Here is a 50,533-nt window from a genome sequence, read left to right as displayed (position 1 = left end):
TGTTGGATGAGGATCTCTTGCCAAATGTTTAAGAATTTGTAATTCTACATCCATTGCCCTACTTTCCTTCCAGAGTTTTTTCTTTTCATCCTTTTATTCAGAATACTCGGAAAGTGACAGAAGAGGGCTAATTATACAGTTCGCAAAAATTACCCAACAATAACGTTTTCTTTTTAAAAGTGCTAGACTAAGGTTATGTGCTTACCTAAGTATATCTAGCAAAACTTACTTAGGGCTACTGCTAAGAAACTCTAAAAATTTGTGAAAGTCAAAACTGTTTCCTGTGGTAATGCGATCGCAGCAATCAAAACAGTCTGTATTCCGATTTTGCTAAGACTGTTTCGCATTCCTGAGAAAAACTTAGTGCTAGTTACCCCAGCTATAGGCGATTTTGCATAAATCCTAACTAAAAGTTGACAAAAAGCAGTACATTTGTGACTGTGACTTAGTAAACTGCTTAAGTAACGGGGAAACTGTTCTAAAAAATGAGCTTGAGAGCTCGAAATAGGCAGCAGATGATTAGTATCCAGTTTAATGAAAGTCGTAAAATCAATCTATTGCGGCATCACCAGTTTGTTTTAGTATAAAAGTTTTCATTAGTCAACTCTAATGCTACATTATGGACACGGTGATATACGAACTTATACTTATAAATAGGTTGTCTCTTGAGCAGCAAGTTAGCTAAAAAGAAAACAAAAGATGAAAAAAAATGTATCTCTCATCAAAAACCTAGAGCGGATAGGAGTGCGGAAAATCTAAAATAGATATTAAATTGAAAAAAACAACGACCATCGACAAACGTTAGTCCATATTTACCTTCTGCAAAGCGTCGCCAGGTTGTTACCAGTGCTGAAACACGATTACATGCAAGTTTCCCAGGATCAGCCTAATTATTTAGAGGCTCCACTCCAGTTGTTGCTGTTTGTCGATGGACGGCCTCAGTCCCGGCAACAAGTACAGCGAATACGTGCTTACTTAAAAGAATTGCAAGCTGATTATAGCTTTGAAGTTCAAATTATCGATGTCGGTCAACAACCATATCTGGCAGAACATTTTAAGTTGGTGGCTACGCCAGCTTTGATCAAAATTCATCCGGAACCCAGACAAGTTTTGGCTGGAAGTAATATTATTGCTCAATTGAAAAACTGGTGGCCACGTTGGCAAGCTGCTGTAGATGCTTATTTAAAATTGCAAGAGGATTTTCAAGAACGTATAGATGATAATGGTCGGGTGTCCCCAGCTAAATCAACAATTACTTCTGTTGCTGTTTCTGCGGAACTGATAAAACTTTCAGACGAAATTTTTCGTTTGAAACAAGAAAAAGAGAAACTTCAGGAGCAGCTACAATTTAAAGACCGAGTAATTGCGATGTTGGCGCACGACCTCCGTAATCCCCTAACAGCTGCGGCGATCGCTATTGAAACGCTTCAATCTAACTACAATGTAGAAGCAGGTGAATTTCAGCGCTTGAAACCAGCAATGGCAGCGCATCTGCTAAAGCAAGCTCGCAGTCAAATAAAAATAATTGATCGGTTGATTGCTGATTTATTGCAAGTAGGCCGGGGTAGCGATAAAGAGTTGCCAATTATACCTCAAAAAATCGACCTAGGACAACTCTGTTTAGAAGTGCTAGAGGAACTGCGCGATCGCTACACAGCTAAATCCCAAGTACTAGAAACAGATATTCCTACAGACTTACCTAACGTTTATGCCGACCCAGAACGCATCCGCCAAGTATTAGTAAATCTGTTAGATAATGCAATTAAATATACACCTGCTGGTGGTAAAATCACTATTTCAGGATTGCACCGTACTACCCAAAAAGTTCAGTTTAGTGTCGGCGATACTGGCCCTGGTATTCCTTTAGAAAGCCGCGATCTCATTTTTGAAAACCACTTCCGCTTGCAAAGAGATGAAAGTACCGATGGATATGGCATTGGTCTTTGTTTATGCCAGCGCATTGTTCGGGCGCATTATGGTCAAATTTGGGTAGATTCTACTCCCAATGGTGGAGCATGGTTCCACTTCACATTGCCAGTCTATCCGTTTTAGGGACTTCCATCTAAAAAAATATCCTATCGCTAAGTAGGCAGGGGGGAGACAGAAGAGGAATAAATTGGATAATTTATTTTCTGGGAGTCCCTAAGGGAAGAATCATATTGATTACGTACAATTGTCAACACCGTTTAGCTGCTGATGGGTTGCCAATAGGATGTAAATCTGCTTCCCAAATACTGATGTAAATCAAATCACAATTCTGACGCACAATTTGTCCCTTCACAGAACCTAAATCAAAACTAAAATCATCTCTCTGACGCTGTTGAATTTGTTGTAGTCCTTGCTGAATTTGTGAATTGACTTGACCATTGAGCATTCCACCTAAAGTATTTTGCATAACATCTGGGTCTACTGATTGAGCAAAAGCTACCTCAGTTTGCACTAACCTTCCCGAATTTCGGTCGAATAAATACCCCAAGTCAATTTGATTTGGAACTAATTTATAGGTGACAGCACGAGTATTCCCCCACAAGCCTCTCAAATCTCTACTTTTTCTTCCGAGAGTGGCTTCTACGGTTCTTCTGTCTGTACCTGGAGGAAATGCGGGAACCCTTGGACGATTTGTTGTACTTTCTTTTTTTTTATTATCTGGCTTGTCTTGTTGTATTGCAGGTGCTTCCCTTGTAGGAACTACGGCAGGTTGTGTATCTGGTGTGTTGGTTGAATTAGGCGTATCTGTTACTACAGGCTGCTCGTCAGTTTGTACTGGAGATTCGTTTGCAGAATTAGAGTCGGTTGTGTCATTGTTAGCAGACAAAGGTGCAGAATTTATTGGCTGCTGAGGAGCGATGTCAGGTGTAACAGAAAATGGTGGCGAAACAGCAGGCTGATTATTGGCTTCTAGAGATGGAATAGGAGATGCTGGGGAGTCGGAATTTGTAATGATGGGTACTTCTGACTGTTGCGGACGAGTCAAGCGAGAAATTCCTATTCCAGCAATTAAACCAGCCACTATCAAACCACCAAATATCCAAATAGGTTTTTGGGGATTTCGAGGAGGAATTCTTGGGGGGGTAGAAAATGCCTGAGTTTGCTGAGTTGATGCAGTCGCAGCAGGACTCAAGCTGATAGTAGCGGATGTAGAAATATTACTCGTAGAGTTTAAAGCATAGAGCATTTTACTAGCAGTGCTGTAGCGATCGCTCGCTTGGGGTTTAATCGCCTGATTCAGCACCATTGCTAACTGCGGCGAAACTTGCGGCGCGTCATTTTGCCAAAGAATCTCCCCACTTTGCTGATTAGTTGGTAATTCTGAAGGCTGTTTACCAGTTAATAAATAAATTGCTGTTAAGCCTAAACTATAGATATCTGTAGCGTAAACTGGTCTTCCTATTGCTTGTTCGCTAGACATATATCCCGGCGTACCAATCACCAGCGATTGAGTCGGATATCCGGGTTTAGTGGCTACTGTACGTAGGGTTTCTTTAACTGCACCGAAATCAATCAAAACTGGTTTGCTATCAACAGAGCGCAGAATAATATTATCTGGTTTGATATCGCGGTGAATGATGCCTTTGCTATGCACATAATCCAATACTGATAGTAAACTCAAGAGAATTTCTCGGACTATGGTTTCACTTTGGCATCCTCTAGTTTCGATAAGATTGGTTAAAGTTTGACCATGAATCCATTCTTGCACCAGATAAAACTGTCCATTCTCCGAAAAATAGGCGTGTAGTCTGGGAATTTGGTCACTACTGTCGCCCAAATGCTCTAAAGTTGCGGCTTCCCTTTCAAACCTTTGTTGAATCATTTCATAGGTTTGAGGATCATTGGCAATTGGTTTGAGTTGCTTGATGACACAGCGACGGCGAGAAGGCATATGAGTATCTTCTGCCAAAAAGGTTTCCCCAAATCCACCAGCACCGAGTACCTGGATAACTTGATAGCGATTATTTAGTAGGATTGTGGTCATGAACAGTTAAATATGTCCGCCATCTCTCAATTTACATCACGATGTCAAGGCAGATGATGTTCCCGCGTGAGACTACGAGGGTGTTTATAAAATAAATATTAAGGTGAGTGGGTCACGGCTTTGTTGTCACTCACCATTTTATTTATATGGTAGTACGTTAGATGTTAATCAATTCTTATGGCAAAAGATAGATTTCATAATATTGTCAGAAATGCTTTAGAAAAAGATGGTTGGAAGATTACGGCTGACCCTTATGAAATTAATTTAGATGATGTAGATTTTGAGATTGATTTAGCAGCAGAGCAACTTTTAGCCGCAGAACAAGAGGGAAGAAAAATAGCGGTGGAGATTAAAAGTTTTATTAGTCCATCGAATGTTTCAGAATTTCATACCGCTTTAGGACAGTTTTTAAACTATCGAGATGCTTTAGATAAAATTGAATCAGATCGCCTACTTTATTTAGCAGTTCGCGCACCAATTTATCAAAGTTTTTTTCAACGAAAATTTATTGCCTCGGCAGTTAAAAAATATCAATTGCGATTGATGATTTACGATGTACAAGAAGAGGTGATTAGTCAATGGCTATAGAACAATATCGGCAATATATTCGACAACTTCTTTCCGAACGGCAAAAGCGATCTGCAATGCAAAGAAATGCCGAAGAGTATGAGGTGCAAACAATTTTTGACGAACAACAAGACCACTATCAATTACTTTATGTTGGCTGGCGGGGAAATAAACGAGATTTTGGCTGTATCTTACATCTTGATATTAAAGAGGGAAAAATTTGGATTCAACATGATGGTACTGAAGAAGGAATTGCCAATCAATTAGTAGAAATGGGAGTACCTAAGCAAGATATTATTTTGGCCTTTCACGAACCATACATACGTCAGTTTACTGAGTTTGGCACTATAAAAACATGAGCAAGGCGATCGCTTCTATGTAACTTGCTCATTTAAAATACAAATAGATGATGTGACAACTAGAGCGATCGCACTGATTTTTTATTGATAAAATTTTCCTAACTTATTACTGTTGCTTTATTGCCATTTTGACTGTTGACACTGGCAACAAACGACGGTTGTTCAGAACTAGAAGTTGATGATTCGCCTCGCCGTTTCTTGTAGCGCTGGTTCTTTGGAACTCCTCCCGCCATGCCGTATTCTACACTGCTTTTACCGTATTTTGTGGCAACTCCTAACAGCATGTGTTCTGCCATATCTCCCAACTCGCCCTCAGTTTCTAGCATTTCCCGGTATACCTTATCTAAGTTAGAAAGAGCAGTGTTGTATAAATTTTCTCTAGTTCGCATTTTTTCTATGAGAATTGAGAATGCAGGTAAAGAAAGTCCATTACCTAAATCTAAGTACGGATCAATTGAATTGAGGCTGGCTGCGCGGCGCACAGAATTTTCTAACACCTTGGAGCTTCTTTTTTTACGAGCCATGATATGTACCTTGGAATACACTACAGTAAATATTCTTTACCTTAAAAAATATCCGTACGGTTCAGCCTGAGAAAATTTCGGCAAATCTGTAATGGCTTTTGCTACACTGAGATATTTTTCGTGAGTGCGGAAAATACCAAAATGAGCAAGCAATCTGGCATTTTGAGAAAGCATTTTGGCATTTTGCTTGCGGAAAATACCAAAATGAGTAAACAATCTGGCATTTTGAGAAAGCATTTTGGCATTTTGCTTGCGGAAAATACCAAAATGAGTAAACAATTTGGCATTTTAAGAAAGCATTTTGGCAAAATTAGAAAGCAATCTGCCTTTTTGTGAATTAAAAACGACTTGAGCAATATTGACATTGCGATCGCCTATAAAAACCTTGTTTTCTCGTGAACAAAGAGATCCCCGACTTCTCAAAGAAGTTGGGGATCTCTGCACAATGTGAGATTAATAGTCCTTAGTGCTTGTCAAAAGAGGTAGGGGAGCAGGGGGGAAAGGGGAAGATTGTTTCCCCTTGCTCCCTTGCTTCTTCGGTAAGTTTGTGAAGTGTCGATGATGTAGTCACATCAGAATTAATGAAGAAATTTTACATCAAGATACTTAAACAAAAGTTAACCACTGCGGCAGCCTTACAAGCTGCTCAGTTGGGAATGTGGCAAGAGCAAGATTATTCTAAACCTTACTATTTGGCTGCTTTTACCTTACAAGGTGAATAGAAGTAGTCTCTAATACTATGGTGATTTGCAGATGAGTGATAGTATATTTTGGGCTTTAAATTGAAAGCCTTGATGATCATGTAATAACTAGAGTCATCGTATTTATACTTAATGCCGTTGACATTTTTCTCTGTGTCGGGTTTTTTCATTAAAAATTCAAACCCGTACAGTACCTAAAAGTATAGTGAAGCAGATACAACTTCGGGGTTAAAAATACTGTTATGACTAAGAGAATGGAATGTCCCCAGAAACCAAGAAGATTTTTCGCAACATTCACCAGTCGCACACCCCTTCTCTTAGTTGGCATGATCGTGTTTGTTGAATCAGGTGCAGGAAATCCTGGGCGTTATACGGTAAAGATTGCCCAACAGCCACCGACAAATTCACCAGATATCAATCGTACTAACGCAGAACAGATTTTTCAAGAAGGGGAAGAGTTACTTAGGCAAGGAACAGCAACATCTCTAAGACAGGCGATCACCAAATTTGAAACCGCCTTGAAGCTATGGCAAAAAGTTAACGATGTTAAACAGCAAGCGATCGCTCTCAACGAGCTTGGTTTTATTTATGATGCCTTGGGAAACAAACAGCAAGCACTAATATTCTTCAAACAATCCTTGCTTTTGAGAAAACAAGCGGGGGATAAAGCCGGAGAAGCTGTGACTCTTAACAACATTGGTAATGTCTACGATGCCTTGGGAGACAAACAGCAAGCGCTCGATTACTATAGCCAGTCCTTGCCTCTATCACGAGAAATGGCGGATAAAAGCGGCGAAGCTATTATTCTCAACAACATCGGCGCTGTCTACAATGCCTTAGGAGATAAACAGCAGGCGCTCAATTATTACAACCAGTCTTTACTTCTGACAAGGCAAGTCAAAGATAAAGTTCAGGAAGCAAAAACCCTCAATAACATCGGCGCTGTCTACGATGCCTCAGGAGATAAACAGCAAGCGCTCATTTTCTATAATCAGTCTCTAACCCTAGCACGGCAAGTAGAGGATAAAACTGGGGAAGCTGTCATTCTCAACAACATCGGCGCTGTTCACGACGCATTGGGAGACAGACAGCAAGCACTCAATTACTACAACCAGTCTCTGCCTTTGAGACGAGAAGTAGGTGATAAAACAGGGGAAGCAGCTACCCTCAACAACATCGGTGGTATCTACGACTCATTAGGCGATAAATCAAAGGCACTCAATTATTACAACCAGTCTCTAGCCTTATCACGAGAAGTTAAAGATAAAGGTGGTGAAGCAACTACCCTCAATAACCTTGGCCGTGTCTACAACGATTTGGGCGATAAACAGCAGGCACTCAAGTACTACAATCAGTCTCTGCCCCTGAGACGACAAGTCGAGGATAAAGGAGGTGAAGCCGTCACCCTCAATAACATCGGCGGTGTCTACAACGATTTGGGCGATAAATCGAAAGCACTCAATTATTACAACCAGTCCCTAGTCTTATCACGACAAGTCGGAGATAAAGCACAAGAAGCCGTCACTCTCAATAACATTGGCGGTATTTACTCTGCATTGGGAGATAGAGAGCAGGCACTCAAATACTACAATCAGTCTCTACCGTTGAGACGGCAAGTAGAGGATAAAACTGGGGAAGCCGTCACTCTCAATAACATCGGACGAATCTACGATGCCTTAGGAGATAAACAGCAAGCACTCAAGTACTACAACCAGTCCATGCCCTTAAGACAGCAAGTAGGTGATCGAACTGGGCAAGCCGTTACTCTCAATAACATTGGCCGTGTCTACGACTCATGGGGAGATAAACAGCAGGCACTCAAGTACTATAACCAGTCTCTACCTTTATCACAACAAGTGGGTGATAAAGCAGGTGAAGCAACCACACTCAACAATATTGGCGGTGTCTACAATGATTTAGGTGATAAGTCAAAGGCACTCAAGTACTACAATCAGTCTCTGCCCTTAAGACGGCAAATGAGGGATCAAGCTGGAGAAGCCGTTACTCTATATAATATTGCCTATTTAGAACGTAACCAAGGCAACCTCAAACAATCCCTAATCCAAATTGAAGCAGCTATCAAGATAATCGAAAACTTACGCACGAAAATCACCAACGAACAATTGCGTACTTCTTACTTCGCCTCACAGCAAAATATTTACCAATTTTCCAATGACTTATTAATGCAGTTGCACAAGCAATACCCCACCCAAGGCTATGATGCTTTAGCACTGCAATCAAGTGAAAAATATCGTTCTCGTAGTTTATTGGATCTACTTACAGAAGCTAACGCTGATATTCGCCAAGGCGTAGAACCAAAACTACTAAAAGCAGAGCGCAACTTACAACAGCGACTGGATGTAACCGAAAAACGCCGTTTAGAACTCTACAACACTGGCCAATACACCCCAGAACAAGCGCAAGTTTTAGAAAATGAACTAGCCTTACTTCACAAAGACTACCAAAATGTACAAGCACAAATCAGAGATATCAGTCCCAAATATGCTGCACTAACTCAACCTCAACCCCTTTCTCTCAAAGAAATTCAACAGCAGGTACTAGACGATAATACTGTGTTGTTGGAATACTCCCTTGGTGAAGAACGCAGCTATTTGTGGGCGGTGAGTAAAACTAGTATGAGCAGCTATGAATTACCCAAACGTGCAGAAATTGAAAAAATTGTTAAGCAATTTAACTATTTATTAAAAATACGCTATTACCGCCTTACTGCGAACAAAGACATAGATGAAAGCTCTGGTTTAGGTGCTTTTCGCAGTTCTGATGTGCTGGAAAAACTCAGTCAAATGCTGTTAAAACCAATCGCTGAAAAAATCAAAAACAAACGCTTGGTTATTGTCAGTGATGGTGCTTTGCAATATCTGCCATTTTCTGCACTACCTGAACCCGGAACAGTAGGTAAAAACATCAAACCCCTGCTAGAGAACCACGAAATTACGTACTTACCTTCAGCTTCTACTCTAGCTGTTATCAGGCGCGAACACAGAGAACGCAAAATTCCTCCCAAAACTTTAGCTGTTATTGCAGATGCCGTATTTAGCAATGATGACGATCGCCTAACTAAGATTAACCATCAGCCCATACCTAAGCAAAGCATTCCATTCATCAATCCAAATTTCTCTTTTGAGCGTTTATCTTTCACTCGCAAAGAAGCCGAGGCAATTTTAGCTTTAGTGACTGATAAATCCCAAACTCTGCAAGCATTAGACTTTGCCGCTAACCGCGCTTTTGTTACTAGTTCACAACTCAGTGACTACCGCATTATACATTTTGCCACACACGGCATTTTGGATACGGAAAACCCAGCATTATCAGGAGTAGTGCTGTCTCTGTTTAACGAAAAAGGCAGAGTGGAAAATGGTTTTTTGCGTCTGCAAGATATCTTCAACCTCAAACTCCCCGCCGAATTGATAGTCCTCAGTGCTTGTGAAACTGGCTTAAGCAAAGAAATCAAAGGCGAAGGATTAGTTGGTTTAGCCAGGGGATTTATGTATGCGGGTAGCCCTCGTGTGTTGGTAAGTATGTGGAGTGTGGATGATGAAGCGACATCAGAATTGATGAAGCGGTTTTACACCAAAATACTAAAACAGAGATTAACACCTGCTGCGGCACTGCGAGCCGCCAGGTTGGAATTGTGGAAAGATGAGAAGTATTCTGCACCTTATTATTGGGCTGGCTTTACTTTACAAGGTGAGTGGAGGTAATAATAATTGATCATTCGTAATGACACTCATTTCTCAGGAATGATTGCCATATACGAAATCACTTCAAATCAAGTAAGCCTTCTTCCTTTAATTTGGGATTAAAGCGGAGTTGCATTTGCAAACCACGAGATTCTAGAATTTTTAAAATTTCTGTTTCTACTCGCCGTGCTACATTCTTAATAACTTTTATTTGTGCTAACTCATCATTAGCTGGATTTTGATAATTCACCTGCTCTTCTGGTGTCATTACGCTTTTAACATTGATGGGTTGAGTCCATTTTTCTTTATTCTCCCCATTTCCTAAGGGAATACTGCCATTCTCTGCAATCCACCCATTCTCAATATTTTCTAAAACTGTACGACTGGGACGTTCAATAGTTTGAACTTTCACCCAGTAACATTGTTTTGGTCGACGGACTAAATGTTGTTTCAAGCTCAAATAAACATCACGAGAATATCCTACAAATTGTAGTAATTTATTTTGGTCAAAGATAGCATACACGCCTATTTTTCCTTGAAATATTTCAGGTAATTGACCTTCTGCGTCAATGTAAGGAAAATATTCTAGAGTTGTTAAAGATGGAGTATTCGTTTCGTTATTCATATATCACAACAGATTCTAAAAATACTAGCAATTGGCAATTTGGTATTAAATAATTGGAGCATAATTTTTAGACCGAAGTCAAAAGAAAAAGGCAAAAGAAACTTTTCTTCTGCCTTTTTGATTAATTATTAACTTTTGATTTACATATCGAAATCATCGTCGTCATCTTCATCTTCCTCATATTCATCCTCGTCTTCATCAGGTATGAGATCATGGACTTCATCGGCAATCAAATCATCTTCATCGATTATCGATCCTGTAAGCCGACTACCAAATGTACCTTCTGTTAGAGAAGGGGTATCTAAATTGTAGGCACGAGCAGTGCGATCGTCTAACACCATATCCAGTGGATCATCAACTTCATCCAGGACACTGGTAGTTTCAAGAGTTGCGTAATCATCGATCGCACCAGGTTCATCATAGGTATTGTATCCCGTACCCGCTGGAATCAATCGTCCGATAATTACGTTCTCTTTCAAACCCCGCAGCCAATCAGATTTACCTTCAATAGCAGCTTCAGTAAGTACCCGTGTTGTTTCTTGGAAAGATGCAGCCGAGATAAAGCTATCAGTGTTTAATGATGCTTTGGTGATACCTAACAATACTGGTGTATATTGCGCCCTAGCACCACCTGTAATTGCCATTGCTTCGTTCACCTGCTCAACTTGGCGTAATTCCACCAACTCACCGGGAAGCATAGTGGTGTCACCACCATCATCAATCCGCACTTTATTGGTCATTTGGCGTACAATCACTTCAATGTGCTTATCGGCAATATCAATACCTTGGGACTGATACACCAATTGCACTTCATTCACTAAGAATGTTTGTACCTTCTGCAAAGCATGGCTAGCACAAGCGTAAACTCCATCTTCAGAACCCAAACTGAAGAATATTTCCAAAATTTCGTGGGGGTTGGATGGGCCATCGGTGATGGGTTGTCCGGCTAATACATGGGAGCCGTCTGGGACTATCAGGTTTTGTCCTGGGCCAAGGGGATAATCGCTGACTACGCCATTAGATTCTACAACTTTGACAGCGATCGCTTCATCGCCATCACCATAGACGACCTTGACTTCTCCAGCCCGCCGGACTAAAATACACGCCTCTTTTGGTTTACGCGCTTCCAGAAGTTCTTCAATCCGTGGCAAACCTTGAATGATGTCCCCAGTTTTTGCCCGTTCAAATACCAACAGTACTAAGTTATCACCGCGCTGTACTAAGTCGCCGTCTTCTATTTGCAATACTGCGCCGGGGCTGACTCGGTAAGGACGACCAGCACGAATACTAACAGCATAGTTCTGAGTACTGAGTGCTGATTGATCTCCTGTTGCTGCTGGAGTAGAATTTTTAATCTCCACAACTTCGCCAGATTCTTCTGCAAAGACTCCCGGAGCAATCTGCGCCCCTTCTACCAGCAAATCACCAACTTTTACTTTGGGTTGAGCAGCAGTAGTCATCGAGATCATGTCACTGTGGCGCAGTACTAAGCAACGGCGGACATTTTCGCTGCCTTTCTTCACACCCCGCACAATACCACCTTCTTTACACAAGATTTGGGTACTTGCAACCACTGCACCAGGGGCAATGCTTTTCCCATCCTGGACTTCTAGTGTTGTCTGGGTACTACCTTGGGTAGCATCAGCGGTAATGTCACGCCGAATTACTAATGACTCCAAAATTACTAGCTGCAAGCGCTGTACATTGGGGTCTTCTACATCGGCAATTAATTCAATATCTGCTGCTAGGGGAGAAGCATTATGGTCTTGTTCACCTTCCTGCTCGATTTCTAACACCAGTTGAGTGCGTAACAGTTCCACGCCTTCCACAGATTTGACACGTTCAGCATCTTTGTAGGGTAGTCGCTGCACTGCTCGCAATTGAATTGAACGTCCGGTTTGCTGACTCACAGATGTGGTAGATGGTACATCTGGTGTATTGGGTACGGCAAATTCAACTACGGGACGGCTCAATAATGCCGGGCCTTCTGGAGAGTCTACGTACTGGATGTAGCGCAATTCCGTAACAGTTTGACCTAACAATTCTTCCCCAGGCTGAACAAAAGTGTTATCTTTGCCGATCACTGCTTCTGGATCGTCCACCATCAGTAGTTCGCCGGGTTTGATTACCACTTCCCGCAGAATGTCGTTTTTCTGAGTGACTTCTACTACACCACTGTTTTGGCAGAAGATATCTTTGACAACTTCCGAGCCAGCTTCGACAAACTGACCATCTTCTACCAACAGTAAGGAGATATCTTTATTGACTTCATGGGTTTCTTCGGGAATCCACAGGATTGTACCTCCCTGTACGACTTCGTAACCTTGCTTGGCTTTACCTTTTTTCTGAACTTCAACGCCCGCAAATTTGAGAAAGCCACCAGTGTTAGTGCGATAGCGGTCATCAATTAATTCGGCAACTACTTGACCATTTTGGACTTTTGTGCCAGGGGTAGCCCGGAGGTTAAATTCCTGGTTATTCCCGGTGGATATGAGGTAATTGTTCCGCCCTTGGGAACTATTAACAGTGATGGTTGCTTGGTCTAGAACTACCGAAGCGGTAATAATTTCAATTTCTCTGGTACTCTTACCTGGGGTAGCTTCTGGTAAGCGCACCACACCACCATGCTGACTGGTCAGCTTGGTTTCTGCTAAAATGCCATTACTAGCGATGCGATCGCCATTTTTAACTACCAATTCGGCACCAGGGGGCAAGTTATAAACTTCCCCTGATAAAATCCAAATCAAACCACCTCGTGAGGCTGTGGTTGTGGTGTTCCCTTGACGGTCTGTTTTTTGTTCTGCAACTACGTCAGCAAACTTGACTTCCCCAGCTAAGTCAGTGGCCACATCTTTAACCGCTTTTTCGGTGTTGGTACGAGTTGTCCGTCCCCCAATGGCTACTTCTGCCAGTAATTGTCCTTGTTTTACCTGCTGGCCATCAACTATATATAGTGTGGAACCTTGGGTAACTTGGATTTCTTGACTAACTGGAGTTTCGGAACCTTCTTTCTTTGGCTCTAACATCAAGATGCCATTGGCTTCCACATACAAGGCATCTTCACCGTGGCGGGTGCGATAAGGTCTTGTCCGCAATTTGCGCGGAATCTTGACTGTACCTGCGATTTTCGAGCGTACTTGTTGTGCTACTTCCCCTGTGAACACACCACCCGTGTGGAATGTCCGCATGGTTAGCTGAGTTCCTGGTTCACCAATACTTTGAGCAGCGATAATCCCGACGGCTTCGCCTAAGTCTACCATCTTGGCGTGAGCTAAACTCCAACCGTAACAGTGTTGACAAACCGAACGTGCTGCTTCACAAGTCAGAGGCGATCGCACTACAACTTCTGTCACTCCGCTTGATTGAATTGCTTTGGCCAAGTCATCAGAAATCGGACTATTCCGTGGTGCAATGATTTCTCCAGTAGTAGGATGTACTACATCTTCGCCGATCACCCGTCCCATCAAGCGTGTCGCTAAAGGAATCAACGTTTTGCTTCCTTCTGTCATCGACCGCACAGTCAGGCCTCTAGTAGTACCGCAATCGAATTCCCGAACAATCACATCCTGAGATACGTCTACTAAACGGCGAGTAAGATAACCAGAGTCAGCAGTACGCAACGCCGTATCTACCAATCCTTTACGCGCACCATAAGAAGAAATAATATATTCCGTTACAGTCAGACCTTCCCGGAAGTTAGTTTTAATCGGTAAATCAATAATTTCCCCTTGCGGATCTGCCATCAGTCCCCGCATCCCTACTAACTGACGAACTTGGGAAATATTACCCCGCGCCCCAGAAAACGCCATCATGTACACGGAGTTGAGAGGATTAGTTTTTTTGAAATGGACAACTACCTCGTCTTTGAGCGCTTCACTAGTACCATTCCAAGTATCAATTACTTTTTGGAAGCGTTCAACTTCTGTAATTTCTCCCCGTTGGTAACGCGCTTCTGTAGCCCGAATTTCCTCTTCTGCCGCTTCCAGTAGACTGCGCTTACTAGGTGGCACCATCAAATCATCAACGCTGATTGACACGCCGGCTCTAGTAGCATAACGGAAACCTAAATCTTTCAGTTTATCCGCCATAACTGCGGTTCGTGCCGTCCCGTAGTGAGTAAACGCCCAAGAAATTAAATTTCTCAACTGACCTTTGTCAACTACGCGATTGCGAAAAACTTTTTTTTCGTTATTCATTAGTCAATAATCCTTAGTCATTAATAATTAATAATTCGTAATTCGTAATTCGTAATTAATTCTTCAATTACGAATTACGAATTAGAAATTACGAATTAACTTGCCAGTGCTTCCTGAATTGCCTTGTTATAAATCACTCGGCCAGGTGTTGTGCGTATGTACTGAGAAACTAAATTTCCTTGAGAGTCTTCTCGAACTCGGCGGAACTTATACATGAGTGTCCGACTACCATCACTGTTATCGGTCACTTCTAAAGGTTCTGTATCCGGTTGGTCTGATTCAATTTCACCGTCAAACCGCACATAGATATAGGCGTGTAAGTCTATTTGCTGTTGCTCAAAAGCCATAATTACGTCCTCTAGGGAGGCAAAGTACTTACCAGCACCTTTCGTAGCATGAGGATTTTCTGCGGTTAAGTAGTATGCCCCCAATACCATATCTTGACTGGGAGTGATTATAGGCTTACCTGTAGCTGGCGACAAAATATTGTTAGAAGCCAGCATCAACAACCGTGCTTCTGCTTGACTTTCTAAGGACAGTGGTACGTGTACCGCCATTTGGTCTCCATCAAAGTCAGCGTTAAATGCCGGACACACCAAAGGATGTAATTGAATTGCTCGTCCTTCTACCAAAATCGGTTCAAAAGCTTGAATCCCCAAACGGTGCAGGGTCGGCGCTCGGTTTAGCATGACTGGGTGTCCTTCGATTACCTCTTCCAAGACATCCCAAACACTCGGATCATTACGAGATATCAGCTTCTTAGCAGCTTTAATGTTATTTACCATCCCACTGCGAATCAGGCGATTAATGACAAATGGCTGAAATAGCTCAATTGCCATTTCTCTAGGCAAACCACATTGGTGAATCTTCAGCTTTGGCCCGACCACAATTACCGAGCGTCCAGAGTAGTCAACCCGTTTACCCAACAAGTTTTGGCGGAATCGTCCTTGCTTACCCTCGATAATGTCAGACAAAGATTTCAAAGGTCGGTTATTGGCTCCTACAACCGTTCGACCCCGACGACCATTATCAATCAAAGCGTCTACTGCCTCTTGCAGCATTCGCTTCTCGTTCCGCACAATAATTTCTGGTGCTAATATCTCCTGTAGGCGTGCCAGACGATTGTTGCGGTTAATAACGCGTCTATATAAATCATTCAAGTCGCTAGTAGCAAAGCGTCCACCATCTAGTTGCACCATTGGGCGTAAGTCAGGCGGAATCACGGGGATAACTGTCATCACCATCCATTCTGGTTTAGAACCAGTAGCGATGAAATTATCAATTACCCGCAGACGTTTAATCAGCTTGGCTCGCTTTTGTCCTTTGGCGGCACTAATTTCTTCACGTAAACTTTCCGCTTCTTGCTCTAAATTAATGTCAGCCAGCAAGCGCAATAGTGCTTCAGCACCAATACCTACTTCTACTCCTTGTAAAGTAGAATCTTCACTGTAGATTTGGTCTTCTATTTCCAACCACTGGTCTTCACTCAGTAGTTGTTTGTAGGTTAAGGTTTCGGCGTTACCAGGGCTGAGAACAACATAAGAGTTGAAATAAACTATCTGCTCCACATCCCGCAAGGGCATATCTAACAGGATGGCAATATAACTGGGTATGCCTTTGAGATACCAAACGTGGGCTACGGGGGCTGCAAGTTTTATATACCCCATGCGATGGCGGCGCACCCTAGATTCAGTGACTTCTACGCCACACCGCTCACAAACAATTCCTCTGTGGCGAACTCTCTTATACTTACCACAATGACATTCCCAATCTTTCGCCGGGCCAAAGATGCGTTCGCAAAATAGGCCATCCATCTCTGGCTTGAGAGTACGGTAATTAATCGTCTCTGGTTTGGTGACTTCACCGACTAATTGACCATTGGGCAAGGTGCGTTCTCCCCATTGCCGAATGCGTTCTGGCGATGCCAAGCCAATTTTTACGTAGTCAAACTGATTAGTTTGGGCTGGTCTCATCTTTCTAATTCGTAATTCGTAATTAACAATTTCTAATTCGTAATTAACAATTTCTAATTCGTAATTCGTGATTAATTCTTCAATTACGAACTACCCTTCGGGTTCGGGAGTTTGCCATCGACGCAAAGCGCCAAGACGGCAACTCCCTCACGAATTAGCAATTACGAATTATTACTCGTCGTCTTCCAGCGATTCACGGGATAGAGATTCGTAGGTAGGTCGCGGTGGTGTGCGTCGAGCTGATTGGTCTGCCATTAAATCAACTTCTACATCTAAAGAACTTCCATCTGTTTGGGTTTCTACTTTGTGAACAGCAATATCTAAGCCTAAGGATTGCAGTTCTCGCATTAACACCTTAAATGATTCAGGTGTTCCTGGTCTTGGGATGGCTTTACCTTTAACGATCGCATTTAGCGCTTCATTCCGCCCCTGCATATCGTCAGATTTAACTGTGAGCAATTCTTGCAAGGTGTAAGCTGCACCAAAGGCTTCCAATGCCCACACTTCCATTTCTCCGAATCTCTGGCCACCTTGTTGGGCTTTACCTCCCAAAGGTTGCTGGGTAACCAAGGAGTAAGGGCCTGTGGAACGGGCATGGATTTTGTCATCCACCAAATGTACCAACTTCAGCATGTAAGCCACGCCGATGGTAATTGGTCTATCAAAGGGTTCGCCAGTGCGTCCATCAAACACCATGATTTTGCCAGGATCATCTGGGTTGTATACCCAGTCTCTACCCGTTTCGTCCCTTGCTTCTTGCAATTTGCCATGCACAATTCTGCGGGATGACTCTTCGCCATACATTTCATCGAAGGGAGTAATCTTAAATCTCACTCCCAAGGTATGACCAGCCCAACCCAATAAACATTCAAATACTTGCCCCACATTCATCCGACTGGGTACACCCAAAGGGTTAAGTACGATATCTACTGGTGAACCATCGGGTAAGTAAGGCATATCTTCCAGGGGCAATATCCGAGAAATAATTCCTTTATTGCCGTGGCGACCTGCCATTTTGTCCCCAACTTGAATTTTCCGCTTCTGGGCGACATATACCCGCACTACCATATTGGCTCCGGGTGGCAGTTCATCGCCTTGTTCACGGGTAAACAAGCGCACGTCAACTACCCGACCTTTTTCACCATTAGGCACACGCAATGAATTATCTCGCACATCCCGCGCTTTTTCTCCGAAGATGGCACGTAGGAGTTTTTCTTCTGGGGGTTGGTCAGATTCCCCTTTGGGTGTGACTTTCCCTACCAAAATATCTCCTGATTCTACCCATGCCCCAATGCGGATGATTCCCTGTTCATCCAACTGGCGTAAAGCATCTTCCCCGACGTTGGGAATTTCTCTGGTGATTTCTTCTGGGCCTAGTTTTGTTTGTCTCGCCTCAATTTCATATTTTTCAATGTGAATTGAGGTGTAAATATCATCTTGTACCAATCGCTCGGAAATCAAAATCGCATCTTCGTAGTTGTAGCCTTCCCAAGGCATATAAGCGACGACGATATTTTGTCCCAGTGCCAATTCTCCTCCTTCTGTCGAGGAGCCATCAGCCAGTACTTGTCCAGCAACGACTCGTTCACCCATCCGCACCAAGGGTTTTTGGTTCAAACAGGTATCTTGGTTAGAGCGTTGGTACTTAGAAACGGTGTACCTAATTTCCGGTGTATTTGGTTTAGGACGGACACGAATTTCTGTGGCATCAACGTAGGTGACATCTCCATCAGTACGGGATACAATCACCATCCCAGAGTCTCTTGCGCCTTGTGCTTCCAAACCTGTACCCACTAAAGGACGCTCTGGTTTGAGCAGTGGTACTGCTTGGCGTTGCATGTTGGAACCCATTAGCGCCCGGTTAGCGTCGTCATGTTCCAAAAAGGGAATCATGCTGGTTGCTACCGATACAATTTGCACTGGAGAAACAGCTACGTAGTCTACTTGCTCTGGCGTTGTGGTGGAGAATTCCTGGCGGTAACGGACTGGTACTTGTGGCCCAATGATGTAACCATTTTCATCCACAGGGATATCCCCAGGTGCTACCCGCAGGTCGTCTTCTTCGTCGGCGGTCATGTAGACGGGAGCCAAATCAAACCTTACTAGTGCGTTCTCTACAGGTCGAAATGGTGTTTCTAAAAAGCCGTACTGGTTGACCCGCGCGTGGGTAGCTAGGGAACCAATCAAACCAGCATTCGGGCCTTCTGGAGTCTCAATTGGGCAAATCCGTCCGTAGTGGGAAGGATGGATATCTCGTACAGCAAACCCTGCCCGTTCTCTCGTTAAACCACCAGGGCCTAGAGCAGAAAGACGGCGTTTGTGCGTCAGTTCTGCTAGAGGACTGGTTTGATCCATGAACTGACTTAATTGGCTAGAACCAAAGAACTCTTTAATTGCTGCGACTAATGGTTTGGGGTTAACTAAGGAAGCGGGAGTTAGGACTTCGGCATCGGATACGGTCATCCGTTCCCGAATAATCCGTTCTAAGCGGTTTAAGCCTACCCGGACTTGGTTTTGCAGCAATTCGCCTACACTTCTGACGCGGCGGTTGCCTAAATGGTCAATGTCGTCAATGCTACCAATGTCGTATTCTAGGTTGATGAGGTAATCAACGGCTGCTAGGATATCGCCGGGAGTCAGGACGCGCATGGTGTCGGGGACTGACAGCCGGAGTTTTTTGTTAAGCTTATACCGACCAACACGACCCAAGTCATAGCGTTTGGGGTCGAAGAAGCGAGAGTCTAGGAGTTGTTGTCCACCTAATACGGTTGGTGGTTCACCGGGGCGGAGTTTACGATACAACTCCATCAGGGCTTCTTCTTCGGAAAACTGCCCTTCTTTTTCGATGGTTTTTTGGAAATATTCGGGGTGGCGGAGGGCATCAAAAATTTCGTTATCTGATAAACCCAAGGCTTTCAGGAGTACCTGGGCTGAAAGTTTGCGGGTTTTGTCGATGCGTACCCATACCAAGTCGTTGCGGTCTGTTTCAAATTTTAGCCATGCTCCCCGGTTAGGGATGAGGCTGGCAGAATAGGTACGTCGCCCGTTTTTGTCAATTTCAGATTTGTAGTAAACTCCAGGCGATCGCACAATTTGGTTGACAATTACCCGCTCGGCTCCGTTAATAATGAACGTGCCGCGATCGGTCATTAAAGGCAAATCACCAATAAATACTTCTTGTTCTTTGATGTCCCCTGTTTCTTTGTTCAACAGGCGTGTGGGGACATACATTTGGACTGCGTAAGTGCTATCCCGCCGTTTGGCTTCTTCAACACTGTACTTTGGCTCCTTAAGTTTATAGTTATGACCTAAAAAGTGCAGTTCTAGTTTGCCTGTATAGTCTGTAATCGGACTAAAAGAGTTCAGTTCTTCGATCAACCCTTCTTCTAAAAACCAGCGAAAGCTTGAACGCTGGATTTCAATCAAGTCGGGCAACAAAAAGGCGGGTTCCAAATATTTGTCGTTACTCATGCCTCTACCTTTGTCAACCTGGTTAAACTTTTAGAGGACACTGTTGTGGTACGTTTTCTTCCACCAGCTAGTGTCCGTAGCTGTTTGGGAACTTCTCCTTGTGTCACCTGATATTTATTCATGCGGGTAACCGCAGCAATTTTTTAATCTGGATGGGATGATTTTGACAAGAGGGGTAAACGCCCTTGAATGCAATTAATAGCTTCTAAAATCGAGCTATTAACTTGATTTCTCAACAACAAAGGGTTGAGATATTTCTGCATTTGATTTACTTTCTTCACTTCCCCTCCCAAAAGCGCGTAAAATGGCTTACGCAGATAGATTTTTATATCTTTAAACACACCGTTTATGTTGACGGTAATATCAAAAGATAGTGATCATGGACTGCGTTGTGTCGGCGTTGAGTCAAAATGGCTTTATTTTGGTGGGTTTTGCTCACAAGACAATTACTTTTAACAATTTTCTATAGTTTTAGATACAAACCAGGGTATATTTTGTCAATTTTTAGCTCAATGTCGGTTGCCACAGTTAGTGATGTATTCAGAGCATCCGTATGTGGAGCGCGGAGGATGGTCAAGTTGATGACAATACAATATGCAGCTTAAAAGGTTTTAGTTTTTTCCTTTATCATTATGACGTAAGCAGAATGTTTTGGAGGGACTTATACTAACATATTTTTATCCTCCTGAGCTTTTAATTATTTTTACCTGACCTTGCAACCAGAATAATCAACTTTCATAGAGCCAAACCAAATAATTTGCAGGCATTTTCGGTGGTTTGATTGGCGATTGCCTCTACTGTCTCTCCCCGCAATTGGGCTAATTTTTCCGCTACATAGCGAACATAAGCAGGTTCGTTGCGTTTCTCACCCCGTTTTGGAACGGGAGCGAGAAAAGGGCAGTCTGTCTCAATTAATAGGCGATCGCTACTTACGATCGCGGCTGAGGCGTGAATATCTTTAGCGTTTTTGAATGTCACAGTCCCGCTAAAGCTAATATAAAAACCAAGGTCAAGGAACCATTGAGTTTCTTCTGGTGTTCCGCCCCAGCAGTGCATTACACCCCGAATTCTTCCACTTTTGATTTCCTGCCATTTTTGCAAAATTTCCCTGACTGCACTTGCCGCATCACGACAGTGAATAATCACTGGTAGATTCAGTTCGGCTGCTATTGCTAGTTGGGCTGCAAATACCATGCGCTGCTGCTCATGGTTATCGGCTTTGTAGAAATCCAGCCCCATTTCTCCAATTGCTACGACTTTTGGTTCTGAAATCGCCAAAAATTTAATTTTCTCCGCTGTATCACTTTGCCATTTATCGGCATCTAAGGGATGCAGCCCAAGAGCAAAGCTGAGTTCAGGAAACTGGTGAGCTATGGATTGAATGCTAGAAAATTCCGCCGGCTCAACGCATGAGTGTACTAGACGTACTACCCCTGCTTCTCGCCATCGCGATCGCACTACTGCTAAATCTGGCTGGAAGGTATCAAAGTTAAGATGAACGTGGGTGTCAATCAGCTGCATTTTTACTCAAATGTTAATGGTGAGTCAGTGCGGCTTTCTCCCAAAGGGAGAGGCTACGTCAAGGGAGGTTCCCCCGTGAGCAACTGACATTAGCGCAGCGTCTCGTAAAGAGGAGCGAGCGTCACCCGTTCGGGTTAGCGTCTCTGAAAGAGATGGGTCAAGAGTCAATCGCCAGTACCAAACACTTTTGACTTTGGACTCTTGACTTGGGACTATTGTGCCGTTTGTGCCAGTGGCTTGAGTCTGTGAGCCAATCTCGATTTTTTCCTAGCCCCGGTGTTGGCATGCAGGATACCGCATTTTACAGCTTTATCGATTTTGCTGTAAGCCTCAGACAATCGTACTTCTACTTCTTGTTTGAGTTCTGGGGTAGGGTTAGTGGCGTAGGTTTCTACTACACTAAAGTATTTCTTCATCAGCGTCTTAACAGCTGATTTGTAAGTTTTATTCCGCAGCCGATTGCGTTCTGCGATCTTGGCGCGCTTGAGAGCAGACTTTGTATTCGCCACAGTCGATTCCAAAAAGACTATTAATTATGTACACACACTACTAGATTTACTAATATAGCATTCATCTTGCCAATGTCAGAATTTCCCCAAAAAATCTTGCTCTAGTTCTACATTTATCTATGCCCCATGCCTCATTGTTACTTTAATTTGTTGTTAATTTATATGCCGAACCTAAGAAATAAGCTAAGATAATGTACTTTAATTAAGATATATCTCTAAATACCACCTGAATCAGCGGTGTGACTGCCAATATCCCTTCCGAATCAGGATGTATCTAGACAGTAACCATAAACAGCTAAATTTCATGTATCTACATGTATACAACTGGCAGATTACTTTTGTAAGCATGTTAGCCAATAAAGTTAGGAAAATTAAGTAAAAGCTCTACTCAGACCCTACCCTTACCTATTGATTGGGATATCAGGATGTGTAAGCAGACCAAACCTACAGACAGTAAGGGATGAGGAGCAAGGTTAGGGGGAATTAATACCCTCATCCCTAGCCGTGAGCCAACTAAAGAAGTCGAACTGAGCAATTTCATCATCCAAATTAAGTAACCCATGTGCTGGCAGCCTTGGGAGTATCAAAAAAATCCAGGTTAAGCTAGAGATGAGAATCAGAGTAAAACTCGTCCCTCTTGGGGGTCAAGAGCAAAACTAATTCTCAAGCGGGAATAATCTAAAATTTTGGCATTTTCCTTACTCCATGCTGCGAATCATTACTCAGCAGGCAGACGTTAAAGCAGAACTACAACGTATCTGCGATCGCACCCAGGACGAACAGGTGGTTCACAAAGAAGCAACTGTGCGGGAAGTGTTGCAAGCGGTGAAGCGCCAAGGCGACAAAGCTGTGTTACATTACACCGCTGAATTTGATCACCAAACCTTGAGGCTGGAAGAACTACGTGTTACAGGTTCAGAACTAGATACAGCGTACCAACAAGTATCTCAAGAACTGCTCCAAGCAATTCAGTTAGCTGCTCGTCAAATTGAAGCATTTCACCGTCAACGAGTCCCAAAAAGCTGGGTAAACTTCGGGGAAGACGATGTAGTGTTGGGCAAACGCTACACCCCCGTAGACCGAGCAGGTATATATGTGCCTGGTGGTCGTGCTGCTTATCCTAGTACAGTGTTGATGAATGCAATTCCAGCCAAAGTGGCTGGTGTGCCGCGCGTAGTGATGGTGACACCACCACGCGCGGGGAAAGTGATTAACCCAGCTGTGTTAGTAGCAGCCCAAGAAACAGGAGTACAAGAAATTTATCGAGTTGGAGGAGCGCAGGCGATCGCGGCTTTAGCCTACGGCACAGAAACAATTCCAAAAGTCAATGTAATTACTGGCCCTGGGAATATTTACGTCACCTTAGCAAAAAAACTCGTCTACGGAACCGTGGGCATTGATATGCTGGCTGGGCCTAGCGAAGTACTAATTATTGCCGATGAATTTGCCAATCCTGTTCATGTGGCTGCTGACATGTTAGCCCAAGCCGAACACGATCCAATGGCAGCAGCAATTTTGTTGACCACTGACACTGCTTTGGCGAAAAACGTCCAAGTCGCCGTCGAAAGACAGCTAGTTGATCACCCAAGGCGGATAGACACAGAAAAAGCGATCGCTCACTACGGCTTAATTGTTCTTGTCGAATCTCTAGAAGCAGCCGCAGAACTTTCTAACGAATTTGCCCCAGAACACCTGGAGTTAGAAATCAAAGATCCTTGGGCAATTTTGCCCCAAATCCGCCACGCCGGGGCTATATTTTTAGGTTACTCGACACCAGAAGCTGTAGGTGACTATTTAGCTGGCCCCAACCATACATTACCTACTTCTGGCGCTGCCCGCTACGCTTCGGCATTAGGTGTAGAAACCTTCCTCAAGCACTCTAGTATTATTCAATACTCACCAACTGCTCTACAAAAAGTGGCTGGCGCAATCGATTTACTAGCAACTGCTGAAGGCTTACCTTCCCATACTGATTCAGTCCGGCGGCGAATTCAGCAAGATGAGTGATGGGAAATGCTTAATTTTTTCCTATACTTTTAGCAAATGTCACTCCTTGGCCTCACACTAAAAGTCTAAACTGCTTTGCTGAACATCGATTTGCGATCGCCTAGCATAGCTAATAGACTTTGGTAATGTATTGAGTGTCAGGGGTCTACTTTTGAGGAGACGAGGGCAGTGCTAAACAATATTTTGGTAGCTCTGGATGGTTCGGATATTGCAGAACGCGTAATTCAGGTTTTGGATGATTTGGTGTTATCGTCAGAAACCAAAATCGTTCTTTGTCATGTATTTCCGACACCAGAATCAGAGATGGAATTACCGGCAGATCTCCCTCACCCAGAATCACCTACTTTGTCTTATTTCCAGATTGAAAAACAGCTGCAATCATATCAAGAACAATTATCTGTCAACAGCGAAGTAGAATTGGTGACTGGCGAACCTGCGGATGAAATTATTCGCCTTGCTAATATTTACAAAGCTGATTTGATTATCATTGGCAGTCGCGGGTTAACTGGGATGAAGCGAATTGTCCAGGGTTCTGTGAGTAGTCAAGTGGTAGAAGAGGCTAGTTGTTCCGTATTAGTGGTGAAGCCAAGTAAAAATTAACAAACACCAAGGTATTGTGTATAACTATCATCCGTTAGAATGCTTACCTTCATCGGCAGAATTGCCCGACTCTGATGATACCCCTGTGGATAACGAACTGCAAATATTAATTCCTAATTTATTGTTAGCTATCTTAGCCTCAATCTGGCAAAGCCGTGATGATTGGTTTTTCGGTATTAACATGGGAATTTACTATACACCCTTAAAACCTGCGATAGTTCCTGACGGATTTTTAAGTTTGGGTGTAGAACGTTTTGTTGGTGAAAATGGACGTTCTAGCTATGTTTTTTGGGAAGAAGAGGGTATACCACCAACTTTAGTGTTGGAAGTTATTTCTCAAACTTACAACGGTGAATATGAACAGAAAAAAATCGATTATGCCGAATTAGGTATTCCGTATTACGTTATCTATGCACCTACGCGGCTACGTCGTAAGCGTCAACGTTTAGAAGTTTATCGTTTAGTTGAAGGTAAATACATTTTACAACCAGGTGATAAAGTTTGGCTGCCGGAAATTGGTTTAGGTATTGGCAGGGAGCAGGGGACTTATCAAGGAAGAACACGAGAATGGCTGTTTTGGTATGACGAAAATGGCAACAGATATCAAACAGCAGAAGAACAATTGCAAAATTTACTAGCCAGATTACAACAGCAAGGAATTGACCCAAATACAATTTAATTCGTCTTCTGTGACTCTGGGAAAATCAGTGTAGGTTGGGTAGAACGAAGTGAAACTCAACAATACCGAGTTCTCTGGATGTTGGGTTTCGTGCCTCAACCCAACCTACGCCTTACTAAAGAAACTGACGGTTAATAGTTATCAGTTTTTTAAATCAGATAAAACTCAATTTCAGGTGTAGATACATTACCGACCCAGATATTTTCTACCTTGAACATTTTAGTTCGAGAATGATCATAAACTGGTCTTAAATCGAAAGGTACACTCCTTTCATCCCCATGTTCCCAGGCTGCATATTGATTTTCATATGTGAATTGAATTGAATATTTACCTGGATGAAAATCACTGAATATCCAATAAGTACCATCTTTTTCACGAAACACAAAATTCAGTTTATTGTGTTGCCATTGAAAATATCCTGCACTCAGAAAGTTTATACTTTCTCCAGGCATCACTAATTGGAGGTCTGATAAAAGAGGATTATAGCTGCCGTTCACATTAGGGACAAACCTTGAAACTCTTTGTTTATTTGGTTGCAGGAATTCTGGACGAGCAAAAAAGATTAAAAAGTGATGAGGAGTCGCCGTTTGATTGATGATACGAATCCCAAACTGCACCTGAGTTTTAGCATCAGTTTGTTTAGGTGGAACTTGAAATACACGCTCTAGTATTAAGGTTTCAAAACAAATACCATCCATCATGGTTTAACTAAATGGTCATTTGTTATTTGCTTTCCTGCATTAAAAACTGACGTAAACTTAACAAACTCAAGGTTTGACCTAAATTCAGGGGTAACATCGAAATTCCTTCCAAGCGGGACTGTACCCAACCTTCGCCCCAGTACCATTCGTGAAACCCGTCAATACCCCCACTGAGTAACAAGCGCAGACAATTTGATTGCGCTACATCTACTTGGTGATGAATTGCGACAAGCCCTGTCCAACTTGTAAACTGAAATCCTGGATAAATTTCTTCTGGCATTCCTGGGGCGAAGCGTTGCCCTAAGAGCCATTTTTCTAGTTGTGCAGGGCGTAGCAAGCTATCACCAATGGCACTGGCTGATGCTTCGATTTCTATCCGTAGTTGGCTTTGTTGAAAATTACCTAGCATTGTGTTGCGGAATCTATGGAACGCTCAATTGTATTTCTAGTATTGCAAATGCGATCGCCGATTATCCTACCCTGACTTTAAATTGCAATTGAGAACTTAGAATAGAAAAGACGTACTTGTTAAGAAATGTAAGGTTTTTTCATGGCGGATCAGTTAATTCGTGCCACCGCAGCCGAAGGTGGGATTCGGGCAGTGGGTGTCATCACTACGCGCTTGACAGAAGAAGCTCGGCAACGCCACCAGCTTTCCTATGTGGCAACAGCCGCACTGGGACGGACTATGGCAGCAGGTTTATTAATGGCTTCTAGTATGAAGCGTGTTGGCTCTAGGATTAACGTCCGAGTCAAAGGCGATGGCCCTTTGGGTGGTATACTTGTAGATGCAGGCCTAGATGGAACGGTACGGGGTTATGTAGGAAACCCGTCTGTGGAATTGCCTCCCAATGCTAAAGGTAAGCTCGATGTTGGCAGTGCAGTAGGCAGTGGCTATCTCTATGTTGTTCGGGATATTGGTTATGGCTACCCTTACTCTAGTACAGTAGAGCTCGTGTCTGGCGAAATCGGGGATGATGTGGCACATTATCTTGTGAATTCGGAACAAACACCTTCAGCTTTGGTTTTAGGGGTATTTGTGGGTGCAGGTGGAGTAACTGCCTCTGGAGGTTTGTTAGTGCAGGTTTTACCAAAAGCTGCCAGAGATGAAGCCTTAGTCGCAACCTTAGAATCACGAGTAGCTGCTTTATCAGGATTTACGCCGTTGTTACAAGCAGGTAAGACACTACCAGAAATTTTTGGCGATCTTTTGGGAGATATGGGTTTGTCGATATTTACCGAAACCCAAATGTTGCGTTTTCACTGCGGTTGCTCTTTTGATCGGGTGCTAGGCGCACTCAAGATGTTAGGAGAAATTGAATTGCAAGACATGATTGTTAAAGATGATGGTGCTGAAGCTACTTGTGATTTTTGTGGCAGAGTTTATCAAGCAAGCAGCGATCACTTAGCTCAGTTGATTGTTGATTTACAAACAGAATCTTCAGTTTCACAATAACGTATAAAAAAACACCGATTTCAACAAAGATTAAAGATATACCAGGAGAAAGATTCAGATAAACAGTAGCTTTTTAATAATGAGAAAGTTACTATGGCAACAACTGAATCATTGACCTAGAAGCGATCGCTATTTAATAAACTTTTGGTGTGAGAGATGACAGAGCGGGATATTCCAGAAGGTTGGTCTCCAGCCAGAGCCAGAGAGCCAGATCACACAAACCGAACACCAAATTTCGGTGAAAATCAAGCATTTGGCATCCCAGCTACTGGTTCTAACTCTAAGTCAGTGAAGCAACAAACAGACAATAACTCCGAAGAATTACCGATAATAGACCATCATGCCGCAGAAAGCAGTTCACCCAGCAGACGTTCTAGGCCATTGCCACGCTGGATGAAAGGTTGGCTGTTATGGTCAATATTGTTAGCATTCATTCCTGGCAGTATAGGCTTTATATCAATGGCAATGTTGCTGAAGTTACCATCTGCTCCTAACTGCCCATCGATTTTTTGGCCTTTGGCTAGTGCATCAGTGCGGCTGCATTGCGCTCAGTTAGCGGCTTCCAAACAGACAGTCAACGATTTATTACAAGCGATCGCTCTGGTTAAACAGTTACCAGAAAATCATCCCCTGCGGGGAGAAATTGATCGATTTGTAGAAGAGTGGTCGCGGGATATTTTACAGTTAGCTGACCAAAATTTTCAAGCGGGAAATTTAGAACAAGCGATCGCCACAGCCCAGAAAATTCCTCAAGACCTACCAGCATATAAGTTGGTAGACGAGAAAATTGCCAAATGGGAATCTATCTGGTTCAAAGCAGAAGATATCTACAAAACAGTAGAAGAACAATTGCAGCAAAGACGCTGGCAATCAGCCTCAATGTTGGCAGCAAAATTACTGCGGGTAGATAATAGATACTGGTCAAGTACTAAGTACGATCAACTCAACCGCTTAATTGTATCAGTGCGAGAAGATGGGGATAAGTTAGATAAAGCTGACAGTTTAGCCAAAACTAAAGTAGTAGATAACTTACTGCAAGCGATCAAAATTGCGGAATCCATTGGCAAGGACAGCTATTTCTACCAAAAAGCCCAGGAGTCGATTCCCTTATTTGGACGCACAATGCTGGGGTTGGCACAAGCTAAGTTGGATGTACGAGATGCAGATGCAGCCTTAGATATTGCCAGACAAATTCCCGATAATGCCAAACTACAAGCAGATATCGAAGACTTTATCGCCATAGCAGACGCTCAAAGGAGTGCTTGGATAGGTACAGTTTCTAGTTTAGAAACAGCGATCGCTCAGGCACAAGAAATTGACCCTTCCCGACCAAACTATAACAAAGCACAACAGTTAATTACCCGTTGGCAATTAGAAATTGAAGATGTCGCCCGCCTAGACAAAGCACGGACACTGGCGAGCCAAGGTACAATTAACGATTTAGCAGCAGCAATTATTGAAGCCCAGCAGATTCCTGTTAGTAATCCTCGTGGTTCAGAAGCTAGGCAAGAAGCAGGACGTTGGCAAGCTCAAGTTGAGACAATTGAAGACCGTCCCTACTTAGAACGTGCCGAACAAATGGCATTACTAGAGGATATCAACTCTTTGCAAGCTGCGATCGCCGAAGCCAGTCAAATCCGTAGGGGTCGGGCATTATACCCAGAAGCACGTAGAAGAGTTAACAATTGGATTGCTAAAGTACAGCGCATCCAAGACCAGCCATACTTAGATCAGGCACGAGATTTAGCTCAAACAGGAGATTTGACAGCAGCTATTAACGCAGCGCAAACAATCGCATCCTCAGGAAGAGCGCTTTCTGGTGAAGCACAATCAGCGATTAATGATTGGCAAGCACAAATCCGCGCCAGAGACAACTGGAAGAGAGCGCGAGAAGTCGCAATTGTTGGTACACCCGATGCTTTAGTTGAAGCGATTCGTTTAGCAGATAGAGTGCCTAGTAGAAGTATCCTGCGCTTAGATGCAAATGTCGGCATTGACCAATGGAGTCAACAATTACTGGATATTGCCCGATCTCAGAGTAATTCTAATCTCAATAGAGCGATTGAAATTGCTCAGTTGGTTCCTAAGGGTAGTAGTGCTTACAGCACCGCTCAGGAGCAAATTAGAAATTGGCAGCAATTGTTAAATCCTCAACCTCTGCCTCAGCCTGAGCCTGTGTTACCTCAGGCATCAGTTACCGATGGTACTAATTTATAGTATGTATCATTAAAGACGTTATTTTTTAAATTTACTTGAGGTGTCAAAATTCCCGACTTCTTTAAGAAGTCGGGAATTTTGTTTCTCATAAATGATTTAGGAGAGAGAGACTAATTCAACAACACCGTACCGTTTTGTTGAATTCTCATTGCCTTTATGTCTTGCGCTACGTCGGTGGCTTCATTCAAAGTTACTACTAACATGCCTGGTTGCTCAGAAGAAGCCTGTGGCGTAACTAACAGTAACCCACCATCCTCTCGTTGGAATGTAACTGTAACTGGTGCGCTAATATCTTGCAACATCACATTTGATCCACCTTGCAGCGATCGCGGTTCTGTCTCACCAATGACTTGATAAGTTACTCTACCGCCAGTATCATTTACCAAATTGATATTAACTCTACCATTAGCAAGAGCGATCGTTGCACTAGGCGCTTGTTGTTGAGATGGTAAGGGTGGTTGTATGACGCTGGGAGTCGGGGTTGTGGTTGTAGAACTTGGTGGAACAAAAGGAACCTGGGTGGAAGTTTCTCTTTGTTGTTGCTGCCTTTGAGAGAACGCATTAGGCGGACATCCTTGAGGCACAGGATTTCTGGTATTGAAAGGCTCTTCGTAATAAATCTGGGGGCAAGGATTTATTTTTGTTGTACCAGTTTGAGGTGTTTCACCACCCACACCAAATCCTGTTTGGTATGGTGATGGTGTAGCAGCGCGAGCAGCAGGAAGCATCCCTTGATTAGCGAATCTTTGAGTTATCGCGTTAGGAGGACAGCCTTGTGGTACTAAGACGCGATTATTGTGTGGTTCTTCATAGAAAATACTAGGGCAGGGATTAACCTTAGAAGTGGACTGCCGTGGTGTTACAGAAGTAGGTTGTTGTGCTACTGCTGTTTGAGAAATTGCAGATACACTAATTAGTAAACCTCCGCAAATAGCACTAAAAACCCCAGCATATTTGCATAATTTCTGAGAATCTTTATTCATGATTAACTCCTGATCAAATTGAGATGAAATTTTTGTATAGACTAGTGATAATTTAGCGAATTCAATTAATCAGAGTTCTGGGGTTTAAACTCGATATCTCCCCGAACCTCTATCATCAAAAGAAAGAATAGTTAACACCTGATTTTTTCCTTGCTGTTACCGCCTTTTGTAAAAGATGAATCTTGAAAGATGTAAGTTGAAAAAATAAATTATTAAACGTTTATAAAAATAATTGATTATTTCCCAGTATGAGTTATGTTTAAATTGGTTTTAATAGATATTAATTATGCAATCCTTTAAATTTAATTATAATAGTTTGGTTCTGTTTATGTATCTAACTAGAGTATTGCAAAATAAACAGATATTTATTTCTAGAGTAGGAAGGCAATATAAATAAGCTGAATATTATTTTTTATGCTATAAATCCTAAATTATTAGAGACGCGATATATCGCGTCTCTACAAAATTTATGTGCATCGTGATTAACGTGAAATGGTATTAGCACTGTTCTGTCACTCTCCGAAAACATTTGCTATTGCTGAATTCTAGAGCTTTTGCATAGCAAGCGATTGGCTTCGCCAGTGCCGTAGGCAATCGCACGATTATTTTCTAATCACAAATACAAGACCCATTTTTTTCTAATAGGATAGCTTGTATTGATTGCCTCATAAGACTTCTAGCAATTGCCCTCCCGGAAAGTGACAAAAGCGGGTTAGGCTTCAATTTAGATTCATTTTAAGCATAAGCTTTTGTGAATTATATTTGAGTTATGAATTATAAGTAATCCATAACCCAAAAATTTAGTCATCTATATTTAAGAATCTAAGCTTCCTCCCAAAGTTGACGAACTCTATCTGGTAACCAACTGGCAATTTCCTGAATTCTTTCTCGTGACAGTTCATCTTTAGTCGCAGAAAATACTGCTTTTACCACCTGTTCGCGTTCTACGTTTGGTGGCATAGTACCTTCATTTGCTACTCGAAATAAAAAGCGATCGCTATCAATCTTAAAAATGCCAGGGCCTTGCCAAGGTGGACGTACCCGGCTCAAAAAGCTAACAATGGGGTTTGTATCGTGCCACAGTTCAGCAATTTCCATTTGCAGAGATTTATCCTCAGTCTCTTCTGCTGGTTTGTGCATTTCTCCTTCAACACGATCAGCCGCTTCTGTAGTCATCAAATCACGCATAACCCGAAATACTACTTCCGTAATATCTCTAGCATCGTAAAGGTCAGCTAAACCACTGTTCTGTTTTACCTTTTCTAAAAAAGGTAGATTTTTTTCTGCAATAGGAGTTTGCATTTCATCTCCTCCGATAACTTATTTATTAGCTGCATTTAAGCAATATAAATCAGCAGTTTATTTTCTACTTAAATAACTATTGAGTAGAAAATAAACTGTTAGCGCTCAAATTTATGGTTTAAAAATGCGAGCTTTGCTATATTAAGTTAATAAAGAATTTTAAATCTATTCATCTATCACAGGAAACAAAAAAATAAAATAAAATTTAAGACTCTAGAGTTATAGGTAGAGTGACTATGAAATTCGTTCCTTTAGCGATCGCACTTTCAACTTGAATTTGACCCTGGTGATGTTCGACAATAGCTTGAGCGATCGCGAGTCCTAATCCTGAACCTGTAGTACTGTCTGTAGCTGTATTCCCAGACTTATGAGTACGTGCAGGATCTACCCGATAAAAGCGATCAAACAAACGTGGTAATGCTTCTGTGGGAATACCAACGCCTGTATCACTCACTTTAATTTGCATTTGAGCAGTGTTAGCACGCATTCTCGATACGCGACTGACTCCTTCTTGTCGTGCCAATTCTACATTCACCTTTCCACCAGTTGGAGTGTACTGTAGTGCATTACTAATTAAATTTGTCAGTAATCGTACTAATTGATCCCAATTACCTGCCACTGTAAACCAATTTTCGAGTAATTCAGGGCTAATTTCAGTAAGAGGAGGATCAACTAACTTTAAATTTAAAGCAATGCCTTTTTCATTGGCTACAAGTTGCTGTTCTTCGACAACTTCCATCAACAAAGCATCTAAGGGACAAGGTGAAAATGTATATTTGCTGATACCACTATCTTGTCGTGCTAAAAATAGTAAATCATTAACCAACTTACCCAAACGTTGCGTCAGTCGTTCCACCACCTTTAACTGCTGGCGATAGTTAGAAGAATGACTAGCATCTGCTTCGACTAACTCCAATTCACTCAAGGCGACTTGCACATTAGTTTGAATCAAAGTAATCGGACTTCTCAGTTCATGAGAAGCATCAGCAGTAAATTGTTTGAGTCGTTGATAAGACTCACCCACTGGTTCCATTGCTTTCCCAGAAAGAAACCAGCCACTTGCAGCCACAGACAGCACCATTAACCAAATACCCAGTGCTAAATCTAAAATTAGCTGGCGGCTGGGTTTGGTAACTTCAAACCAAGGATGACTCACACGCAGATATCCCAATACTTGTCGTCCAAACTCCACGCGCTGGGTTACTTGGCGCAAAGATAGTTCCGAATCTCCCCACTGGTCTTGTTTAGCGATGCGAACAGTTTCCCCTGTATGATTACCGTGAATCGGAATATTTAGAGGTTCAGATAAAGTTGACCACAGTAATTCCCCTGTAGAACTAAACCATTCTAAATCTATGTGGTCATCTTCTACAGTGTTGGCATTGTTGCGAAAACTAGCCTCTACATTAATGCGGAGTTTGCCAGTTTCTTCATTAACTCGCTCAATGACAAGCGATCGCTCCACAATTTCCACCACATGATTTAAAGTATCATCAATCCTCTCCACCAAGGTACTACGGACATATAAGTACACACCACTAGCAAACAGCAATAACAACACAGCTGTTACGGCAGTGTACCAAATAGCCAGCCGACGACGCGTAGCTTGAAACATACTTGCAACTCAAATCTACTTAGGTACTTTTATCAAAAACACAATTAATCTAACGTGAATTCGATGAACCTCTCCCCAACCCCTCTCCGATGCGGAGAGGAGCAGAAATATGACTTGTTTCCAACGAAAAAATTAGAATTTCAAAGCCTCTCTCCTTTTAGGGGAGGGGTTTGGAGAGGGGTTTTCATAATCTATCGAACTCACATATCAATTAACACTAACCCTCATTAATCAACCACATTACCGCTAACTCAACACCCAAGTATACTAATAGTAAATTCACCATAATATTCAAATATTTTCATAAAAACTATATCCACATACTTAAGAGAAAATAACCACCTTTAATTCAAATTTATTAAGTAGCTTCATCTAGTAGTATTACCAATTCAAATATATATAAACTTCATAGATTTTGGTAAATTTTCTGAGGTGCTATTTTTGCTACAACGGCTACATTGATTTTGTAATCTCTTGCCCAAGATTGATTTATATAGTTCCCATGAAAAAGAATTTTTTTGCAGCCGCTTTAGCTCTAAGCACAGCTACCTTGGCAAGTGCTTTGTTATCTGCACCCGCTAAAGCTCAAACTGCTACTGTACCAATTACCGTAGAAGTTCCAGATATCATATATCTAGAAACCTATACCGATTTGAATTTCACACCAACAATAGGAGACTTGTCAACTGGAACTCCTGGCTCACCAATACAAACCGAAGCTGGAACAGTTAGTGATTTTACCACTCCTGTAGTTAATAATGCTCTTAACGGTGGTGGTGCTATCACTTTCAATTCAAATAAAACTCTCACCGGTCTTATTGTCTATAAAGTTTGGGGTATAGGTGGCCCTAACGGAAACATTGCCCACGAAGCTGCATATAGTGGTGCCTTGACAAAAGGTGCGTCCACAATCGACCTCACTGTAACACCTGCTGGGGTTCAATCTACTCCTGCTCCAGGTTTAGATTACGCTAACGCTATTGAAGGGACATTAGATTTTGATTTTGACTTTACCGGCGTTACAGAATCAGGAAGCCACGCAGGTGGAACTTTAACAATTACAGCTACAGCTGAATAGGTAAAGTTGATCCTTTTTTAGTGTCAGCTAGAGAGCGAAAGTGGCAGTTAAGACTGACTCAGAGCAAGATAATTTTGCTAGGTTAAATGTTCTGTGGTGCATCTTTAAATTTGCACATTTTTGATAAATGTATGCCACAGGCTTTAGATCAACTCAACCTGCTTTAGTAGGCTAAGTTATTTGGGGCTGCATCGGCAGCCTTTACCCTTTTTAACATGAATTCGACGGATATTAAAACCCCTCTCCAAACCTCTCCCCTGCAAGGAGAGAGGCTTTGAAACTCTAATTTTTATCCTGGAAAACGCAGAATCTTTCTGCCCCTCTCCGCGTCGGAGAGGGGTTGGGGAGAGGTTAATCGAATTTACGTCTTTTTACAGACTTTTCGTTTAAAAAGTGAAATATTTCTGTTGCTCTGTCTCCCATCAATTGCCACATTAATATTTTGTGATATTGCCACGTGAGGAATTCAATGAAACGGCAATTTTATCTAGGCATAGCAGCATCTATCCTTTGCCTATCTCAACTCAGCAATATTGACACAGCACAAGCACAAGCCTGTCAAGAATCCCAAACCGTTGCAGATGGCTGTCTCAAAATCAACACTCAAGCCCTACAAGATTTCATGAACTTGAACGATATTGTTCCTCAAGAACTCGTTCAACAAAGTGAAGTTGGTCAACTAACAGGGTTAACAGGGTCATCATTAACTCCTTCGCTAGATAAAGGGTCATTATTGACTGCCCCGAAGGAAATCATTCGTGAACTTAAAGACTTATGGCAGCTAGAAGTGCCAAGCACGAGTAACTTCACAGCTAATTATCAATGTAGTAATCTTACTCACTCTAGTCAAACTAGCTCATCAATTCAAGTACTAAACATTGAACCTACACCAATTACTGTTGTCGGGCCAGGCTCTGCTCCAGATACATCAATTATCGAAGGTGGAGCAACATTCACGTTTGATTTAAGCAATACCAAAGCTTCTGGAAATCATTCCTGTAACTTACAAATAAATGTGATTGAAAATAACCAAACATAATTTCTCTTGATATTAAATAAATAGTGGTGTGCGGAATCATGAAAAAATGGTGTGTGAGTGTTTTAGCAGCAATTGGTTTAGCAACCTTATATTGTCAACCAATAGCAGCAATATCAATCGGTGTTAGCCCTCCAAGATTTGAACTAAATATTGGGCGAAAAAAACAAGTTACTAAATCCTTTAAAGTACTCAATAATGGCAAAAAACCAGCCACTTTTAGAATTTATACTCAAGGCTGGGTATTAAATGAAAAAAATGAAGTTAAGCCTGTAGCACCAACAGAACAATCTTTAGACCAATGGATTGTCGTCAATCCCGTTCAGTTTACCCTTCCTCCCGGCAAAATCCAAACAGTGCGGTTTGCAGTTCGCCCCCGGGTTCAACCAAAATCAGGAGAACATCGCGCCTTTATTTATGTAGAAGAACTACCGGGAGCAGATGAAAATAACGACCCGAAAGCAAGTGTAAACGTTAAAGTTCTTGGGCGATTTGGTGTTGCTGTTTACGGTTATGTTGGCGATGTCAAAAGAGTTGGTGTACTCAATTCCATTACCGTAGACAATAAAACCGCCCCCATCAAAGCAGCTTTTGATATCTCCAGTCAAGGTAGTGGCTATGTTCGGATGAAAGGACAGTATGCAGTGTGGCCTGCTAACAAATATCCTGGGGCGAGTGCTACTAAAGCAATGGCAGACTTAGATCAAAAGAAAACAAATTTACCAAGTGGTCTGCTAGATGCAGGTTCTCTACCTTCAAATCCTGTACTGCCAGATACTCGTCGTCAACTAATACTTAACATCGCTAAAAAATTACCACCTGGCCAATACGTGCTGGATATCAACGGCGATTTGAATGGTCAGCCAATTGATAAAGGTATTCCTTTTACAGTCACACCTGCAACTAATACAGCCAGCACAGTCAAGCCTTCTAGCAAAAGCCTTCCTAGTTCTCTGCGTCGTCTTGTAACTCCCCGTAATCAATAGCGTTTTTTTCACTCCTCAATCTCTTTTTTAGTTAGTTATTTTGTCTGTCTCTGCAATTTTCTTGCAGCCTACACCCTTTTTAGGCTGTTTTACCAGCATTCGTATTCAAATATGATCTACCAAGCCTCCCCTCCTTTACCACCAGCAAAAGTCACAACCTTACTTGTAAAAGAAACTCTCGCCGTAGCGCCGGATAAAACTAGTACTAAAGCAGCCTACAAAAAAGCAAGACATACGGTAGCTACTCCTATTCCGCCAGAAACTACACCAGTGGCGGAGTTTTCTACTGAGAAAAATTCTGGTGAAGCGGGAGTTCTGACGGCTAATGCTTCGCAAGCATCACAAAAATCTGCTGATTTTTTGACCGAGGAAATGGTCAAATGTATATCAGCCAAAGCACCAGCAGAAGTTGTTACCACTGATGAAACTTCAAAAAAACCGGAAGAATTACCTGATTTATTGACTAAACAACTCGTTAAATGTCAAAAAATCAAAGCACCTGTCAAAGTTGCAACCACTAACGAAGCGATAACCACAGCAGACGACTCAGTGGCGTTGTTAACCGAAAAACCGCCTCAACCATCGGTTCAACACACCAAAGTCAAACCACGCGCCAAAGTTTCTACTACCAAAAACGCTACAACATCACAAGTCCAAAACAAAGAAGCAGCCACACCTGCTGAAGTTACTCGTGAAACTTCCAAAACTTCAGAAGATTTAGCAGCTTTTTTAACTAAACAAACTCCTCAACCACAAGTTCAACAAACGACACCCACAGCATCTACCACAGTTGATACCAATACTCATGCAGCCAAATCACCAGAAGACTTGGAGGCTTTTTTAAAAAAACAATATTCACAGGTTAAAAACACAACAGCCACAGAACTTTTTGAAAGTACAGCAGAAAATTTAGCAGCCTTTCCCACTACACAAACAGTACAGTCGCAATTCCCCAGTATAACTAATGCCACATTTGGCGAAGCGATCTCAACTGGGGGAATTTCTACAAGTTCGGATGATTTAGCCGCTTTCTTGAGCAAACAACCGCCTCATTCAACAGTTCAACCCAAAGTTGCTAATCTACCTACTGAAGTTCCTGCTACTAATCAAGCGTCCAACACATCAACAGATTTAGCATCTTTTTTAACAAAACAACCGCCTCATTCATCAGTTCCACAGACAACTGCGACAAACACCACCACTACACCAAATTCATCAGCAGAATCAACCCAAAAACCTGTACAGTCTCCTCAAACACAACCAAAAAAAGAGGATGTGAATGTCAGCGTTAATCCTAGTATATTAAATGCTGATGACACTTCAAGAATCACTTTTACTCAAACAGCAAATTCTAATTCTGAAAGTTTATTACTAGGCGTAATTCTCAATAGACGAGAAGTTGGTAGTTTAGATGTTATGCGCCAAGGAAATTCTTTATTATTACCGTTAGAAGATTTTGCTAAACTCGCTGGCTTTACAGTCGCAATAAAAGAGAATATCACACAACTCAATACACCTCTTGGAGTAATTAATCTAGCTGAAGACGAGATTCAAAATATTAAAGGCGTTACTTATATTAGTGATGCCATAGTCAAAGAAAAATTATCTTCACGAGTTGAATTCAATTCTTTAGATTTAGCCTTAATTGTTGACTTACCTTGGAGCAGAAATGGCAGGAATACTTTAGCTCAGTCATTTAATTTACAGCCAGAAGTATTTGCTCCTATTAGTGGATTTTCTAATTTTAGGCAAGAATTAAATATTGTCAGTAATTCAGGAGATTTCAGCCTACAAAGTTCTACCCTTTTAGGTGGTAGGTTAGCAGGTGGTTTATGGCGTGTACGCCTTAATAATAATTTTGAAAATACTCCTAATCTTACAGAATATTTTTATTATAAACGCAACAATCGATTTCTTTATCAATTAGGTAGGCAACAAGTAAGTTTAAACCCTCTGTTAAATGGATTAAATTTAACAGGGGCGCAAATCGGATACACTAACTTGCCTGCGGAAAATTTTAGAATCACTAACAGTGCTAATGAAATTTTACCAAGACGTTCTAGACCTATCCAAACATTTGAAGGTGTAGCTCCTCCTGCCAGTTTTGTGCAGCTTAGAGTTGCTGGTGTTGTAATAGCGCAACAACAAGTAGGATTTGATGGCAGATATGAATTTATTGATGTTAATTTGCCTGTTGGTCAAAACAATCAAATCGAATTATTGATTTACGATCGCAATAATCTGAGCATTCCAATAGAAATTCGTACCGTTAGAGTCAATGCTTCAGATTTGTTATTGCCAGCAGGTGGTAACGTACAGTTAGCTGGCTTAGGAATCAACGGTAACTTAGCCCAAAATGCTTTGTTAGACAATGTTAACTTTGAGGGGTCTAATCAACCTGTTGGTTTTTATCAATTGCGTCAAGGACTTTCAGATAATTTAACCTTGGAAGCTTCTTTACAAGCTGTCCCTAATGCACTGCAAAGTCAAGCTGGTTTTGTTTGGCGCTTGGCAAATCCGGTGATATTTTCTGCGAGTGTGGGTAACTCTTTTGATAAATTAGCCTACAACACAGATTTAGATATCCAACTAGGTAGCTTTGATTTGAGAGCGAATTCTCAGCTTGTTCCAGCCGGATATAGAAGTGGTACAAAATCAGGTGAATTTTCTAATCATAGTGCTGAACTGAATTATCGCTTCAATAATAATTTTCAATTAGGTTTTCTGGCTCGTAGTCGTAAAAGTGATAGTGATTCTGCTGATTATATCTCACCAACTTTTTCTTTCAGACCTTTTTCGAGTTTGTATCTCAGCGGTAGACCTGATATTGACGGACTGTATTTATTTAATGCTTTTTATCAGGTAAATCGTGTTTCTCGATTATCTTTTAATACTTTTGGTGATCGATACAGAACTGATTTTAGTTATGATTTCACTCGGAACTATCAGCTATCTCTAGGTAGTGATTTTGGTGGTGATTTTGCAACTCGTTATACAGCAACCGTTAGTCATAGCCCTTACAGTCTCAGACAGTTAAGTTGGCGGCTGGGAGTAGCTTTTAGTGATGGAGAAGTAGGGCCGATCGCAGGTGCTAGTATGCAGGTACTTCCTGGTTTATTTGCCAGAGTAGAATACCAAGGTATTCCCATCAGAAGCAACAGAAGTACTTTTGGGGTGTTTGGCGACGATCGCCTGACAGTATCCTTAGTATCAGATTTATCGTTTGCTGGTGGTAGAGCCGTCCCAAGTAATTTTACCTCCCTGGGTAAAGACAGAGGTGCGATCGCCGGGCGAATCACTGTCTCAGGCGAAAACAATGGTTATAACTTGCAAGGCGCTAGTGTGCGGGTAATAAATAACCAAAATAAACCTGTTGGCGGTGCAAAAACTGACTCAAGCGGTAACTTCTTTGTTGGTGGTTTACCAGAAGGAGTCTATAGAGTGGAAGTTGATCCAGAGCAGCTACCTGTAGAACTTACCTTACCAAAAACCAGCCGGGTTGCGGAAGTGGGCATGGCAGGTGTTACTAATTTAGATTTCGCCGCTAGGTTAGAATACGGTTTAGCTGGTAGAATTACTGACGTTACAGGCCAACCTATGTCAGAGGTACGCGTAGAACTAGTAAACCTCGCTGGTACAGAAGTTTTATCAGCCATGACAGACCAATTTGGTTTATATCGTGTGGATGGTGTTCCCGTTGGTAAATATACATTGCGGGTTCCTTCTCAAGATGCGATCGCCAATAGTGAGACTCTCCCCAAACGCGAGGTAACTATTCGCAACGAGTTTGTCTACGACCAAAATCTGCAATTACCAATTTCTACAGCAGTCAAGGAAATTAAAGAAAAATAAAGTTTTCTGACATTTAGAATATTTTCTCTAAGCAAAGTGACTTTTGTAAAAAAGCCGCTTCTCGTGGATCTCCTATTTCTACTAATATGTTTATTGTTCTCCAGTCCTGTGGGCTACCTCTGGCTACCCAAAGATCGTCATGCCGAAATCTAAAAAGAGTGCCAATCCTATTAATTTGAACGATCCACAATACTACCTCAACCGAGAGTTAAGCTGGCTGGAATTTAATCAAAGAGTACTGCACGAAGCCTGCGATTCACGCACACCGCTATTAGAAAGGCTCAAGTTTTTAGCAATCTTTAGTTCTAATTTAGATGAATTCTTCATGGTGCGGGTTGCAGCCCTCAAGCAACAGGTAGAGGCAAAAGTAACTCTATTAACTCCCGATGGTCGCACGCCGCAACAACAATTAGATGATATTCGGTTGAATCTTAGCCCACAAGTAGCTAAACAGCATCAACATTTTGATGAGGTTCTGCGTCCACTACTTGCAAGTCACGGTATTCATATTCTGGATTATATTAATCTCAATCAAAGACAGCGGACTCATTTAGACAACTATTTTAAAGAACAAATTTTTCCAGTTTTGACTCCTTTAGCTGTTGATCCTAGCCATCCTTTTCCCTACATTTCCAATCTCAGCCTGAATTTAGCAGTTGTAGTCAAAAACCCAGATACAGAAGAAGAACTTTTTGCCAGAGTCAAAGTCCCCAATGTTCTGCCGCGATTTTTACCTTTACCAACAGAGTTAGGCATTCAAGAAAATGGACAACCAGCCAACTGGACAGGTGTACCTTTAGAACAAGCGATCGCACACAATTTAGATGCCTTGTTTCCCGGTATGAATATCCAGGAATATCATCCCTTCCGCATTACCCGCGATGCTGACATAACATTAGCAGAAGATGAAGCAGATGACCTGCTCTTAGCTATTGAACAAGAACTACGTAAACGCCGCATCGGTGGTAATCCAGTCAGAATAGAAATTCAATCCCAGACTCCAGAACCAATACGTGCAAGGTTGTTACAAGATTTGGATTTAACAGACAGCGATGTTTACGAATTAGATGGTTTATTGGGTCTGCGGGACTTGATGTACTTTATGGCCTTACCATTACCAGAACTCAAAGACCCTCCTCGTCAGTCTGTTGTACCTCTCCGCCTGCAAAGACTGCGCGCACCAACTGTAGATGAAGATGTCATGGAGATGGAGGAAGGCAAGGATTTTTTTGCGGTGATTCGTGAAAAAGATTTATTTGTCCATCATCCCTATCAATCCTTTTCAGCAACAGTGGTGCGTTTTATCACTGACGCAGCCCATGACCCAAATGTACTAGCCATCAAGATGTCTCTTTACCGGACTTCCGGCGACTCGCCCATAGTTAACGCCTTAATTGCGGCAGCTGAAAATGGTAAACAGGTGTCTGTTTTGGTGGAATTAAAGGCAAGGTTTGATGAAGAGAATAATATTTACTGGGCAAGACGTTTAGAAAGAGTAGGAGTGCATGTTGTTTATGGATTGGTTGGTTTGAAAACCCATTGCAAAACCATCCTAGTAGTGCGGCGTGAAAAAGACCGGATGCGCCGCTATGTACACATTGGCACTGGCAACTATAATCCAAAAACTGCACGGCTATATACCGATTTAGGATTGTTTAGTTGTCGTGAAGAATTAGGCGCTGATATTACAGAGGTATTTAATTTTTTGACTGGTTATTCCCGGCAAAAATCCTACCAGGAATTATTGGTTGCGCCTGTGAATATGCGCGATCGCTTTTTGGCATTAATCCAGCGCGAAATTGAAAATGTTCAAAACGGATTTTCTGGACGCATTGTTGCTAAAATGAATTCCCTTGTCGATCCCCAAATCATTACCACTTTGTACGAAGCTTCCCGCGCTGGCGTGCAAATTGATCTCATTATTCGAGGGATTTGCTGTTTGCGTCCAGCACTCAAAGATATTAGTGAAAATATTCGAGTAATCAGTATTATTGGTCGCTTTTTAGAACACTCCCGCATCTATTATTTCTACAATAATGCCCAGGAAGAGATTTACATTGGTAGCGCTGACTGGATGCGTCGCAACCTAGATCGACGAGTAGAAGTAATCACCCCAATTAAAGATACAGATATTGCTAAAGATTTGCAAGAAATCCTCGGAATTATGCTGGCGGATAACCGTCAAGCCTGGGAATTGCAAGCTGATGGTAGTTACATTCAACGCCGTCCTGGTGATGATTGCCCAGAAGCTAGTTCACAAATAACTCTGATGAATATGGCACTGCGTTCTACAGGTGTGACTACGAATTTGCTAGATTCAAAGAAGAGTCTTTCTTATACTGAGTAACTAGTAAAAATTTGATTTTTTTTTAGCAAAGTTTAATTCTTCGACATTTTATTTAGATGAATTGGGTGAGTAAACAACAATTATTCAACCATAAGATAGAGTAATTGTCGGTACTTGCTCTCATAAACTATAAGCATTGTTGTCACTAATTTTTTATTTCCCTTGAATGTTAATGCTCTCCTGTGAGTCTTCTTCGTTACGCGTTTTAGTAGTTGATGACCACGAACTGACTCGCTTAACCCTACAATTAGCTTTTTCTTGCCAAGAGAATATTCAAGTTGTCGGGTTAGCTAGTAACGGTCAAGAAGCTATAGAAATGGTTAAACGCTGCCAGCCTGATGTAATTGTTCTAGATTTACAGATGCCCATTATGGATGGTTGGAGTGCTTCTAGTCTAATTAAAGCTATCTCTCCCCACACTCAAATACTTGCTTACTCCTCTGTAGAAGATGCTAATTCTCCACGCGCAACGGGAATGGCTAACTTTGATGATTTTTGCAAGAAAGATGTATCGACAACTGAACTCATAGCTGTGGTCAAACAATTAGGACACCGTGGCGGAGATAGCGAAATTACTGGCAGATTGACTTAGGTTTGGCTCAGTTTTGGAGATTTGGTAATGTTCTATTATTTAGAAGCGTCGGCATAACTCCCAATTATGAGAGATACCGACGCAGTTTTTAGTACAGGTTAATTATGGCCTGTTTCTGGAATAGTACGTCTATATTCATCAATTAAGTCATCTAGCTCTTCCAACGCCTGATTAACATCCACTCTCAAAGTTCCCAAATTTGGCTGTTCTAAGAGGCTCAAAAGGTAGTCACGTTTGCTTTGAACTGCGGCAATTCGCTCTTTTATAGTTTGTAAATCCATTGTTTGTTTGCAAATTGTTAACTATAATCCAGTTTAAAGTTAACGCAAAACAGGGTAAAGCTCGATCAAACAGCTAAAACTTGTCAAGTATCTGACTACATGAGTTGTGAATAATCGACAAACTAGATTTTTACGTGCTTGGGCTTCCCTAATCTGTTACACATAGCCGATGATAATAAAACTAATGTGTTAATAGATATTATCTTCATCTCATGTTACGCCAAATCTCTTTGGGAACTTTAGGTTTAACCGTTGGTAGCATATTAACCATCGTCGGCTTCATAGCCTATGGTGCTAACAATGCCACACTCAATCTTGTAGGCTTTTTTTACGGTTTTCCTCTATTGTTGGGAGGATTGGCACTTAAAGCCAATGAACTTAAACCAATACCCTTCAGCCAAGCTACAGCACCTCCAGTATTGTCACTGCGGGAACAGCAAGCAACTGTAACTCAAAATAAAATCCGTAAAGACATCACCCGGTATTGCTACGGTCAAGATGCTCACTTAGATGGCGCACTGTCTTACTTAGGTCTTAGTCCCTCTGATGATGAAAGACCAACAGTTACAGGTTTACGAGAAGAGGACGCTAATGGCGCTTACGCACTAATTTTAGAATTTGATTCTCCTTTGATATCAATTAATATTTGGCAAGAAAAACAAGAAAAAATGACTAGCTATTTCGGTCCTGGAGTGGAGGTTAAAATTAGCCAACCAGCCGAAGATAAAATTGAATTAGCGTTAGTTAGTAGTCAATAGTCAATGGTCAATGGTCTAATGAGTCTAAAGCAATATGGTTCAGTTAAGAGAATTTCTATTGATTCTTGACTTTGGACTATTGACCCTTGACTAAAAATCACTTTTCTAAACGCACTGCATACCACTGCAAATATTGTCCAGCCCCGATATCCAACTCACAACTAGTATCGATGAGATGTTGGGCTTTACCTTCCAACGAGTCAATATTTTGTAACTCTGGGGGTAAATCCTGAAGATTTATTGCTTGTAAAGTTGTCTTCAGCTTTTCTAATAATTCTAAGGCTGTAAAAAACTGTTCTGGTTGATTAGTTTCTAACACAACAAAATTATCTTGTTGATACATTAAAGAGTCTGGCATTGGTACATTTTGCTTAATTTAAATTTGTTTTAAGAAAAAGTTAGATATTAAAGACACTTTATAAAAAAATTGCTTTTTCCTCAATTGTGCCTCTATATCTATATATTTTAGACAGGAAATTAGTAATTTTTTGAAAGTTTCACCTATTTTTTTAGTGCAGATGAGTTGCTTAGACTTCAATCAGGAATTTTACTTAACTCTATAGTCAATTGGTCTTTAAACAATAAAGTTTATTATATAGCTTGATATTAACATCATGTAATTTATGTAATTACCCTTCAATTAAAATGGGTAAAGTTTAGCAATAGATATAAATAAAAGACAGTCTAGTGATTGTCAGATTTAGGTTTCTCGTTTCTCTACATCACTTGGTAATTGCGAAAAATTTACTCAGTATGTGCCTAAAGTAACTTTATAACTTAATAAGTATGGTGTAGATTTAAAGTTTTGCTCAAAATAGTAATTACACTTTATCACCAGGGAAACATAAACATAAGATTTCTTCCTAAAACCAGAACTAGACAACTAAAAATTGCTGTTGCCTTTTGAGTAAATTGTCTATGAAACCTAGTTATCTGAATTTTTCTTTGCTGAAGCTCATTAAATATTCTCTTGTCCAAAAAAATTTGATAGTGCAGACAGACAGCTTGCTACTACATATTATGGCTTGGCTTGAACTATTATGCGATCGCAGTCGCAGTCTCAATCTTCAGTCACATAGATTATTAAATCAGAGATTGGTGCTAACAAGCATTCACTCAACAGGTAATTCAGACATCATATCCAAAGCAAACCATTGCTTCACATTCAACTTGTTGTAAGGGTATGAATTTTAAGCCAGTATGCCTTTTAGTAGGATTTACTGTTACAAAATCTTGCCCATAGACAGTTTAGTTCTGTTGTTCAGGTTTTCTCAAGTTTACCCCTCACCGATACTTTCATTATTCTGTGGAACGCAATTCATGTCAGGCATAAGCCCATTTTCTCTTCCTAAACAACCTCCAGTAATTTTGGTGGCTGATGATGACAAGACCATCCGCGTGCTGTTGCGTGAAGCTATGGAACAAGAAGGCTATCGAGTTGTTGAGGTTACGGATGGTAAGCAGTGTTTAGACGCTTATGAGACTGTCAAACCAGACATAGTGTTACTAGATGCAATCATGCCCGTAATGGATGGCTTTACTTGCTGTAAGCACTTGCTCCAAATTGCCAGAAATAATCTTATGTCGGCACTAGCAAATCTTGATACTGACTCTGCTTCAGGCAACACTGTCATTTCTAAACTATGGGAGCGCACTCCAATATTAATGATTACCAGTTTGGATGATGCCGAGTCTGTAGACCGTGCCTTTGAAGCAGGAGCATCTGATTATGTTACCAAGCCAATTCATTGGGCTGTTTTGCGCCAGCGTTTACGTCGCCTGCTACAGCAAGCTCAAGTATACAAGCAATTAGAGGCAGCAAATCTAGCTTTACAGCAACTTGCTAATGTTGATGGCTTAACGGGTCTTGCTAATCGCCGTCGTTTTGATGAATATCTCACTACACAATGGATTAATCTGGCACAGGAAGAATCACCTCTATCACTAATTTTATGTGATATTGATTATTTTAAATTTTATAACGATCAATATGGTCATCCGGCTGGAGATGTTTGTTTGCAAAAGGTAGGTACTGTTTTGAGCCAGAAAGCACAAAAACATCACGATTTAGTAGCGCGTTACGGTGGTGAAGAATTTGCTGTAATTATGCCAAATACCCATGCCTCTGGTGCATTTTATGTAGCTACAGCCATGCAAGCTGGTGTCAAAAATTTACAAATTGTTCATGACGCTTCTGTTGTGAATGAGTATGTCACTTTGAGTATAGGAGTTGCTACCTTGATTCCTACATGGGAATCTTCTCCTTCAGATTTAATCGTGGCGGCTGATAAAGCACTTTACACAGCCAAGGCAAAAGGGCGTAATCAAATTATTATCAAATGATATGAGATAACGCCAAGTATGACTTAAGATTCTGTAACAAGATCGTCGAACTGAAGAGGGTCACAATTGTGGCGATTAAGCCAGAAACAGACAGTATGAGCTAAAATCTGGCGACTGAGACGACTGGTAAGATGCCACATATCTCTAGCTCGAATTTTATCTAGATGAAATCTCTCAACTAATTGACCAATGACTGTTTCAATTAGGCGACGAAGCGTTGCATTAATCGAACTGAAGATTGACTACGAGAGTCAGACATATTAGAACGCAGAGGGGTTTGTATGGGAATTTTGTTTTTAATCTTTCACACACCTGACTTATGTAACGAAACAATAAGTTGCACATCGCGTATAATAAGTCTCTAGCACATCAGATACCAGAAGGCAAGCAATATGACTAGTTATACATTACAAGCAAGCCGTGAATGGTGGTCACAAAGATGGCTAGAGCTACTCGATTCTTATCGCTTTAAAAAGCGGTTAGAACGTGCCAGAAATTATGCACGTCAAGGTAATGTTCTCAGCATTGAATTCAAAGGCGCGAAAGTATTAGCCAAGGTACAAGGTAGTGAAGCAGAACCTTATACAGTTTCGCTTTCTCTTAACTCTTTTAGTGATGAAGAGTGGGGCTATGTAATTGAAACAATGTCTAAAAGAGCATTATTTGCTGCCAAATTATTAGCAGGTGAAATGCCCCAAAACATTGAAGAAGTTTTTACTGCTAATGGCCTTTCACTATTTCCGTTTACTCTAGGTGATGTTCACAGTAAATGTTCTTGTCCAGATAAAGTCAACCCTTGTAAACATGTGGGGGCAATTTACTATCAATTAGGCGACAGATTCAGCGAAGACCCGTTTGTATTATTCCAATTGCGCGGACGCACCAAAGAACAAATTATCAGCGATTTACGCAACTTACGCGGTACTAAATCTGAAGCAAATACAACTGCAAAATCAAATATTCAACAACCAATTTCTCACAAACAATCTTCAGTAAATCTTAGCTCTTTTTGGGAATATAACGAGCCTTTAGATTCATCTTTAGTAGTGATTGTACCTAGCATGAGCGAGACAGTATTAGATATTTTAGGAGCAATCCCCTTAGCAAAAACAGAAGAAGATTTAGCAAATTCAACTTCTAGTGATGTGGTAATGAAATATTTAGATACTGTTTACAAAGATGTTAGCCAAAAAGCTGTTTTAGCAGCTATGAATGTGGGAGGCAGTTAAATAACTTAACCCTAATAAATACTTTTATTCCTCAACCTTCCCTCCTCTCCGTACCCATTCTCGCACTGCTTGGCGAGTTGCGCGTCTGCCATTTTCTCGATTTTGTTCAATCAATTTTGGCAGTTCTCGAATTGCTAAATTAGGAAACACCAAGCTAATTTCTGACTCTACATATTCCCCATCTTGCAAATTATAAATCTTCAATTCACCAGAGTCATAACACCAAAGTTCAGGAACTCCCAGACGGGCATAAATAGGAAAACGATCTAAAGACTTACTAGTAATATCAATTTCCAATGCTAAATCTGGTGGTGGGTCTCGCTGCAAGTCTAAATCCAGCCTACCCCGAATCGCAGCTTCATTCTGGAAATAAAAGCAGTTATCAGATTCAACCCCTGCCATGCGGCTTTCGCGCCTCCAGGTTGTGGAACCATAACTTTCATAGTCAAAAGCTAGTTCTTCTGCAATATCTTGAACTGCTATGCTAATCACTTCTTTGTAATATTCGTGTTCTGGTAAAGGTGTCATGATTTCCAACGTACCGCGATCATATGCTATACGTGCGGCTCGATGCTCTCCTAGGTCTTTGAGAAGATTTTCAAATTGTTGCCAACTGATATCATAAAGCATCACACGGTCGGCTCTATTTTTAGCGATCGCCATTTCTTTGATCTCCAATACCGTTTAATCAGCAATAAATATTTTATTCTCCAAATTTAAGTCTAGCTTGCTCAAATAAATCGCTGCTTGATGCGCCAATAACTCAATCATTAAAGAAAAAAGGCTCTTGTTTTTCAACAAAAGCCTTTTAAAAATTCGATTGTCAGTGATGAAAGAAAGATGTCTACTTAGTCAAGCTCGGTCATTGCCATTACTGGCTCGTTCTCACGGTCAATACCTTTCTCAAAGCCACCAGCCGCAGCACGGGCGCGACCAGCGTGCCACAAGTGACCAATGAGGAAGAAGAAACCTAATACGAAGTGAGAAGTAGCCAACCACGCACGAGGAGAAACGTAGTTGAAGGAGTTGATTTCAGTTGCTACACCACCTACAGAGTTCAAAGAACCCAGAGGAGCGTGAGTCATGTATTCAGCAGCACGACGAGCTTGCCAAGGCTGAATATCATTCTTGATTTTTTCTAAGTCAAGACCGTTAGGGCCACGTAGAGGCTCTAACCAAGGGCCGCGGAAATCCCAGAAGCGCATGGTTTCACCACCGAAAATGATTTCACCGGTAGGAGAGCGCATTAGGTATTTACCTAGACCAGTTGGGCCTTGTGCAGAACCGACGTTAGCACCTAAGCGTTGGTCACGGATTAAGAAGGTCAAAGCTTGAGCTTGAGACGCTTCAGCCGCAGTAGGCCCATAAAATTCGCTTGGGTAAACAGTGTTGTTAAACCACACCATGCAAGAGGCGATAAAACCCATCAGAGAAAGTGCGCCTAAGCTGTAGGAAAGATAGGCTTCACCAGACCAAATGGATGCACGACGTGACCAAGCAAAAGGCTTGGTAAAGATATGCCAAATACCGCCAGCAATACAAATTAAGGCAATCCAAATGTGACCGCCAATTACGTCTTCTAAGTTATCGACGCTAACAATCCAACCTTCGCCACCAAAAGGAGCTTTGATTAGATAGCCAAAGATAACTGCTGGGTTTAGAGTTGGGTTAGTAATGACGCGCACATCACCACCACCAGGAGCCCAGGTGTCGTAGACACCGCCGAAGAACATTGCCTTCAGCACCAACAACAACGCGCCGCAACCCAAGATGATCAGGTGGAACCCGATGATATTGGTCATCTTGTTTTTGTCTTTCCAGTCATAACCGAAGAAGGAAGAATACTCTTCTAAGGTTTCTGGGCCACGAACGGCGTGATAGATACCGCCAAAACCCAGGACTGCGGAGGAAATGAGGTGAAGTACACCAACAACAAAGTAGGGGAAGGTGTCAATAACTTCACCACCAGGGCCTACACCCCAGCCTAAAGTAGCGAGGTGAGGTAGAAGAATCAAGCCCTGTTCATACATGGGCTTTTCTGGGATAAAGTGAGCAACTTCAAACAAAGTCATTGCTCCAGCCCAGAAGACAATCAAGCCAGCATGTGCGACGTGAGCGCCTAGCAATTTACCAGACAGGTTAATCAAACGGGCGTTTCCAGACCACCAAGCAAAACCAGTGGATTCTTGGTCACGGCCGCCACCCATCACTGCGGGTCTATTAGAGAGCGTTACCACGAGGTAATACCTCCTCAGGGAATATAAATTGTTCGTGGGGCTGATCTTGAGGAGCCATCCAAGCGCGGATACCCTCGTTCAGCAAAATGTTTTTGGTATAGAAAGTTTCAAATT

37 protein-coding genes and 3 pseudogenes are annotated in these 50,533 nt (G+C 41.8%); 20 read left to right on the top strand and 20 right to left on the bottom strand.

What is annotated here, in order from left to right; genetic code table 11:
- Positions 1-261: 261 nt before the first annotated feature.
- Both IQ259_RS16555 and IQ259_RS16550 read left to right on the top strand, forming a co-directional pair.
- Positions 262-399 carry a hypothetical protein gene (locus IQ259_RS16555; RefSeq protein ID WP_193886680.1) on the top strand — a complete coding sequence of 46 codons (138 nt, stop codon included), beginning with the start codon at positions 262-264 and terminating at the stop codon, positions 397-399.
- A 447-nt stretch (positions 400-846) separates the two neighbouring features.
- Entirely contained in the window at positions 847-2,052 is a 1,206-nt protein-coding gene (locus IQ259_RS16550) for a histidine kinase (protein ID WP_193886678.1), read from the top strand.
- A 124-nt stretch (positions 2,053-2,176) separates the two neighbouring features.
- Here IQ259_RS16550 and IQ259_RS16545 read toward each other — a convergent pair whose 3' ends face one another.
- On the bottom strand, positions 2,177-3,973 hold the full coding sequence (locus tag IQ259_RS16545; protein WP_193886676.1) for a serine/threonine-protein kinase: 1,797 nt from the start codon (positions 3,971-3,973) through the stop codon (positions 2,177-2,179).
- Between the two features lie 177 nt (positions 3,974-4,150).
- Between IQ259_RS16545 and IQ259_RS16540 the strand changes: the two genes are divergently transcribed.
- Positions 4,151-4,561, top strand: coding sequence for a XisH family protein (locus IQ259_RS16540; RefSeq protein WP_193886674.1), 411 nt, complete (start codon positions 4,151-4,153; stop codon positions 4,559-4,561).
- A complete protein-coding gene (locus IQ259_RS16535) occupies positions 4,552-4,899 on the top strand; it encodes a XisI protein (protein ID WP_193886671.1) in 348 nt (115 codons plus the stop codon). The genes IQ259_RS16540 and IQ259_RS16535 overlap by 10 nt, the downstream gene beginning before the upstream one ends.
- 98 nt (positions 4,900-4,997) lie before the next feature.
- Here IQ259_RS16535 and IQ259_RS16530 read toward each other — a convergent pair whose 3' ends face one another.
- Entirely contained in the window at positions 4,998-5,423 is a 426-nt protein-coding gene (locus IQ259_RS16530; protein WP_193886668.1) for a hypothetical protein, read from the bottom strand.
- Between the two features lie 36 nt (positions 5,424-5,459).
- Entirely contained in the window at positions 5,460-5,660 is a 201-nt protein-coding gene (locus tag IQ259_RS16525; protein WP_193886666.1) for a hypothetical protein, read from the bottom strand.
- A 326-nt stretch (positions 5,661-5,986) separates the two neighbouring features.
- Here IQ259_RS16525 and IQ259_RS16520 point away from each other — a divergent pair.
- Both IQ259_RS16520 and IQ259_RS16515 read left to right on the top strand, forming a co-directional pair.
- A pseudogene (locus IQ259_RS16520) lies at positions 5,987-6,145 on the top strand (CHAT domain-containing protein); the annotation flags it as partial.
- 221 nt (positions 6,146-6,366) lie between these two features.
- On the top strand, positions 6,367-9,846 hold the full coding sequence (locus IQ259_RS16515) for a CHAT domain-containing tetratricopeptide repeat protein (protein ID WP_193886662.1): 3,480 nt from the start codon (positions 6,367-6,369) through the stop codon (positions 9,844-9,846).
- Between the two features lie 58 nt (positions 9,847-9,904).
- Here IQ259_RS16515 and IQ259_RS16510 read toward each other — a convergent pair whose 3' ends face one another.
- From IQ259_RS16510 to rpsT, 6 genes are all read right to left on the bottom strand, one after another.
- Positions 9,905-10,450, bottom strand: a complete 546-nt coding sequence (locus IQ259_RS16510) for a GIY-YIG nuclease family protein (protein WP_193886660.1) — start codon at positions 10,448-10,450, stop codon at positions 9,905-9,907.
- A 140-nt stretch (positions 10,451-10,590) separates the two neighbouring features.
- Complete coding sequence (locus tag IQ259_RS16505; protein ID WP_193886658.1) at positions 10,591-14,646, bottom strand: DNA-directed RNA polymerase subunit beta''; 4,056 nt, start codon at positions 14,644-14,646, stop codon at positions 10,591-10,593.
- A gap of 95 nt (positions 14,647-14,741) precedes the next feature.
- A complete protein-coding gene (locus tag IQ259_RS27595; RefSeq protein WP_193886656.1) occupies positions 14,742-16,619 on the bottom strand; it encodes a DNA-directed RNA polymerase subunit gamma in 1,878 nt (625 codons plus the stop codon).
- Positions 16,620-16,790: 171 nt separating this feature from the next.
- The gene (gene rpoB / locus IQ259_RS16495; RefSeq protein WP_193886654.1) at positions 16,791-20,090 is read right to left on the bottom strand and encodes a DNA-directed RNA polymerase subunit beta; all 3,300 of its coding nucleotides are present in this window, start codon (positions 20,088-20,090) and stop codon (positions 16,791-16,793) included.
- A 735-nt stretch (positions 20,091-20,825) separates the two neighbouring features.
- Positions 20,826-21,611, bottom strand: coding sequence for a TatD family hydrolase (locus IQ259_RS16490; protein WP_193886652.1), 786 nt, complete (start codon positions 21,609-21,611; stop codon positions 20,826-20,828).
- 212 nt (positions 21,612-21,823) lie between these two features.
- A complete protein-coding gene (gene rpsT / locus IQ259_RS16485; RefSeq protein ID WP_193886650.1) occupies positions 21,824-22,120 on the bottom strand; it encodes a 30S ribosomal protein S20 in 297 nt (98 codons plus the stop codon).
- Between the two features lie 705 nt (positions 22,121-22,825).
- Between rpsT and hisD the strand changes: the two genes are divergently transcribed.
- The 3 genes from hisD (at position 22,826) to IQ259_RS16470 (ending at position 25,406) form a co-directional block, all read left to right on the top strand.
- Positions 22,826-24,127: a histidinol dehydrogenase gene (gene hisD, locus IQ259_RS16480; protein ID WP_193886648.1), complete on the top strand. Its 1,302-nt coding sequence runs from the start codon at positions 22,826-22,828 to the stop codon at positions 24,125-24,127.
- 168 nt (positions 24,128-24,295) lie between these two features.
- Positions 24,296-24,727, top strand: coding sequence for a universal stress protein (locus tag IQ259_RS16475; RefSeq protein WP_193886646.1), 432 nt, complete (start codon positions 24,296-24,298; stop codon positions 24,725-24,727).
- A 16-nt stretch (positions 24,728-24,743) separates the two neighbouring features.
- On the top strand, positions 24,744-25,406 hold the full coding sequence (locus IQ259_RS16470) for a Uma2 family endonuclease (protein ID WP_193886644.1): 663 nt from the start codon (positions 24,744-24,746) through the stop codon (positions 25,404-25,406).
- Between the two features lie 149 nt (positions 25,407-25,555).
- Here IQ259_RS16470 and IQ259_RS16465 read toward each other — a convergent pair whose 3' ends face one another.
- Both IQ259_RS16465 and IQ259_RS16460 read right to left on the bottom strand, forming a co-directional pair.
- Positions 25,556-26,107, bottom strand: coding sequence for a hypothetical protein (locus IQ259_RS16465; RefSeq protein WP_228014579.1), 552 nt, complete (start codon positions 26,105-26,107; stop codon positions 25,556-25,558).
- 22 nt (positions 26,108-26,129) lie between these two features.
- Positions 26,130-26,516 carry a hypothetical protein gene (locus tag IQ259_RS16460; protein ID WP_193886642.1) on the bottom strand — a complete coding sequence of 129 codons (387 nt, stop codon included), beginning with the start codon at positions 26,514-26,516 and terminating at the stop codon, positions 26,130-26,132.
- 141 nt (positions 26,517-26,657) lie between these two features.
- On the opposite strand from IQ259_RS16460, the gene hslO reads away from it, so the two are divergent.
- A complete protein-coding gene (gene hslO, locus IQ259_RS16455; RefSeq protein WP_193886640.1) occupies positions 26,658-27,563 on the top strand; it encodes an Hsp33 family molecular chaperone HslO in 906 nt (301 codons plus the stop codon).
- Between the two features lie 156 nt (positions 27,564-27,719).
- Complete coding sequence (locus tag IQ259_RS16450) at positions 27,720-29,780, top strand: chromosome segregation ATPase (protein ID WP_193886638.1); 2,061 nt, start codon at positions 27,720-27,722, stop codon at positions 29,778-29,780.
- A gap of 110 nt (positions 29,781-29,890) precedes the next feature.
- On the opposite strand, the gene IQ259_RS16445 is transcribed toward IQ259_RS16450, so the two are convergent.
- From IQ259_RS16445 to IQ259_RS16435, 3 genes are all read right to left on the bottom strand, one after another.
- A complete protein-coding gene (locus tag IQ259_RS16445) occupies positions 29,891-30,763 on the bottom strand; it encodes a hypothetical protein (protein ID WP_193886636.1) in 873 nt (290 codons plus the stop codon).
- Between the two features lie 822 nt (positions 30,764-31,585).
- Positions 31,586-32,065, bottom strand: coding sequence for a DUF2267 domain-containing protein (locus tag IQ259_RS16440; protein WP_193886634.1), 480 nt, complete (start codon positions 32,063-32,065; stop codon positions 31,586-31,588).
- A 205-nt stretch (positions 32,066-32,270) separates the two neighbouring features.
- Positions 32,271-33,680, bottom strand: a complete 1,410-nt coding sequence (locus IQ259_RS16435) for a cell wall metabolism sensor histidine kinase WalK (RefSeq protein WP_193886632.1) — start codon at positions 33,678-33,680, stop codon at positions 32,271-32,273.
- Positions 33,681-34,182: 502 nt separating this feature from the next.
- Here IQ259_RS16435 and IQ259_RS16430 point away from each other — a divergent pair.
- The 6 genes from IQ259_RS16430 to IQ259_RS16405 all read left to right on the top strand — a co-directional run bounded on the left by IQ259_RS16430 (position 34,183) and on the right by IQ259_RS16405 (position 43,571).
- Entirely contained in the window at positions 34,183-34,758 is a 576-nt protein-coding gene (locus IQ259_RS16430) for a hypothetical protein (RefSeq protein ID WP_193886630.1), read from the top strand.
- Positions 34,759-35,227: 469 nt separating this feature from the next.
- Positions 35,228-35,797 (top strand): hypothetical protein, encoded by a 570-nt coding sequence (locus tag IQ259_RS16425; RefSeq protein WP_193886628.1) that lies wholly within the window; start codon positions 35,228-35,230, stop codon positions 35,795-35,797.
- Between the two features lie 38 nt (positions 35,798-35,835).
- The gene (locus tag IQ259_RS16420) at positions 35,836-36,780 is read left to right on the top strand and encodes a molecular chaperone (RefSeq protein ID WP_193886626.1); all 945 of its coding nucleotides are present in this window, start codon (positions 35,836-35,838) and stop codon (positions 36,778-36,780) included.
- A 111-nt stretch (positions 36,781-36,891) separates the two neighbouring features.
- Complete coding sequence (locus IQ259_RS16415; protein ID WP_228014578.1) at positions 36,892-40,632, top strand: carboxypeptidase regulatory-like domain-containing protein; 3,741 nt, start codon at positions 36,892-36,894, stop codon at positions 40,630-40,632.
- A 139-nt stretch (positions 40,633-40,771) separates the two neighbouring features.
- Complete coding sequence (gene ppk1 / locus IQ259_RS16410) at positions 40,772-42,979, top strand: polyphosphate kinase 1 (protein ID WP_193886624.1); 2,208 nt, start codon at positions 40,772-40,774, stop codon at positions 42,977-42,979.
- A 166-nt stretch (positions 42,980-43,145) separates the two neighbouring features.
- Positions 43,146-43,571 carry a response regulator transcription factor gene (locus IQ259_RS16405; RefSeq protein WP_193886622.1) on the top strand — a complete coding sequence of 142 codons (426 nt, stop codon included), beginning with the start codon at positions 43,146-43,148 and terminating at the stop codon, positions 43,569-43,571.
- A gap of 98 nt (positions 43,572-43,669) precedes the next feature.
- Here the strand turns inward: IQ259_RS16405 and IQ259_RS16400 are convergent, their stop codons facing one another.
- The gene (locus IQ259_RS16400; RefSeq protein ID WP_193886620.1) at positions 43,670-43,852 is read right to left on the bottom strand and encodes a hypothetical protein; all 183 of its coding nucleotides are present in this window, start codon (positions 43,850-43,852) and stop codon (positions 43,670-43,672) included.
- A 212-nt stretch (positions 43,853-44,064) separates the two neighbouring features.
- Between IQ259_RS16400 and IQ259_RS16395 the strand changes: the two genes are divergently transcribed.
- Entirely contained in the window at positions 44,065-44,610 is a 546-nt protein-coding gene (locus IQ259_RS16395) for a DUF2854 domain-containing protein (protein ID WP_193886618.1), read from the top strand.
- 97 nt (positions 44,611-44,707) lie between these two features.
- Here the strand turns inward: IQ259_RS16395 and IQ259_RS16390 are convergent, their stop codons facing one another.
- The gene (locus IQ259_RS16390) at positions 44,708-44,968 is read right to left on the bottom strand and encodes a chlororespiratory reduction protein 7 (RefSeq protein ID WP_193886616.1); all 261 of its coding nucleotides are present in this window, start codon (positions 44,966-44,968) and stop codon (positions 44,708-44,710) included.
- 962 nt (positions 44,969-45,930) lie between these two features.
- Between IQ259_RS16390 and IQ259_RS16385 the strand changes: the two genes are divergently transcribed.
- Positions 45,931-46,953, top strand: a complete 1,023-nt coding sequence (locus IQ259_RS16385; protein WP_193886614.1) for a PleD family two-component system response regulator — start codon at positions 45,931-45,933, stop codon at positions 46,951-46,953.
- A 23-nt stretch (positions 46,954-46,976) separates the two neighbouring features.
- Here IQ259_RS16385 and IQ259_RS16380 read toward each other — a convergent pair.
- A pseudogene (locus tag IQ259_RS16380) lies at positions 46,977-47,242 on the bottom strand (IS982 family transposase); the annotation flags it as partial.
- Between the two features lie 103 nt (positions 47,243-47,345).
- Between IQ259_RS16380 and IQ259_RS16375 the strand changes: the two are divergent.
- Positions 47,346-48,182: an SWIM zinc finger family protein gene (locus IQ259_RS16375; protein WP_193886613.1), complete on the top strand. Its 837-nt coding sequence runs from the start codon at positions 47,346-47,348 to the stop codon at positions 48,180-48,182.
- 24 nt (positions 48,183-48,206) lie between these two features.
- On the opposite strand, the gene IQ259_RS16370 is transcribed toward IQ259_RS16375, so the two are convergent.
- From IQ259_RS16370 to IQ259_RS16360, 3 genes and pseudogenes are all read right to left on the bottom strand, one after another.
- Positions 48,207-48,845, bottom strand: a complete 639-nt coding sequence (locus IQ259_RS16370) for a Uma2 family endonuclease (protein WP_193886682.1) — start codon at positions 48,843-48,845, stop codon at positions 48,207-48,209.
- 185 nt (positions 48,846-49,030) lie between these two features.
- Entirely contained in the window at positions 49,031-50,419 is a 1,389-nt protein-coding gene (gene psbC, locus IQ259_RS16365) for a photosystem II reaction center protein CP43 (protein WP_193886611.1), read from the bottom strand.
- Positions 50,403-50,533, bottom strand: a pseudogene (locus IQ259_RS16360) (photosystem II D2 protein (photosystem q(a) protein)); the annotation flags it as partial. The pseudogene IQ259_RS16360 and the gene psbC, both read right to left, overlap by 17 nt.

The organism is Fortiea sp. LEGE XX443, assembly GCF_015206815.1.
Lineage (GTDB): Bacteria > Cyanobacteriota > Cyanobacteriia > Cyanobacteriales > Nostocaceae > Nostoc_B.
This window is presented reverse-complemented; position numbering and strand designations above follow the sequence as displayed.

Excerpts from the sequence above, each read along its gene's own strand:
- IQ259_RS16395 (WP_193886618.1), top strand. The coding sequence starts at position 44,065 with ATGTTACGCCAAATCTCTTTGGGAACTTTAGGTTTAACCGTTGGTAGC.
- IQ259_RS16435 (WP_193886632.1), bottom strand. The coding sequence starts at position 33,680 with ATGTTTCAAGCTACGCGTCGTCGGCTGGCTATTTGGTACACTGCCGTA.
- IQ259_RS16405 (WP_193886622.1), top strand. The coding sequence starts at position 43,146 with ATGTTAATGCTCTCCTGTGAGTCTTCTTCGTTACGCGTTTTAGTAGTT.
- IQ259_RS16390 (WP_193886616.1), bottom strand. The coding sequence starts at position 44,968 with ATGCCAGACTCTTTAATGTATCAACAAGATAATTTTGTTGTGTTAGAA.
- hisD (WP_193886648.1), top strand. The coding sequence starts at position 22,826 with ATGCTGCGAATCATTACTCAGCAGGCAGACGTTAAAGCAGAACTACAA.
- IQ259_RS16460 (WP_193886642.1), bottom strand. The coding sequence starts at position 26,516 with ATGCTAGGTAATTTTCAACAAAGCCAACTACGGATAGAAATCGAAGCA.
- IQ259_RS16415 (WP_228014578.1), top strand. The coding sequence starts at position 36,892 with ATGATCTACCAAGCCTCCCCTCCTTTACCACCAGCAAAAGTCACAACC.
- IQ259_RS16540 (WP_193886674.1), top strand. The coding sequence starts at position 4,151 with ATGGCAAAAGATAGATTTCATAATATTGTCAGAAATGCTTTAGAAAAA.
- hslO (WP_193886640.1), top strand. The coding sequence starts at position 26,658 with ATGGCGGATCAGTTAATTCGTGCCACCGCAGCCGAAGGTGGGATTCGG.
- IQ259_RS16430 (WP_193886630.1), top strand. The coding sequence starts at position 34,183 with ATGAAAAAGAATTTTTTTGCAGCCGCTTTAGCTCTAAGCACAGCTACC.
- IQ259_RS16375 (WP_193886613.1), top strand. The coding sequence starts at position 47,346 with ATGACTAGTTATACATTACAAGCAAGCCGTGAATGGTGGTCACAAAGA.
- IQ259_RS16545 (WP_193886676.1), bottom strand. The coding sequence starts at position 3,973 with ATGACCACAATCCTACTAAATAATCGCTATCAAGTTATCCAGGTACTC.
- IQ259_RS16530 (WP_193886668.1), bottom strand. The coding sequence starts at position 5,423 with ATGGCTCGTAAAAAAAGAAGCTCCAAGGTGTTAGAAAATTCTGTGCGC.
- IQ259_RS16400 (WP_193886620.1), bottom strand. The coding sequence starts at position 43,852 with ATGGATTTACAAACTATAAAAGAGCGAATTGCCGCAGTTCAAAGCAAA.
- IQ259_RS16505 (WP_193886658.1), bottom strand. The coding sequence starts at position 14,646 with ATGAATAACGAAAAAAAAGTTTTTCGCAATCGCGTAGTTGACAAAGGT.
- rpoB (WP_193886654.1), bottom strand. The coding sequence starts at position 20,090 with ATGAGTAACGACAAATATTTGGAACCCGCCTTTTTGTTGCCCGACTTG.
- IQ259_RS16535 (WP_193886671.1), top strand. The coding sequence starts at position 4,552 with ATGGCTATAGAACAATATCGGCAATATATTCGACAACTTCTTTCCGAA.
- IQ259_RS16525 (WP_193886666.1), bottom strand. The coding sequence starts at position 5,660 with ATGCTTTCTCAAAATGCCAGATTGTTTACTCATTTTGGTATTTTCCGC.
- IQ259_RS16425 (WP_193886628.1), top strand. The coding sequence starts at position 35,228 with ATGAAACGGCAATTTTATCTAGGCATAGCAGCATCTATCCTTTGCCTA.
- ppk1 (WP_193886624.1), top strand. The coding sequence starts at position 40,772 with ATGCCGAAATCTAAAAAGAGTGCCAATCCTATTAATTTGAACGATCCA.
- IQ259_RS16445 (WP_193886636.1), bottom strand. The coding sequence starts at position 30,763 with ATGAATAAAGATTCTCAGAAATTATGCAAATATGCTGGGGTTTTTAGT.
- IQ259_RS16465 (WP_228014579.1), bottom strand. The coding sequence starts at position 26,107 with ATGATGGATGGTATTTGTTTTGAAACCTTAATACTAGAGCGTGTATTT.
- IQ259_RS16440 (WP_193886634.1), bottom strand. The coding sequence starts at position 32,065 with ATGCAAACTCCTATTGCAGAAAAAAATCTACCTTTTTTAGAAAAGGTA.
- IQ259_RS16385 (WP_193886614.1), top strand. The coding sequence starts at position 45,931 with ATGTCAGGCATAAGCCCATTTTCTCTTCCTAAACAACCTCCAGTAATT.
- IQ259_RS16420 (WP_193886626.1), top strand. The coding sequence starts at position 35,836 with ATGAAAAAATGGTGTGTGAGTGTTTTAGCAGCAATTGGTTTAGCAACC.
- IQ259_RS16370 (WP_193886682.1), bottom strand. The coding sequence starts at position 48,845 with ATGGCGATCGCTAAAAATAGAGCCGACCGTGTGATGCTTTATGATATC.
- IQ259_RS27595 (WP_193886656.1), bottom strand. The coding sequence starts at position 16,619 with ATGAGACCAGCCCAAACTAATCAGTTTGACTACGTAAAAATTGGCTTG.
- IQ259_RS16510 (WP_193886660.1), bottom strand. The coding sequence starts at position 10,450 with ATGAATAACGAAACGAATACTCCATCTTTAACAACTCTAGAATATTTT.
- IQ259_RS16515 (WP_193886662.1), top strand. The coding sequence starts at position 6,367 with ATGACTAAGAGAATGGAATGTCCCCAGAAACCAAGAAGATTTTTCGCA.
- IQ259_RS16490 (WP_193886652.1), bottom strand. The coding sequence starts at position 21,611 with ATGCAGCTGATTGACACCCACGTTCATCTTAACTTTGATACCTTCCAG.
- IQ259_RS16450 (WP_193886638.1), top strand. The coding sequence starts at position 27,720 with ATGACAGAGCGGGATATTCCAGAAGGTTGGTCTCCAGCCAGAGCCAGA.